Below are 57,671 nucleotides of genomic sequence, written 5' to 3'. Positions count from 1 at the left end.
CACACCAAAGGTTGAATTATTCAAAAAGCTCTACCCGCTAAAACTAAACTCTGTTGTGAGACAGCAAATCAGGGTAGCCCCTTTTAGGAAAAAAAGGATAAGAAAAGTGGATCAGAGAGATCCTCTGGAGACCGATAAAGCATCCTTAGAGAATCGACTCTACCCTCAGTCACAAGATGTCTTGTTCTATACCTGCGTGTCCAAGCTGTCACCCTGAGTCTATGAGTTTCAATGGGCAAGCCATCATGGCAAACAGAACCATAAATACCGGGATTGTGGATGTCAGTTTGTCCTGAATCCTCAGTGGCATCACTGCACCCAGGAGCAACGAGACCTGATTGATCGCTTTCTTCTGGAGTGGATTTCCCTGGCGCGTTCAGACGACTGCATCCAACGCTATGGCAATCGGAAAGCCAATACCGTTGCCACCCAAGTAGAGGTAACCAGCAAGCCCAAAAACGCCTAACGGTTCAAATGGATGAATTATGGTCTTTTGTCGATAATAAAGGTAATGAACAATGGGTGTGGTTAGCCTTAGATGTCAAGACGCGTGAGAACATGGGGGCCTATGTCGGTGACCTTAGTGGAGAGTCAGCTCAGGCCATATGGATGTCCCTACCAGCCATCTATCGACAATGTGCTGTGATTTACACCGATCGGTTGAGTTCCTATCCAGTGGCTTTACCCAGCAAACGTCATCATCCTATAGACAAGGATGGTGGCTATACCAGCTATATTGAGCGATTTAAAGATACGATGTAGCAGCGGGTATCTCGATTTGTGCGCAAAATGTTACCCTTCTCGAAAAAGCTCAAAAATCATATTGCTGTAATTTGGTATTTTATCAACCACTACAACGAGCAATTACGCGCAAATAAGAGTATTAGGCCTCTTCTTCACCATTCTCTCCTTAATAGCGCTACCTAAATCAGCTTTATTAAGTCTCTCGTTGATTTTCTCTAGATCTAGCTTACAGAAAGCTTTTTTGTGATACTTCATGACATGTTACATAAGTGACTGTTTTACCAAAAGAAGTCGATGGTAACACCTAAGCATTAACACTGCGTTTAGAGTGAAAATACTTGTTATCGTCGTAGAGAGATTATGGCAGATCAAATACTCTGAATTGATGATGGGGGTGTAATTTATTTTAACTTCACATAAACAATAAATTTGTGTGAGAATCCTAGCTGGCTGACAAAAGCCTGTTAAGGATGCTGCAAACAGCACGACAATGGGCTGTTAGACGCTGTAATAACGATTTGGACCATGTTGCTGTAGGGCGAAGTGTGCCCGATGATTGTGAGGAGTGAGGACAGGAGACCAGGAGACCATGCCTAAAATAGACATATCAAAACGTCCCTATCCGCTTGCCACGGGGCCAAAACGGAATGGACAACGCATTGTTGGCATTGACCTAGGTTTCACTTTGTGGGTAGATACTTGGTAGTGGTGGCCTAGAATACCGAAATATGGTGGGATACTTTGTTGGCTATATTTTCGATTGAATTGGGGGTGGGAGTACGCCAATGACTGCGGCATCAATGTCTTTATCAATCATGCCAAAGTTGAGCATCAGGTGGGCCATGGCGCGATTACGATGACCAGTGGCCCGCTCTGAAATAAATGTGGGCATGTCAATAAAGGTGTGGTATAGCTCCATAACACCACAGGTTGGGGACTTTGCTAGCAGCTATTATCCCTCAACAGCATCCATAGCATTCTCTTTAGCTATCCCACTATATGGAACCAGTACCCACTATTCATATTCAGGTAAAAAGAAACCCTGACTATGGCTAGGGTCAAAGTAAGTATCTTATTTTAGATGCTTGTTACAAAAAAACTCGCATTCACTCCTTATTCTGACTCGTCAGCAGCAGATGCCATCTCAGCTTCGTTCTCATCATCGACAGCAGTAATTTCTATTGCTTCAGCTTCGTTCTCATCGTCGACAGTTTCACTATCTACAGCAGTAGTCGCTGTTGCTTCAGGTTCATCTTCGGCAGTGATGATTTCTGCTGTTTCATCTACTGCCTCGGTTGTAGTTGTATCGTCAATGGCGGTAACAGCTGTTGTTTCAGATTCTCTATGTTTGTTCTTTCTTAATTTGGTTGAGTGCTTTTGTCTCTTTTTGGTACTACTCCACTTATTCCGCATCTTTTTGATTTTCCCCTGGTAGACCACCATGGAAAAATATATCAATTACGCTGTTGTTGTTCCTAGAGTCTCTACAGATATCTCACACAACCTATAAGGAATTTAACCAAGTGTTGTATAGCTACGGTCTAATAGATCAGTTCACAACATTTCTAAGTATGGTAAGCGACAAATTTTAAATGCAAAATATGCATCGCCCCATGGATAGGTCAAACATGTGGAGGTTGTATTTTTTAGATAGGGCTTCAAATACTCGCAGGCCTCTTACGCTATTGCCATTGTCATCAATGGGGGGAGAAAACGTGGCAATACCTGCTTTTCCAGGGATTACTGCTAAAATACCACCGGAAACACCACTTTTTGCAGGCACACCAACTCGATAGGCCCATTCTCCTGCCCGGTTATACATTCCGCAGGTGTACATAACGCTGAGGATATCTCGAACGTAGTCTTCGTTAACGGCGCGGGTTTGGGTGATGGGGTTTTGGCCGTGATTAGCTAGTGTAGCTGCCATGGTGGCTAAGTCCTGACAGGTGACCATGACGGCACATTGCTGAAAATACAGATCGAGGGCAGCATCGATATCTTTATCGATCATGCCGAAGTTGAGCATCAGGTGGGCCATGGCGCGATTGCGATGACCAGTAGCCCGTTCTGAAATAAATGTGGGCATGTCAATAAAAACGTCGTGCCCAGTGTAGCGCTCAAACATTTTGAGCAACCTGTTGAGCTTATCGGTGGGGCCATCACCCTTCAGCAGGCTGGTGGTGGCAATGGCTCCAGCATTGATCATGGGGTTATAGGGCCTATGGGAGCCTTCATCTAACCGAATCATTGAGTTAAAAGGATCACCCGTAGGTTCTACGCCCACTTTCTTCAACAAAATCTCTCGACCATGATCTTCTAACGCCAGACCGTAGGAGAAGAGTTTAGAAATTGACTGAATTGTAAATTTCTGCTCGGTGTCCCCGACATTAAATGCCTGGCCATCGGTGGTAACAACGCTGATGCCAAACCAGTCTGGGTTAGCCTTGGAGAGTTCTGGAATGTAAGCTGCGACCTCACCCTCCTCCATTGCCGCATAGGTATGGTGTAGCTTTTCAAGAAAGGCCTGCAATTCTGACATAGTCGATGTCCCACCCACTCGATAGCATCATAATTTGAAATTGGCGTTGCTGATCCTCGGAGGGATTTAATCCTTTAAATCTGGGCTATTAGCAAATATCACAGCTCGATTTATCCCCTAAATTAGCACCAGCTGAAATCGCAACAGGTTAAACCGTCAAATGTTTGCCCTCTGCATCTAAGGTCTTTACTAGAAAGGCCCATTTGTCAGCGACTTCCTCAATGATCTTAGCGGTTGGTTTACCAGCTCCATGGCCTGCCTTTGTTTCAATGCGGATTAATACTGGATTGTCTCCCTGGTGAACCGCCTGGAGTGTAGCGGCAAACTTAAAACTGTGGGCTGGCACGACGCGATCATCATGGTCGGCGGTGGTAATCAGGGTGGATGGGTAGCTGGCTGAGTTTAGATTATGCAGTGGCGAATAGGCATAGAGTGCCTTAAATTCCTCAGGATCTTGGGGAGAGCCATAGTCACTTTCCCAGGCCCAACCAATGGTGAATTGGTTAAACCGCAGCATATCCATAACGCCCACGGCGGGTAGAGCTGCTGCAAACAAGTCGGGGCGCTGAATCATGCAGGCTCCAACCAGCAGCCCACCATTGCTACCCCCCATGATGGCCAGATTTTCAGAGGAGGTGTAATTGTGGTCAATTAACCATTCAGCCGCGCTGATAAAGTCATCAAAAACATTTTGCTTGGTTAGCTTTGTACCTGCCTGGTGCCAGGTCTCTCCATATTCGCCACCGCCTCGCAGGTTGGCTACGGCATAGATGCCCCCCATCTCTAGCCACACTAGATTGCCCACTGAGAAATTGGGGCTAATAGAGATATTAAAACCGCCATACCCATAGAGCAGCGTGGGCGTTTGACTATTGGGTGTTATGCCCTTTTTGTGGGTGATAAACATGGGCACACGAGTGCCATCTTTGCTGGTGTAAAACACCTGCTGTGTTTCATATTGATTGGGGTCAAATGCCACCTCAGCTTCACGAAATAGGCTTTGTTCTCCGGTTTCCATGTTGTAGCGATAGATGCGGCTAGGCACCGTAAAGCTAGAAAATTGGTAAAACGTTTCCGTATCTTCTTTTTTTCCATCAAACCCACCTGCGGAGCCAATGCCTGGTAGTTCAACAGTTCTGAGGGGTTGACCTGCTAGATCAAAGATTTGAATTGTGGTGTAAGCATCCTTGAGGTAGTTGGCAACAAACTGATTGTTTAACAAGCTGACCGAGCCTAAAGTCTCTTTTGCTTCGGGAATGACCTCTGTGGGAACATTTCCTTTGGTCAGATCAAGGGCAATGACGCGACCACGGGATGCATTTAAGTCAGTCTGAAACCAGAATGTGGTGCCGTCATTGTCAATCAATCCATAGGATGCTTCAAATTCGCTGATGAGCTCTATGACTTCGCCATTGGGATCTTGAAGATCCTTATAAAAAATTAGGTTCTTGCGCTCAGTGCCTCGCCATACAGAAATAACCAGGTAACGACCATCATGGGTTACCTGCCCCTGGAAACCCCATTCTTTTTCATCAGGACGTTCATAGACCAGGGTGTCTTCTGACTGAGGAGTGCCTAGACGGTGATAGAAGAGTTTTTGAAAGTAGTTAACCGCTTCAAACTGAGCATCTTTCGAGGGTGCGTCATAGCGGCTATAGAAAAAGCCCTGGTTGTCGTGACTCCAGGTCGCTCCTGAGAATTTACTCCACTTCAGATGGTCAGCGGTGTCTTCCCCTGTCTTGATGTCTCGCACCTTCCACTCCAACCAATCTGACCCTGAACTAGAAAGGCTATAAGCCAGATAGCGACCATCTTCACTAACGGCAATGCTGCCTAGGGCAACGGTGCCATCTGTCGATAGGGTATTGGGGTCGAGCAGCACAACCGGCTCAGCTTCCAGGGATGGTTGGGTGTAAAGCACTGCCTGGTTTTGTAGGCCATCATTCTTGTAGTAAAAATAACGTCCACCGCGCTTAAATGGCACACTGTAACGCTCATAGTTCCAAAGCTCCGTCAGCCGCTTTTTGAGAGGCTCCACCGCAGGTAGCTCACGCAGATAGCCAAATGTAACCTCATTCTGTGCCTCAACCCAGGTCTTTGTCTCATCCGAGTTTGGATCTTCAAGCCAACGATAGGGGTCAGCAACAGCCGTGCCGTGGTAAGTGTCGGTTTGTTCGCATCGGCGGGTTTGGGGGTATTGGAAGGGCATGGGGAGGGTAATTGATAGTTGATAATTGTCAATGGGTAATTGTCAATTACCCGAGTAGTGTAGCGTTTCCAGACTCAATTGCGATCGCACCCTAATCCCCTACAGCCTGTATCAAAGCTCTAAGCCGCTGCAAACGGTGACGAAGCAACACCAATAGGGCAGCCAAAACAATTCCTTGGAGACCTATGCCTAAACCAACGGCCCACAAAAATACGGCTTGAAGACCACCATAAAGTGGAGGATGGCCAAAGAATGTTCGATATAACAGCCATAGAGGATTTAGGGAATCACCTTTCTGAAAAATAGACAAAATGCTCAATGGCACAATAATCAGCAACAGGATTGTGCCTGTTGACCAAAGGGCTGGATTACGCACCTGGGTGGTAAAGATAATTTGGGTCAGCGCTGCATAAATTAACCAGCTCAAAATAATACTCAAGGGTACTGCTAGTAAATGCGGAGATAATAATGACTCAGCCTCCAGGAGCCACGATGGCACTATCAATAAACCGGCAATCAGAATATTGACCCCGATGGCCGTGAATGCTGGACTCTTATCAGCCCAAAGACGGGTAGTGAGATTAGTTTTGGGATAAGTTAGCCAGTCGAATAGCTGTTGGCGTTGAGGCATCAGGGCCAATAACAACGTTAATATCAAGCCAAAATTGACCCCATACAACACTACAAAACCGAGAAATGCATCCCAGCCTTGTGCAGCGTCTTGATGTTGAAGAAATCCCCAGACCAGTACGTTGATATAAGCCGTTAGCAAATAACTCAATCGCTTGCTAATTAATGTGGTTTTGGGTTGATGAAATAGACGTTTTAGCATGCACCACACTAAACCAATGGCAATAATCAGATTAACCAGAGTAAATCCATAGGCCAAAAAACTATTGTAAGCCAGGTTGACATATAGCCATTGCGTTGATACCACTGGATTGTTTGCATCGAACAGTCTTGAGTTTTCAGCAATGGTATACCAGCTAATGTTTGCGTTCCAAAACATAAAAAAGGGCGCAAACAAAACTAGGCTAAGGCCAGAAAAGGCTATGGCTATGGATGTTTTTTGGGGTTGCAGCTTGCCAGTAATACCCGCTAAAAGGGCCAGGCTGAGACATAAAAATGTAGAAATAATCAACAGGCTGTAATAGCTCAAAAGGAAAGAGACTGGCAATGGTATTTGAGCCAGAGCGTAAACATGTAAAGGAACAACCGAGAGTACTACCAAGTAGGGGACGATAGGGACCCCCAATAGTTTGCCAAGCAGAATCTCTCGGGCAGGTCGTGGACTCAGACGAATAAAATTCAGAGTTCCCTTCTTCTCTTCTTGGGTCAAGTCACTGGCTACATAGTATCCGCCGATGACAAATAAAAAGTAGGGAATTGCCCAGGTAAAAAAGCGCCCAATATCAAGCCATGGGTTATGAAATGGAGGGGCTGCTGTATTACGTTGAAATAACAGAAAACAAAGCAAAATTTGAAATATGGCCGATATGCTCAGCGTTGCTATTACCGTACGTGGTTTAAGATGGCCGCGACACTCTCGTAAAAATTGAGGGTTCCAAATGCCAATTTGATTGATCCAGTTCATGGGGAATGGGGAATGAGGAATGGTGTGTAGCACGGCCCACCATCTGGGCGATTTTTTCCTTAAGCCGTACGTTGATAGCCGGAGCGAATAAAAATATCTTCCAGGGTCTCTTGGGTCTGATAGAACTCCGTAATGGCAAAGCCTTCGGAAACTAACTGCCGCAACAGATTAGCAGCGGCTTGGACATCTTCGGTAAATTGAATGGCTAGCTGATTATCTTCTAATTGTTTTACGGGGATAGTTTGATTCTCTAAATAGCGAGCAAGCCCATCAATATTTTCAACTACAGAAATCAGCAGCTGTTGTGTGGCAGGTTCATATAAGGTATGCAATTGACCGCTTTGAACCAGTCGGCCCTGCTCCATAATGCCAATGGCAGTACAAAAGTCTTCTAGATCACTGAGGATATGGGATGAAATTAAAATGGTCATCCCCTGTTTTTGAAGAGTTTTAATGGTTTGACGATACTCAATGCGGGCGATGGGGTCCAAGCCAGAAACGGGTTCATCTAAAAGTAAGAGGGTGGGTTTATGTAGCACAGTGCGGGCTAAACTGAGGCGTTGTTTCATGCCTCGCGACAGCTTACTGATTAGCCCATGGCGTTTGTTTTCTAAACTTACTAACGCCAGTACATCGGTGATCCGCTGCTTCAGGTTAGTTCCTTGAAGATAGTATAGTTGGCCAAAGTATTGTAGGTACTCGTCAACGGTGAGGTCGTCATAGAGGGGGAAATCGTCAGGGAGTAACCCTAACTGATGCTTAATCTGGGCATTGGGATGGCCCCGCTTGAGGGGGGTTCCACCAATTAGAATTTCTCCGGTGGTCGGTTCCTCTGCCGTAGCCAGCAAACGAATCAATGTGGTTTTACCGGCACCGTTGGGGCCAATCAGCCCGTAAACTTCGCCAGCTGCGATGGCGAGATCAACGTTATTAACAGCTGCATGCCGATCAAACTGTTTTGTTAATCCTCGGGTTTCTACCACGAGAGACGGTGTAGTTGTAGGGGACGGATCTTGAGATATAGACGAAATTTCAGACATACCGTCACTGGGTAAATAACACTGAGCAGTTAAACGTAAGGGGAATCAACTTAAGTCGCGACATCTTGGCTATGACAATCGAAGGCTTAGTCAAGACATGTGACGTTCTAGAACCTTTGTGTTACAGGTATTATAGAAAATAATTATGTTTGTAGTACCTCAGCAATTGCTATCGGTGGAGAAGCAAGGGGCAAGTAGTTAGGAATCAAGCTGTACTCAAAATTAAACAGTCGTAGCTTAGATTAAGCCTCCGTTAGACAACAGGTATTTATGGTTACATTTAATACCTGGTTAATGATTTGTTTCAATTCGATTGAATGCATCGGCGGGGAGTGTTTCCAAAATTAATTGGGCGAAACGGCTGGCGGCCCCTGATGGACCGCGCAGGTTACGCAGGTTTTGGCCCATGGCTTCCAGCTGTTCCGGGTGTTTGAGGTAGGTGGCAATGCGATCGCACACCTCTTCAGCCGTAATCCGTCCCAGCAGCTCCGGCACCACCTCTTCCTTGGCCCAAATATTCGGCCAGGCAAAGCGCTTTTGATTGCGCTGGATGTATTGAATCGCCACGGTATTAATCAGCTTGGTTAGCAACGAGCCAACCACCGGCAGCTGGCAGAGTAGGCCCCAAAGACCATCCCAGGTGCGCATGACGTCGAGCTGCTGAGTGGGGAGTAAAACCACCATGGGCACAGCCAGGGAACCTAACTGGGCCGTGTTAGCGCCGACGGTGGTGACGCACAAGGCGCAGCGTTTGAGCAGGCCATGGGCAGGAAAATCGGTCCAGAGCCAGACTTTGGGACCGTCTTTGATTTGGAAGTAGGGCAGGCCTGCATTGTCGGGGGTAATGAGCTGGGCGTCGGGGCCATCCATGACTGCGACGGTGGCATTTTGGGTGGGGTCGGCGTAGGTGGCGAGGGTGTCTGGCGTGACGGTGGGGGCGACGGGGATGATGAATTCAAGATCGGGATGGGTTTTGTGGAGTGTGAGTGCGATCGCAAGCGACAGCGGCACCCCAGGCCGTAACTTGTCCGGCTTTGACCCCGGCATCAGCCCAATCACCGTTGTCTCCGGACTAAAGGGCAGCTCTGCACCATCAGCAGATGCCACATCCGCCATCAGGTCACCCACCACCGTTAGCTTGGGCTGATATTTAGCTGCGACTTTCTCAGTGGTATCCCCCTGCATCATGCCAAAGCCGTCTACCCAATTGAGCCAGCGCGGTTCCCATTCTGCATAGATGACGGTGCGATAGTCCAGACGCTTGGCCGCCCAGACGGCATAGAGCTGATCACCACCAAGAAAGACGACCACACCCTGACTATGCCAGTCCCAGTCATCAGTGGTGTTGCCTGTGAGCAAAAACCGAAAAAACGCCTCTGGCCCCTGCACGCGATCTACCTCGGGATAGGACTTGAGGGAAGCCGTCTCGCCACCCGATGCATGGGGGCAGGGGGACAGCATCACCGAAAGGCGCATTTGTTCATGGTCCGGCTCACGCTTTCTCAGCTGCTGGATAACGGGTTTTACCCAGGTTGAGACTTCCCCTGGCCCATTGGTCAAAATTAGAACGTCTACCGCCATCGGTCTATGGGTTCCAAAGGCATTGCCATGGCCACATTATCACGTGCCATAACCCGTGGGATGTTTCATGGAACGCCCCGACACAAACGTCAACCATTTCAAAAAAACGCTAGCCTAAATACCGTCCTTCAAAATTTCCGTTCTCACCGTGACCCAGCCTGCTGTACTACGCGATTTGTTGACCGCTGTTGCCCAAGGACAAGTTAGCCCCGACACTGCCTTTGATAAACTCAAGCACCTGAACTATCAACCCGTTGATGACTTTGCCAAAATCGATAATCATCGGACTTTGCGAACAGGATTTCCAGAGGTGATCTGGGGTCAAGATAAGACGATAGATCAGCTCATAAAAATTTTTCGGGCGATGGAGCCCGAGAATCCGGTGGTGATGGCGACACGAATTACGCCAGAGGTGTATCCACAGTTGCGAGACTCCTTGCCAAATCTGCACTATTACGAACGAGCTCGCATTTGTGCCCTACAGCCAGAGACTATTGCAGCGGTATATCCCGGTAACATTGCGATTCTTACGGCGGGCACAGCGGATTTGCCCACGGCAGCAGAAGCGGCAGTCACGTTGGAACTCTCGGGTTTTCAAGTGACCCGTCTATGGGATGTGGGTGTAGCAGGCATCCATCGGTTGTTGAACAATCGGCAGGTGATTGATCAGGCCGATGTGTTAATTGTTGTTGCCGGGATGGAGGGAGCATTGCCCAGTGTTGTTGCTGGATTGGCGAACTGCCCGGTGATTGCCGTGCCGACCAGCGTTGGCTATGGTGCCAGCTTTGGCGGTGTATCAGCCTTATTGACGATGTTAAACTCTTGCGCCGCAGGGATTGGCGTGATGAATATTGACAATGGGTTTGGGGCTGCTGTGTTAGCCGGGCAAATTATTAGAACAGCCACAAAAATTGGCCAATCAGCGTGAATATTGCTCCAGCAGTTCAGGGGGCATGGGGTTACCTGCGAGTTCCAGGGAGCGGAGTTCGGGGAGTTGTGCGATCGCAACTGGCAAACTAGTCAGCTGATTATCCTTAAGGGACAGCCTTTCCAGGCTGAACATTCGCCCCATGTCGCCAGGCAAACGACTCAGCTGGTTCTGACTTAGATCCAGGTCATATAAATAAACCAGCTGGCCAATTTCAGAGGGTACCTGACTGAGTTGATTGTTCGCCAGGTAAAGATAAGCCAGAGCAGAGAGCTGGCCAATCTCAGTTGGCAAACGGTTAATCTGGTTTCCCGAAAGCCCCAGATATTGCAAATTAGAGAGCTTGCCAATCTCAGCAGGCAGGTGACTCAGTTGATTATCGTAAAGACCCAGACCGATCAGGTTCACGAGTTGGCTAATTTCAGTTGGAAAACTAGCCAACTGATTAGAATTTAGAAAAATCCGTTCTAGCCGCGTCAGTTGACCGATCTCAGCTGGTAACTGGCTGAGCCGATTGCTATTCAGATACAGATCTTTCAGGCTGACAAGCTGGCCCATTTCAGCAGGCAGACTATTTAGCTGATTATCCCCAAGACTTAGATGTTGCAATTGCGAGAGTTGACCAATCTCAGCAGGTAGGCTGTTCAATTGATTTTCGTCAAGATCAAGATATTTCAGATTAGAGAGCTGAGTAATCTCAATTGGGAGGCTAATAAACTGGTTGTGGTTTAGAGAAAGGCGTTCTAAACGATTCAACCAGCGAATTTCTGTCGGTACCCCCCTCAGTCGGTTGTAGCCGAGATCTAGCTGTTTCAGAGTAACAAGTTGACCGATTGTTATCGGTAAGTCACTCAGGCAGTTAAAGGAGAGATCTAGCTCTTGTAAATTAGAGAGCTGACCCACTTCAGACGGTAGACTATGAAGTTGATTGCCCCGCAGATTGAGTTCTTCCAAGTTAGAGAGCTGACCCATTTCAGCGGGCAGACTGCTTAGCCGATTATCCCAAAAGTTTAGGATTTGCAGCTGAGAGAGTTGACCCATCTCCGATGGCAAATCACTCAGTTGGTTATTCCAAAGATCCAACTCTTGTAGGTTAGACAGTTGGCCAATTTCAGCAGGCAACTGATTGACTTGGTTGATCTTCAGGTTCAGATAAGTCAGGCTAGAAAGCTGACCAATCTCAGGTGGTACCGTGGTTAGCTGGTTGTAACTCAGGTCTAGCGTTTGTAGCTGAGACAGCTGACTGATTTCTGGCGGCAACGTTTGCAAATCTAGCCCGGACAAGCTTAATTCGGTGGCCTGAGTCTTAAGGGCCTCCCGAATCAGTCTTTGGGCTTCAGCATAGGCCGAGTCTGTCTGAGCAAGAAGACGATGTCTGCTTAGGTCGCTTTGGCTGGCCACCATCTCTGATGCCGACAGCGCTTGATACCCTAATGGATTGGTTAACAAAGCCGCAGTCATGATGTTTCTGAGCAATGCCCCCAGGGGGGGCAACCCATTGCCTTTTTCGATAGAAGCCTGATGCATGACGATTTTCCTCAAGGAACCTGAACTCTGAGCAAAGAGCTACATGATGAAGTATCAGTAATCCAGATCGTTTACCTCATATGAAATCCTGACCGATAGCGCCCAATATCGCAGGGTATCCACGTCGGATTAGGTTTTCAGGAGTTTTTGGAAAGATACCAATGCTTGTCGCAGGCGGTCGCCGCTGGTCCAGGCAAAGTCATTGTGGCCTGCTGCGGGTACCCATAGAAATGCTTTTGGTTCTGGCGCTGCTTCGTATAGTTTCTGGCCATGGTGAAATGGGATGATTTCATCAGCCTGACCGTGCATAACGAGCACCGGGCAGCGGACCTTTTTAAGCTTAGGCAGATTTGAGAATTTGTCGAAAGGGAATAGGGGCAACGGAATCACTACACGAAAAGCAGATGTGAATGCGCTTTCTAAGATAAGTCCGGCCACGGGCTGTTGGCTGGCTAAAGCTGTTGCTGAGCCACCGCCGACAGAGCGACCATAGGCAATGATTTGATTGGCAGGTACGTTGAGCTGCTGAATCAGGTAGGTATAGGCAGCATTTACGTCTTGATAAGCGTTACGTTCACCAGGTTTACCATCACTGGTGCCATAACCTCGGTAGTCATAAGCAAATACGCTAAAGCCCCAGCGGTGCAGGTCTTCTAATATGGGACGAATATCGCCGAGGTCTTCAGCATTACCATGGATATAGAGTAGAGTGTAAGCGGCGTCAGGATTGGGCAGATAGAGAGCTGAAATTTGTTGGTTATTAGTGACAGGTACTTTTAGGATTTCCTGAGTGTCTTGGTAGCTGGCAGGTGGAGGTAGGAAAATCATGCTGTCTGCCCGGAAGAAGACATATAAGGCAATAACTATGTAGATAAACAGGACTGAGCGCACTAGTCGTTTCCAGGTAAATTCGCCAATCAGCAGTTTTCTAAGGGACGACTTATTCATGGGTGATGTTTATACCGACATTCCGCCCTCTCAACTGTCACACTCAGGCATTAAATCTGAAAACCTTTCCTAGCAGGACTTTGAATGCCCACTTAGTTCAAAAGAACTGTCTTGATGCAATTCTCAATAGTTCTTGTTCATTGGAAATTGCTGTTCCTTAAGAGGCTGTGATCCATTGCCTTCGTCATTCCCTGCAAACCTACGATGCAAACCTTCTGTGAGAGAACGTTTTAGTCATCATTTCCAAATAAGGCTCAGCGATTTGCTTGTGATAAGGCTTCAGTTGAGTCGAGATCTCATTCATTAATAAAAGAGTACCTTCAACCGTCATGTCCCAGGGAATATTTAAAGCCCCATAAACAATCAGACAAATTGCCGACAATTCTTGTTCAATAACTGTTGCATCTTCTTCCAGTAAACATACACATAAATATGCTTGAAACATATCAAAATCTCGAATTGATGACTGCCTAACCTTGGGATCCGTTAAATCACCCCTATGGCTAATGTAATGGGGAAACGCATTGGCCCAACGCTCATAAACCCGAGTGGAAACTCTCGTTAGCCTAGATAACATCAATTCAACAGCCTCAAAAATCGGAGAATACAGGCTATACCTTCTCACCGCTATACAAAGGCGTTGCCAAGGCAGGCAAACCTGCTCCTCCAGAAATTTAAAGTAGCACTTAACAAAAATTTGTTCTAAAGGCGTTAATTCTTTTAATAATAGATCATTGCTAAGGGTTATCTGCGTTGTGATAAACCCCACAGATTGCCAGTTTTGAGAAACTCGGTACCGTTCTTGTAAATCTAATAACAGAGGAGACAGCTCTAATGCCAACCGGTCTATCTTTGGCAACCCCCAAGCAGCTAGTGACGATTGATCAAAGGATTTATTAGGCTTGGAATATGATGAAAGAACGATTGCCGATGGATCTTGATACATCTCTATTATTTTGAGATAAATACGGCTAACAAGTTTAGCGATGCTAGCTATCTTTCTCAAATCTGAGTTCTTATAAAAGGAGTAAAGGTTTTTGGCTCTAACAGCAGCAAGATTACAGCGATCCTCAACCAGACGTTTATTCAGTTTATTAGCTGTATAGGCACGACCTTGCTCTGATACGGTCCCTTGCAATTTATCGCGAACTGAGAGATCATTCTCAATTGATAAGATAGAAAGATCAGGTAAATAACGAGCAGCCCATATCTTTGTAAGACGTCCAACTGTGGACGTCTGAGAGCTTTCAGAATTTAATAACATAAGAGTAAATTTAAATTAAACAATGTATAGTCTGATTAATGAGTTAAATAGATAAACCTAATGCTTGCAATATTGTTGCTACCCTCCAACAGACCAAGGGTAGCAATCATTACTAACGTGAGTAGTAACCGTGAGTAACAACTCAGCGTTAAGGATGTTGATTTAGTATGACAGATTACATGAGAAAGATTATGAAACATTCATGAGGATCTTCTCAGCAAGAGAGTTCCTATGAATGTTTTTTATCATAAGTATAGATCTTTCTATTGATCGAAACGATTAGGGCGATGGTTCAAATGCAGGGTTATGAGCTAAGTTAATTTCAAAAATAGAGCCCTTGGGATGATTGCTTTTGACAAAGATATTGCCTTGGTGGGTCTCGACAATCATCTTACATAGCGCCAACCCCAGGCCAATTTGAGAAACGTTAGGCATTAGAGTGCCGATCTCATATTTTTCAAAGATCTGTTGCCGCAATTTATGGGGCACACCAGGACCCGAATCGATTACTTGAATGATTAATGTGTCTGGTTGAGAACCTGTGACTTTCACAACGATCTTACTGTGAGATGGAGAAAATTTAACCGCATTGGATAAAAGATTGTCTAATACCCGGTACATCAGGGTTTCATCAATGAAAATGGTATCCACTAAGTCATCTGCAAATAAACTGATAAGAGATTGACTTTTTTGGTTTGCGATCGTCCTAAAATTATTGATCACAGCATTTACGAGTTGACGAATGTCAACATTGGCTCGATTCAAACGTATATTGCCAGATTCAAGCAGCGCGATTTTGAGTAAATCATCAATTAAAAGCTGCAATCCTTGGGCTGATTTATAGATTTTTGCCAGTCTTTCCTGGATAACAGGCTCCACATCCATTTCAAGGAATTCTACCCCTAGCAATACATCTGTAAGGCGATTTCTCAAATCATGGATGAGCATATGGACCATATCCTCTCGGAACTTGAGTAAGGTTTGTAAATGGTCATGCTGGTGTTTAATACGGAGCATGGAATGCACCCTGGCTCGCAGCTCAAGACCATTCAGCGGCTTACTAATAAAATCATCGGCCCCTGCATTCAAACAGCGTGCCAAATCTTCTTTTCTAGTCAGTGCCGTCACCATGGTAATTGGAATCGATTGCCATTTAGGCACTGCCCTAATCTGTCGACATAGCTCAACACCATTGATGCCCGGCATCATGACATCCAATAGAATTAAATCAGGCTGAATAATCTCAAGGGAATCTATGACTTCCGCAGCATTGCCAATGTAGTGTAGTTGATACTCTTGATCATTTAGGAGAATTGAAATTACGTCAAAATTATCTGGCTCATCATCAATAATGAGAATTGTGGGGGCATTCATTAATTAGCCTCCTACTCCTAATATAAAAATAAAACCTGAATCAACGTTTATTTACTAAACGATTGACTCAAATCTATTGACATTACATATAATTTTTGCAATGTTTACAAAAATATTTTAATGTAAACATACTTTACAATAGCTTTTGCATCGTATCAATTAACTGTTGAAGGTTACAAGGTTTATGGATGCAATGATTAACTCCAGCATCATAGTAATCATCCTGGCTGTTATCTATCAAAGGATCAATCAAAGCGATGATAGGAACAATCTTTAAATAGGAATTAAGACGGATTTGCTGAATAATCTCTAAACTATTATTTCCTAATACGTGGAGATCCATCAAGATCAAATCTGGGCTAGTCAATTGAGCAATATTACTAATTTTTTTCACATCTGCTGCAATTTGTAGACGGTGACCTTTTGCTCTTAAATAACTGGAAATTGTAATAATGTTTGCTGCATTTTCCTCTGCCAGTAAAATTAAGGAGGCCCTTTTCTTTGGAGCTGGCTTTGTGGTAACGCTGAGTTCAGTTTGTTTTTTTATGGCCGATACTTCATCATAAGATGTAACAACTTCGCACGGAATATCCATGGTAAAGCAGCTGCCCATGTCTGACTGACTGGAAACTCCAACTTCTCCACCATGAAGTTCAGCAATGCGTTTTACTAGCGCTAAGCCTAAACCAGTGCCTGGATATCTGCGATTTAACGATCCATCAATTTGGATAAAGGGCTGAAACAGCTGGCTAATATATTCAGGTGCAATACCGATCCCAGTATCAGTCACAGAAAATCGGAGAACTGTTTTTTCCACTAATGTCCTATTCTCTTTTTTTAAAAGAGTTTTTGTCTCACCCTGAAGGCTCACGGCTAAGGTGATTCGTCCTTCTTCTGAGGTGAATTTAACGGCATTACTCAACAGATTAATCAAAGCCTGACGTATACGTCGCTCATCTAACCACACATCAGGTATATGGGGAGGAAATTTAGTCTCAATTTGAATTGCTTTTTTATAGGCCTGTTGTTTAACAAAGTCTAAGCTGGATTTACAGAGAAGAATAACGATGGTTGGCTGCAAATCTAGCTTCATCTGGCCAGATTCAATTTTAGCAACATCTAAAATGTCATTGATGAGTTCTAGTAAATGGGCCCCACTACGTTCGATCAGTTGTAATGGCTTAAGTTGCTTTTGATTAATTGTGCCAAAAGCTTGCTTCTGTAAGCTTTCGGTCATACCCAAAATAGCGTTCAGGGGTGTGCGTAGTTCGTGACTCATATTAGCCAAAAACTCATCCTTAAGGCGAGTGGCACGCATCAGTTCTTCATTAGTGAGTCGCAGTTGTACTTCAGCTCGCTTTTGCTCAGTGATGTCACGAATAATTTTTGAGGCTCCTACAACTTTTCCTGTTTCATCTTTTAATGGGGAAATAGTAGCTGAGACATTAATGGGAGTTCCATTTTTGTGAAGATTAATTGTCTCAAAGTTTTTAATACGCTCTCCGTTAGTAATCCGCTCAAGAATCTGAGGCGCTATATCTAGACGATCAGGAGGAAAGAGAATGGATATGGGTTGACCGATGGCTTCAGTTTCTGTATACCCAAACAAATTTACAGCCGCTGAGTTCCAACTGGTGATAATGTCATCCAAGTTTGTGGTGATGATGGCATCGTCAGTTGATTCAACCACAGCAGCCAATAGACTTGCATTTTGCTGGCTCTGTTTGCGCTCGGTAATGTCCTGTACAAGCGCCAACACGGTGAAATGGCCTTCAAAATCTGATAAAACAGAGGTAGAAATAGAAATCGTCCGTTTTTGACCGTCTTTGCGATAAATCTCAGCTTCTTCAAGGGCTGGAACACTGTCCATACGTAGGTGCTCCATATATTGTTGAACATAGTTTTTTTGATCAACCGCATTAGAAATTAAGCCGGGTATAACCCCCAGATGGTTGACTTCCTCAATCGAATAGCCAGTAATCGCCTGCATTTTTCGATTCCAGATCGTGTGGCGAATAAAGGGAAACTCATCTATCTGTTGACAAACACAAAGACCCTCAGCCATATTTTCTAAAATTTGCTGACGAAACGTATTTTCCTTTTTAATAGTTGCTTCGGCTAATTTGCGATAACTAATATCTCTCACAAACGAAAAACAATATTCTTGACCGTCAAAATTTAGATATCTGGTATTAATCTCAACGGGATAAATATGACCATTCTTAGAGCGATGTTGAGATTCAAAGGTGAGCGATGATTCTTTTTTAAGAGTCTGCCACATCTTCACCCAATTTTCTGGAAAGACGTTTACATTGATGGCAAACACGTTCATCTGGCGAAACTCTTCCTGGGTATACCCTAGTTTGGCGCAGGCTGTTTTATTGGCATAATGAAAACTGCCATCTGAACGGATTAAAAACACGCAATCGGCAGCTAGATCTACGGCTGATTGTGTCATCATTAACGCCTTAGTTCGTTCCTCGATTTTGTCTTCTAACTCTTGATTAAGGTGCTGGAGTTTGTGCTGTGCTTGCTTGATGCTGGTTATGTCACGGGCAATTGCGTAAACAACCCCTGTTGTTACATCTGGGCTTGATCTCCACGACAGCCATTTATAGGAACCATCTTTACAGCGATAGCGGTTTTCAAAGTTGAGACCAATCTTATTGTCATAATTCAGACGATGAAACTCCTCTAGAGTGGCTATTCGATCCTCAGGATGAACAAAATTAATAAAGGGAAAACCGATTAATTCATCTTGTGCATGGCCAAGGGTGGTTTGCCAAGCAGGATTAACTTTTAGAAAACATCCTTCTGAACTAGCAATGCACAATAAATCCTGAGATAGATTAAAGAACCCCTCACGCTCTTGTTCAGCTTTTTTACGTTCGCTAATGTCTTGAATAATAGCGAAACAATGGGTAACTTGATTTTCCTGGAAATGGAGGGGATAAACCGTTATTTCAGCCCAAAAAAACGAGCCATCTTTGCGACGATACCGTTTTTCTAATTCGAAGCTCTCAATCTTTCTTAAAAATAACTGGCGGATTTTTGAGAAAGATTCTTCCGTATCATCAGGATGACTAATTTCATCAACCCCCATGCCCAATAGTTCTGCTTGACTGTAGCCCATCATCTTGCAGAAGTAAGGATTGACAAAGGTTAACCCCATGGTTTGCAAGTTGGTTTCAACATAGCCCACCGTCGATTGAACGAAAGTAGCGTCGACCCGTGCTTCCCTTAAACGCTGAGATTCTTTGCGATCGCTAGACGTAACTCCGTGATCATTCCTGGAGCCATCCGATTTATCCGATACCAGAAACCGTTGGCTTTCTAATTGCATTTTCCGGGTTTCATTGCGCACGATTTCTGGCAAAAGCCCTAAATCATCCTGAAGCAAATAATCATGGGCACCTGCCTTGATGATCTCTACAGCCCTGCGTTCACCAGCAATGGCTGAAATTACAATACAAGGGGTATCAGGCTGGTTTTGTTCGATAATTGCGAGTGCAGCAAAAACATCAAATTCAGACAGAGCATTATCTAAAAAAATAATCACGCCCCAGGAGCGATTGGCTGTTTTTCTGTGTAGTGGCTCAGCCGTTTTCACCCATTCCCAACTAGGATAAAACCCACTGCTACGTAATACCTGCAATATTGGCAGCAGATGCTCTTCTGAATCTGCAATGAATAGAACGCTTAAACGCTCATCCATAATTAGAGCACTCCAAATAATCGACCAAGGTAACCATTAAAAATATCGTGCTCTGACTGTAGTAGCCATTGTCGTTATCACAGTCTCAAGTTGTTAGAGCTAAAACTATAGATCTATTTATGTTCTCCCTGGTATATATAAAGTTATAGCCTAAACAGGCATGCGATATCCCACCCCTCGAACAGTCTCAATTAAGTGACTTCCTAGCTTTTTACGCAGATAGCCCACATACACATCCACCACATTAGAACCTGGTGCATGGTCGTATCCCCACACCCGATCCAGTAGCTGTTCACGACTAATTACCTGTCCTGGATGACTCAAAAAGGTCTCTGCCATGGAAAACTCACGGGCTGATAGTTCAATGAGCTTCTCACCAATGCGCACTAGCCGTGTACGCATGTTGAGTTCCACCCCATGATGACTCAGTATCCAGTCTTTCTCAGGATTGGCAAATGCCGTCGTCCGCAACCGAGCCCGAATACGCGCCAACAGTTCTTCAAATCGGAACGGCTTAGTAACATAATCATCGGCTCCAAGATCAAACCCGGTGAGCTTATCGGTCATCCCATCACGGGCCGTCAAAATGATGATTGGAATCTGACATCCCTGCCCCCGTAGCTCTTGAAGTACTGAAAACCCCTCTCTTCCAGGCAACCCTAAATCGAGAATGATCAGATCAAATTCGCCATTGAGGGTATGACTCAGCGCTTCAGATCCTGTCGCGACATGTTTAGTCATAAATCCATTACTGCGTAGCCCTTGCTCTAAAAAAAATGCGACCCGAGTCTCATCTTCAGCAATTAAAATCTGTCTCATCTGAAATTCTCCTGCATCCTAGCAAAGCTAGCTGCTCTCAATAACGCTTGATTACTATAAGAGTGTGATTGCTATACAAGCTAATCTGAATAAACTAATTTGATCACGAGTAGACTCAAAACCAGATCTTCAAGTAGACAAACAGGTATACCTTAAACAGTCGTCTAATTAAGCTAAACTTTTATACTTAATTAGCCTAAGGTATTTTACTTGGCCATTATCGTTGCGACAACCCAGGTTGAAATGTCTTCACAGATATATCTTGACAGATATAGTTTATTAATAGGTCGCCAATAGAGAGTATCTAAGAAAACTCTCATGGAAATGGCTTTCATGAGGAGAATCTAACCGTTCATTCACTTGCGTTTTAACAAAATCGACCATAATACCCAACATAGTGTTGTGGACTCAGGTCAGCTGCAGGGAATGGAGCTATATTTGCATCTATTCCACCTTATTCAACGAACGTATGTCTTTATACGAAGCGCTTTTTTTGATTCAGCCGTAATTTCACAGGATGACTATGCGCCCTTTAATTGGACTTTTGCTGGAAACCTATCCTACCGTATCAGAGACTTTTATTGTCAATGAGATCTTAGAGCTAGAAAGACAAGGGCTCGACCTACACATTTTCTCTTTAAGACCTCCATTTGAAGGGGATAGTCATCCTGATGCGGTCAATATTAAAGCGCCAATCACCTACGTGCCATCCCTGCTTCCTGAGTTTGATCGAGCTGCTGAAAAAGAGCTAGTCAGTACTCAGCTTGCTTTATTCGAACAAGATAGTGATGTTTATTTAGAAACCTTAAAGCACCATCTAAAGCGCGATCAACACCAACGGCTTAATGAATTTTTACAAGCAGGTTATTTGGCCCAGTTGCTGAAAGATTTAGGCATTATTCATCTCCATGCTCATTTTGCGGACATACCTGCAGCTACCGCAGAGATTGTGAAGGCGTTTTCTGGCATATCCTATAGCCTTTCAGTCCATACAAAAGATATCTATATTAAGGATACGGCTAGCCTTAATCGCCGTATGGCTAAAGCGAACTTTATTTGTACGTGTAGTGAATACAATCGCTGTTATCTAGATCGTATTTCCACCTCCCACACGCCTATTCACGTGGCTTATCATGGCATTGACGTTGGTCGCTTTAATCCTCCACCTAAACGTCAACAGTCAGATATTCCTCTCATTCTGAGTGGTGGTTATTTGTGTGAAGACAATGGATTTCAATATTTATTAGAAACCTTTCATCTTCTTAAACAGGAAGGCACGTCGTTTCAAGGCATAATTTTTGGTGATGGCCCCTTAGAAAATTCAATACGCCAGAAAATTAACCACTTAGGTCTTAATGGACATGTCACTCTAGTTAGCCATATATCTCAGGAGCAGCTGATTGATTATTATCAAAAAGCGACTCTGTTTGTGTTGCCTTATCTGGTAAGCGACAGTGGCAATCGCGATGGGATTCCTCACGTATTGCTAGAAGCTATGGCAATGGAAATACCCGTTGTATCAACCAGTATTTTAGGAATTTCTGAGCTGATGCACTCTTACTACAATGGAGTATTAGTGCCTGAGAAAGACTCCCTATCCTTAGCCAAAGCTTTAGAGACATTAATGGAGCAGCCTGAGTTAAGTAGCACATTAGGCAAAGCAGGCCGCTTAACCGTGTTGGATAAGTTTAGCCTAGCGAGTAATGTAGGCGCTTTAAAAGACAATTTAATAAAAGCTGTACAGCCCCCCATGAGGCTGACAAATCAGGAAAATACGCTAGCGAACTTGCTCAAGTTAACAGCTTCGTAGATGACATGCATACGCCACGTGCATATTTTATGGGCCGATAACAGTGCATCCCTACATAATTGCAGGCATACTATAAATCTTGTGTTTAGGAATCATGATTAATATCCATGGCGGGAATAATCAATGAAAAATCTACTGTTTTATAGTCAGCCTAGCCATGACATTGGGCACTTAATTCGTAGTATGGCAATTGTCCACAGCCTGACTCAAGAATTTAGAGTGTATGTCGTCAACAGTGGAGGGGTGATTCAGGATTTTCCTACACTTGAAGGTATTGAAATTGTTGACTTACCGACAACTCAAACAGAGTTAGCGGATTCTAAACTGTCTATAGCTTCTTTGCCTACAGACAATATTTCAGACCGTCGCCGTAAGCGATTATTGGAACTTTGCGATCGCATCCGTCCTGCTGCTGTCATTGTAGAGCGATTTCCCTTTGAGCATCATCACCTTGCTGCTGAGATCATCCCTTTACTAGACAGATCTAAAGACTACGGAGCTCAAACTATCTGTAGTCTGGGTGACATTGTTATTTCACCCACCAATAAAGCCGATTATGAAACTGAAACCTGCCAGCTGATCAATCAATACTTTGACCAGATCTTAATCCATGGTGACCCTAGCTTCATTTCACTGAATGAAAGTTTTTCTTGCATCAGAGAACTCACCTGCGACATTCACTACACAGGCTATGTAGTACCGGATGTAGATCGAGAATTCTCCCCTGAAGCTAAGACTAAGCCAATGATACTCGTGACCGTTGGAGATGGTCGTCTAGGGCATGGGCTATTGGATTGCGTCGCTCAGGCCAGTCAGTATTTAGAAGATAAAATCCCCCATCATATTCAAATGTTCACAGGGCCATTTGTGCCCATGGACATTTACAGACGTCTGCAAGCAATGGCAATACATTGCTCTAATCTCACCGTACAGCGGTATACCCCTGACTTACTTAGCTATATAGTTCAAGCTGATTTGGCCATCGGCATAGCCGGATACGACATGACCCTAAATGTTCTACAAACCGGCACTCGGGCAATGCTATTACCGTTTGGAGGGAATGTTGAACCGGAACAAACACGAAGATTAGCTCGCCTACAAGAGCGCGACATAATTAAAATTATCGAACCAGAAGAACTTGATCCAATTCTCTTTTCTTTTGAAACTCTTGCCATGCTGAACCGTTATCCCAAGCCAAATGATATCTGCTTACAGGGCGTTAAGATTACAACGACTCTGGTTAAAGCCTTAGTGACTTTAAAAAAGCCATTTAACTTACTCAATCCAACCCTAGAACCTCTTCCATGTAAAGACAGCTATTGATAGGAGCAGAGGCTAATATAGTTTGGGTATGCTTTCTCTCTCATTGAGTTAACAACTTTTGAATTGATAGCGTTAACTGTTTGAGTTTAACCGGTTTACTGAGATAAAGGTTAGCCCCAGCCTCTAAACAACGCTCTCGATCTCCTGTCATAGCAAGGGCTGTCAGCGCAATGATGGGGATTTTAGTCAGAGCAGGTAATTGGCGAATGTGTCGGATGGCTGTTAAACCATCCATGCCAGGCATATGGATGTCTATGAGAATAATATTGGGTAGTTCAGCCTGAGCTAACTCAATGGTTGCTTGACCATTTTTTGCCACTTGAAGGCGATAGCCTTTAGCACGCAGATAACTGGAGAAGGTGAGAATATTGGCCTCGTTGTCTTCTGCCAATAGGATGAGGGGAGCTACGGTGGGTTGTTCGCTTTCAGGAGTTGTTGGATAAGACTCCGGCACAATTTGAGATATGGGATCACTAAGCTCAGAGATGGTATAGGGCAGCTCAATGGAAAAGCAGCTACCTACGTCGACCTCACTGGTGACGGCGACTTGTCCTCCATGGAGTTGAACAATCCGTTTTACCAGAGCTAGCCCCAGTCCAGTGCCTTCATATTGTCGATTGAGATCACTTTCAATCTGGACAAAGGGTTGAAACAACTTTTTCAGATGGTCTGGAGCAATGCCCATGCCTGTATCGGTCACGGCAAAGCGTAGGTATTTTTGGTGGCAGGTCTCGTCCGGTGGCAATGGCTCCACTTCGAGGGTGATGTGTCCCCCTTCCAGGGTAAATTTTACAGCGTTGTTCAACAGATTAATCAAAACCTGGCGAATCCGCCGTTCATCAACCACTATATCTGGTAAGTTTGAGGGAACTTTCTGGTGAAGCTGGATGTTTTTCTTCAGGGACTGTTCTTTGACAAAGGCCAAACTAGACTTACAGAGATATGTCACCGCAACGGGAGAATACTCTAGCTCGATTAACCCTGACTCCACTTTGGCCAAGTTGAGAATGTCGTTGATCAGTTCCAGCAGATGCGATCCACTGCGTTCAATGGTCTGTAACGCTTTTAGTTGTTGCCCATTAATCTGGCCGACAACCTTCTCTTGTAGTACCTCGGTCATCCCCAGAATCGCATTTAGGGGGGTGCGTAGTTCGTGGCTCATATTAGCCAAGAAAGCACTCTTAGCTTCGTTGGCAGCTTCAGCTTGTTCTTTAGCAACTTTCAGCTCATAAGCCCCGGTTTCGGCCTGTTCTTTGGCAATTTTCAACTCATAGGTCCGTTCTGTTACTTCAGCTGTGAGTTGGCGATTGTAACTTTCGATGGCTTGAACTCGCCAGCGATAAATCCCGATGACTGCGCCTAATCCTGACACCACTGCCAAACTACGAAACCAAAGGGTCTGCCACCAGGGGGGGGTAATCGTGATTTGTAGAGCTCTACTAGTTTCATTCCAATAGCCATCACTGTTACTGGCCTTGACCCGGAAGGTATAGTTACCTGGGTTAAGGTTGGTGTAGGTGGCAAAGCGACGACGACTGTCGACCCATGTCCAATCTTGATCAAAGCCCTCCATCTTATAGGCATATTGATTGTGTTCAGGAAACCAGTAGCTCAACGCCGCAAAGGCAATGCTAAATACTGACTGATCGTGACTCAGGGTAACCTTATTGGTAACACTGATGTCCTGGGTTAACGGAGACCCCTCCTGGCCAAGAGGGATTGACTGATTGAACAGTTGAAAGTCGGTGAACACGACCGGCGGTGCAAAACTATTATTGATTAATTGATTGGGGTAAAACGCATTAAAACCAGCAGTGCCACCAAAAAACATTTCGCCCGTTCGACTTTTGTAACCAGCACTCGCAGCAAATTCTTTACCTTGTAAACCATCGTGTGCACCGTAATTTCTAAACGTGAGTGTCTCGGGATTAAATTTGGAGAGTCCTCGATTCGTGCTGATCCATAGATGGCCTTGATTATCTTCCAAGATGTCACGAATGGATGCACTGGGTAGACCATCTTTCTCTCGATAACTGGTAAATGCGCCCTTGGCCGCATCAAACCGACTTAACCCGGCAGATGTGCCAATCCATAATGTACCTTTGGTATCTTCATGGATCTTATATACGGTATTGCTCGGCAAGCTGTTCTGAAGATCGTTTGGATTGTGTTGATAGCGGGTAAACGTTTTAGCCTGAGGGTCAAATCGAGTTAACCCTTTATGCCAGCTGCCGAGCCATAGAATACCGGACGGGGTAATATGAATGACTCGTACATTATTATCACTCAGACTGTTGGCATCATTGGGGTCGTGGCGGTAAGCACGAAACGTTTCGGTACTCGGATCAAAATGATTAAGACCACCCGCTCGGGTCCCCACCCAAATGCTGCCGTCATCGTCGACCTGAATAGATAAAACACTATCGTCTGGATCACTCAAGCTGTTGACATCATTCGGATCGTGCCGATAGGTCGTAAACCGGCCACTGGCCCGATCCAAGCGATTCAATCCGGTGTGACCAACACCGCCCACCCAGAGATCACCCGCCGCATCTTCATCAATGGCTAAAAAATCTGTACCAGCCCCCAGGCTATGGGGGATTGTCGGTTCATGTAAATAATGGGTAAATTGCCCTGTCTGACGGTCAAATTTTTCCAGCCCGATCTGAGTGCCCAACCATAGTGCACCGTCGCTCGTTTCATAAATGACCTGAACAGACGGATGATTTAGTCCATTAGGATTATCTGGGTTGTGTTTGTAGTGGGTGAATTTGGCAGGAGTGGGATTAAAGATATTCACCCCACAACACAAGCTCCCAACCCAAATGACGCCAGAGCGATCTTGATATGTGGTGATCTTATCGCTAGGACTGATGGTGGATGCATCCGATGGATTGTTTACCAAATGAGTCCATTGCCCCCGCTCAAGCTCACGTCTAGCAAAGCCATGTCGACCATTGACCCACATAGTTCCTGTGCGATCGACTAGAATTCCCCTCAGCTCAGGATTAAGGACACCAGGAACCGCATAGGGTTGACGGGTAAATCGTTCTGTTTCTGGATCTAGGATATAAAGTCCAGTTTTGGCCGTAAACCAAATCAGACCAGAGGCATCTTCATAAAAGTTCTGGTTATTGCCCCAGTCAGCGTTCAGGCTTTTCCCGGTCTTCGGATCGACTGGGAAACGGGTAAACTGCCCCGTGATCGGATCCAAACGGTTGAGCCCCGAATGAAACGTGCTCACCCAAAGCTGCCCGATCCGATCCTCATGAATGCCGACAACTTTGTCACCACTGAGACTGGTGGGGTCATTTGGGTCATACTGGTAGCGAGTGACGTTACCTGTCTTTGGATTAAAGCGGTTAAGACCGCCTCCCCAGGTACCAACCCACATAGTCCCAGCCCGATCGTGATAGACACTGACAACATCATCACTACTTAAACTATTGGCATTGTCAGAAGCATAACGGTAATGAGTGAAGGTTTGGCGGGCGTGATCAAAGCGATTAAGACCGCCTCCGAGGGTACCAACCCATAGAAAGCCATCCTGGTCAAGGGTGAGCGTACTCACCAGATTGTGACTCAAACTGCTGGGGTCATCCACGTCATTGTTATAGACCACCGTGGTGCCGCCGTCGTAGCGAGTCAGCCCATCCCAATGGCCAAACCACATAAAGCCATGGTTATCTTGCACAATTGCCCGTACTCGGTTGCCCGCCAGACCGTCCTCTTGGGATAAGTGATTAAACTTGATGTCATCAGGCCTGCGAGCATAGGAAGGTGATACCGCATTCAAAACAAACCCAAGGGTGGTGATTAAAACGGCAATCCTTCTCAACATAACGGGTGGAGCAATAGCATCGACATAACGCTTACCGACACTAACGTTTTCTAGATATTTCTCTAAATAAATCCTCCTAATCATAACTTTACTGCTTTAACTTCAAAACCTCGACTACCTGAAAAATTTAATTTCTAAAGGAAAAATACAAGATTCATGCATAGCTGGAGTTTGGGTTCTAGCTCAAAGAACACCTCATTTATCCGATCGAAGTCATGCACACAAAGCTTTATCAAGAATATTTTCCACGTTACAGCCGTTATCTAGACGTCTTTATCTATCTATTTTTAGCCTCTGTGCGATCGCACCCACCACCTAAGCACAGATCATTGCCGACAGAACTCTCTCCATATTAATTCGATGGGTCCAGACTAATTCAAACTTGACCGGAACCGATTGAATGGTTTTGGATATCTGCTGCCATTCCACTCTTAGCACGTTTAGGTTCCATGGCCATCGACACTACACCCTTGCTTCAAGTAAAATCAAAGTTCTCTTACCCAAATTAGAATAAGCGGTGCATTCGTTGGCTAACGACTCTCACATGAATCCTGCACACTTCTAAACACCATTCTTGGTATACGTGAGGCTGCTAATTAATCTACTCAGCGATGCCGTTAAAATCTTACCAGCAGGGGGTTTTGCCACCTTAAGATTGATCATAAACAACAGTCTGACAAGACATCTAACGAGACCAGCGATGCGGAGACATCTAACTCCCGCAACATCTTATTAAATTTTCTTGTCATTAACCCAGGCATTGGTATTAAATCTGATTATATGCAAAAGCTATTCAAACTCTTTATTCAAACTGATGATGCGCTTAGCCGATAATAAGTTAGAACAGGCCTAAAAATCGCTTTAATAAAACGCATTGCTGAGCTTCAGGGCGGTAAAGGTAAAATTATTAATAATATTTGAACAGGGGGCAGGTTTACCTGAATACTTGAGCAAACCAGTTAATTTAGGGCAACTTGCCATTACTATTGAGAAGCTTTTAAGCGAACAAACAAACGCTCTATGAAACAGCCCGTTATTTTAGTGATTGATGATGAAGTTAGTCATTTTGACATTATCGAGGCCCTCTTCAATCGTCAGGATTATCAGCTTTATTATGCTGCCAGTGGAGAGGATGCCATTGTATCTCTAGATGCATTTAAGCCCGATCTAATTTTGCTCGATGTTCTCATGCCGGGTATTAGTGGTATCGAAGTGTGCCGTCGCATCAAGGCATCACCCCAATGGCAGAATGTTCCTATTATTGTAGTAACAATATTAGATACTAGAACAACAGTAACATCTTGTATCAACGCAGGTGCTGATGACTTTCTTACTAAACCGGTTGACTCGCTCAAGCTGCGCACTTGTGTGAACTCCATGCTTAAAATTAAACAAGGATATGACACAAACGAAACACTATCTCGTATCCAATCAAATACAATTAATCTTTTAGAAAGTACCCTCGATGATTTACGAGCCAGCTTAGCTTCTCAATTATCCCACCATGATCTGTGCGATCGGATTGAGCAATCGGCCCAACGTTTAGAAAATCTAACAGTCAAGTTTCAGGTTTATATGGAGTTAGAGCTTGCTGCTAGTCAACCAAGCTCTTTAGAATTTGAAGAGAAGCACAGCTTGAGTAGGGCTGTTGAACTAACAGCACCCCTTGCACACAGATATAACCGTAGTAATGACCTAGTCTTGATAATTGAGGATGCCGAAATTGCACTATCGGCTCGATATCTATCAATTATTCTCAATGAGTTACTCGATAATGCCCTAAAATTTTCTCCACCAGAAACACCTATTGAAGTTAGAAGTGAAGTGACAGAAGATTTTGTGACTCTATTCATCCGTGACTCAGGGCAAGGGATGACAGAAGAACAAATTGCCACCATTGATGACTCAATCCAGTTTGATCGGAAAGCTTATGGGCAAGAGCATACAGGGCTAGGATTGAAAATTGTCAAAAGAATTGTTGCCCTTGTTGGAGGACAGTTTGTAGTGAGAAGTAGTTATCAGCAGGGAACAATAGTAAGGCTGACCCTACCAATTACAGGGAGTTAGCTCCCTTTGAATGAGTAGTTTATCCTAATGAGCTATCAGATCTTGAGGTCCAATGCTGCTATGTATCTTACGGGCTCATCTTTACAAAAAATGTCCTAAAGTATAACTGCATACATCATTCAATATTTAAACCGTGTACTGTCTGAAAAGTCAGGCTTTTAGATTACCTCAAGAGAAATTGATTTATCTCGGCTTAAGTGTTTTAGGCCTTGTGGCGCAAGTGACATTAGACAAATTGCTTGAAAAGCTCAGGTTTATCATCAGTGCCAGTAACAGGTAGTACTCTTGGTGAAAGTCCTGAAAAGCTGCATTTACAAAGAGCCCACCATCACTTGAGAGTACTCTTGTGGCAAGTATTCTGATTATTGAAGATGAACCGCATGCTGTTTCTTTTCTATCGAAAGGATTGCAGCAACTGGGGCATCGAACGTTAGCCGTGAATAATGAAGAGAGAGCCATACCGTTAGCTCTCTCTGACATGTTTGATCTGGTTTTGTTGGATTTGGTTCTGCCAGAGTTAGATAGTGTATCAATTCTTGGTGCAATACGTGCCCAGAACTTACAGGTCCCTGTGATAGTTGTGACAGCCTTATCTAGTGAAGAGGAACGGCTACGGGCTTTATTTTTAGGGGCTAATGAGTACCTTGCTAAACCCTTTAGCTTTGAGCGTCTAATGGCATATATTCACACATACGTGTAAGTAGCTACGCAGTATGAAGAGATATCTGGGATTTACGCTCAACATCAGTACGAGCTGTGAAGATCTCACTAGCATTCATTGATAACTTGCCACGCTTTCAACAATTTCACTACTTGATCATCCAAAACATCCTTTAGCTCACTGCCACGGATACCATACTTTTCGTGCCTTGCCCAGTAACCATCAGTAGATTGGGCAGCTAATTCAATAGCAAAGGAGTTTAATTCTCCATCAATATTTGCTTCTCCTGCTTGAAATGCATCGTAATTATAGAGATTTACCAATAAACAGCCAGCTTTCTTTTGCCAAAGACGGTCACAGTAATTAAGCACGGCTGAACTGGGTGGAAGCTCCTTCCAGCCCTTCTGTTCCAGCCACTCAGCTAGGTCCGAAAGGGTTGATGTTTTTGCTATCCGCGCTTGCATTTGGCTCCTTTATGATTTCTTAAATGTCTTCGGAGTAGCGACACTTGATTTGTTCATCATAAAGTCAGAAAAAGAAAAAGATTTCTGACATAGGTGAAAAACAGCCAAGTGACAGATGTCACTTAGTAAAGTGATGTCCCAAGTATAGAACACGATTATATACTAGGCTGCGCTGTCTGGGGAGAAGTTGCCTGAGAACCACAAGACGGTTAACAATTACGGTGATTATCTTAAGTATGCATGCAGGTTTAAACTCAATAAACTAGTCTCATATCACATACTTAGTCAGGTTAGTGGATTATTTTAATAAGTTTGATAGATTATTGTTCTCTTTAATATTTCATATTAGCTATCCATGATTAGAGATCAGGCATCGTTTGCTGTAAGCCCTATCCTGTAACTGAAGTCAAATGTCTACTTAGAGATAAAACAACAAAAATTGTTATAAAAACTAAAGAAGAATTTCTAAGCTGCCTGATTCGACCAGGTAAGGGCATAGATTAATTCATATAGAGGTGTTTGTCTGAGGACGTTCCCGCCCCTCTTGGGTGTAGTCAGTAATTTACGCTCTAACTTGTAAAGGTATAAATTGTCTTCAAAAGTGGGAATGGTAGTCCAAGCTATTCGCCAACCTCTTATGGCTTGAGAATACTGACAATTGCCTGCCTATGCAATGCTGCCGCAAACGCCTCATCCAAAGGTAAATGCTTTACTAACAGACGATAGTAGATCGGCCCATACAGAATATCCATCGCTAAATTTGGGTCTATGTCTGGGGCAAATTCACCGGACTCGATACCCTGGAGAATTATGTGTCGGGCAGCATTGCGTCGAGGCTTGAGAAAGCGATCGCAAAAACTTTCCAATGCCTCCGGATCACACTGTCCCTCAGCAATAATTTGTGCCACAATCCGACCCACATCACCACTCAGGATCTTGACCACCTGGCGCATCTGCAATGCTAAAGATGCCGACGCAGTATCCGTTTTAGGAAACGGCAGACTTGGCTCCACCTGAGCTAAAAACGCATCCACAATCACCGCCGCCTTACTGGGCCACCAGCGATAAATTGTTGTTTTACCCACCCCAGCTTCACGGGCGACAGCCTCAATAGAAACCTTGCGGACGCTATATGTCTGCAGCAATTTCCACGCTGCTGTCAGGATTGCCTGCTTCGACTCCCAGGAACGGGGTCGTCCAACCGAGGCCGACTGGTTGGATTTGGCGCTGCTTTTCTGACGTGGCATACTATTTACCTCAAGCTTTTCAGGTTTTTTTGATTATACATACGATACGAATCGTACAGAAATTATCTCAGAAGTGTTGACATTTCCGATACGAATCGTTTAGAAGATATATATACGAAACGCAACGTTTTGATTTTAGGTATGGTTTCAAAGATGATCTATTTAACTGTCTTGACGTTTGTTGAATAAGCCAATGGTGAAACGAGAAGAGCACGACACCCATTCCACAACAGAAAATTCACCCCATGACCACACAACAACAAAAACAAGCACTAGTAACCGGTGGCAATCGCGGCATTGGATTTGCGATCGCACAGGGCCTCCTCGCCAAAGACTACAAAGTAATCCTCACCTCGCGCGCGCTCAACAGTGCCAAACAAGCTGCCAAAACCCTCAACGGTCCCGTCATTCCCCTCAAATTAGACGTTAGCGATGACAGCTCCATCAAGCAAGCGGTTCAGACACTTAAATCCCAAGGCATCAACCACCTAGATGTATTAATCAATAATGCTGGCGTTTACCCAGATAACAGCGTCGACATACTAACCATCTCCCGCGAGTTGTTAGATTCAGCCATGCACACCAACACATTTGGCGTGGTATGCATGGTGCAAACCTTCTTACCTCTGTTAGAAGCCGCTGAGAATGCTAGGATAATCAATGTTTCCAGTGGTATGGGAGCGCTGGATGGCCTCACCACAACAGCACCTAGCTACTGCCTTTCCAAGCTAGCGCTCAACGGTGCCACTATCATGCTGGCCCAATTACTAAGGTCTAAAAACATTGTTGTGAATGCCATGTGTCCAGGCTGGGTCAGAACCGATATGGGAGGATCCTCAGCACCACGATCACCAGAACAAGGAGCAGATACGGCCATCTGGTTAGCCACCGAGGCTTCTGAGAAAGACAGTGGTAAGTTTTGGCGCGATCGCAACATAATTGAGTTTTAGAGACTTTGTATGCAACGTCTCTAAAACCAAAAATTGCCCCCTAAAGGAGAACGTACAATGAAAGCTGTTTGGTATGAAAAACCAGGTGATGCAACGGAGGTTCTAGAATATGGCGATATGGAACAGCCAGCACCAGGTGCTGGAGATGTGCGGGTAAAAGTGCATGTTTCCGGCATTAATCCCTCTGATACCAAGTTTCGCAGTGGTTGGATGGGGCTAAAACAACCCTACCCCAAAACTATTCCCCACAACGATGGTGCAGGGGTGATTGATGCCGTAGGAGAGAATGTGTCACCTGAGCGCATCGGAGAACGGGTGTGGATCTACGAAGCCCAACGACACTCAGCATTTGGCACAGCTGCAGACTATGTAGTGTTGCCTGCCCATAAAGCAATGACTATGCCAGAGTCTCTGGACTTTGCAGCAGGCGCTAGCTTAGGTGTTCCAGCGATGACGGCACACTTTTCCGTGTTTAGTGATGGTCCCATTACTGACAAAACGGTGCTGGTGCATGGAGGAGCTGGTGTCGTTGGCATGTATGCCATCCAACTAGCTAAATGGGGTGGCGCGAAGACAATCTTGGCGACAGTGAGCAGTGATGAGAAAGCAGCCGTTGCCAAGCAGATGGGGGCTGGTTATGTGATTAATTATCGGCAGGAAAATGTGGTGACGCGAGTGCGCGAAATTATTGGCAAGCGGGGGTGCGATCGCATCGTCGATGTTGCCCTGGCTGCCAACATTGACATCAACGCCAAACTTGTTGCCCGCAATGGCGTGATTGCCACCTATGAGTCAGGCAATGCAGCTAAAGTAGAAATTCCTTTTTATGAACTGCTCTACAAAAATGCCGCCCTCCGTACAGTGCTGGTTTACGCCATGAGTGACGCAGCCCATGAGGCCGCTGCCCGCGACATTAATCAGGCTAGTCGCGATGGTGCCCTGCAACATTTGATTGCAGCCCACTATCCCTTAAACGAAACCGCCGCTGCCCATGATGCAGTGGACAGCGGCAAACTCATCGGCAAAGTTGTTATTGATATCACTTAACAGGATACACGGCCCAACTCATCAAGCCACCCGCAAAAAGCGGGTGGAGTCCGACTAATCTGGGAAATCATCCTGGCTGGTCGAGGATATACTTAAGTTCTGATTTTTAGAACTTTTCGGATAATCTCAACAGGATCCGTCGGATCAGGAGTCGGTGACGTAGTGTTTAAAGCGATTGGAGGTTGCAGTTGCTGACTGGGAAAGTGGAGGTTTAGGGCTCTTCGAATGATCTGCTCAGGCTCATAAATATTGGCCGAAGGGCATGCTGTTTTTGGACAATATTTACTTACCCCAGATTGTGGAGCACGAGGAGACTGAGAAAGCTTTTGTATTGTCTCTGATATATCCACTTTGTCCAGTAATGCTGTAAACGCATCGCTGTTGAGCAAATCTTCGTCCAACTTTTTATAGGATGAGACAGACGTTGATTTATCGCTACTCGACGCACCGTTTATAATTTGGATCGAATGGGTATATCCTACAAGCTTCCGACCTGTTTGAGTTTGATAGCCTCGATAGTAGGGAACGATATCAGTTCCAAATGCTTCAAAGTATTCGTCACTATCAATATAAGAATCAATTTCTGCATCACATCCCTCATTTACCAAGCGAGCAATGTGCTCCGAAATTTCTGCATAGCTTTCAGGTGCACGACCCAGTAGATGCTTGAAGTTGAGTTCAATAGCACGTAGATTTGAATGCTTCTCAAACACTAAAGCGCGGTAACGTTCTGACTTAGCCAATAGACGCACAAACTCCATGACGGTGATTTGGCCATTCCGGAGTTGCGATTCTGCTTCTACAAACCGTTCACTTTCCATGAGGTGGGCATTGCCAAACACTTGTTTATAGGCAGTTGTAATGACCAAGTCTGCCTGCTCAACAGCATCAGAAACAAACTCGACTGGAGTTGCATTGGCATATACCTTAGCGATCTGAGCAGACGTTGCCTTAACGTACACCCTGGTGTCGTCAGCTGGAGTTGCTTGACTTTTTTTCGATAATGTAGTGTTGCTTAGGTCTGGCTTGTTGTTAAGGATACCAGAATCATTATTCACTACATTATTACTATTGAGATTTTTGAGCATCTGTTTAAGCTCTAAATATTGAATGCTGAACCATAGACCAGCATATTCTTAAATGGGAAAAACTTTCATTAAAAATTTCATTACTTTATCATGATGAAGTTAATAATAGAATGAATGCCGATTCGTTTACTTTTACGCAAAAAAACGTTTACTGACATCTTAGCCAGATTTTCAGCTATGTAACGTTTTGAAAAAATGCCCTTAGGCACAACCTATAAGTTGTCTTGATTCTTTAGTTTAGTCGTTAGATGCCCTTATTATCGAAAAACAGAAAGAGTAGGGCCTACTCTCCCAGCCCATAGGTTGTGAGAGTAATTCAGGCGCTGTAGATTGACCCATCTAGAAACAACATTAATCTCATCGGTCCAATGTTCACTATGAGTGCCCTTAAACCTTTCTATGTCAATAATTTAAGGGGGATTCGAATGTAAGCTAGATGTAGCGACGACAATAAGAGTAAAAAGATGACTGCTACTCGATTTTCGGGTGAAACTATTCTTGTGACTAGGCCCGTAGACCAAGCTGATACCTTTGTTCAACAACTTAGGGGTCAGGGAGCCAATGCGATCTCACTCTCGGCATTGTCGATTCAGCCACCGTCTAGTTGGCACGAGCTCGACCAACAACTTTCCCGGCTATCGGAGTTTGATTGGTTGATTCTAACTTCGGCTAATGGGGTCAAGTTCTTTATTGAGCGTTTGAGATCCCAGGGCTATTCACTCCAAGACATTGCCACAGTCAAAATTGCGGTTGTCGGTCGAAAAACTGCAATTTTCTTGCAACAAAAGGGGCTGACACCCGATTTTATTCCACCTCAATTCATTTCTGATTCGCTGGTGGAACATTTTCCTGATCGCGATCACTTGAACGGGGCCCAAATTTTATATCCCTGCTTGGAAGATGAACGACGGGACCTACTCATTACTGAACTTTCTCGCCTAGGGGCTGTGGTGTGGGATGTTCCAGCCTACCGCTCTGCCTGTCCAGAGGATATTGAACCGGACACGCTACAGGCCCTCAAGCAAGGAATTATTGATGTAGTTACATTTGCCAGTCCTAAGACAGTTCGATGCTTCCAACAACTCCTACAGGCCCATCAAAATAAGCTGGGCGCATTGCCAGAACAGCTATTGGAAAAGGTGGCGATCGCTTCTATTGGACCACTAACATCTGAAGCCTGTCAAGAGATCTTTAGTCGGGTAGATATTCAGCCTAATGAGTACTCTCTAAATGGTTTAACCGCAGCGCTGATTCAATGGGCCGCAGCAAGAGGATCTGCATTTGAGGCAAAGCAAACGCGTTTGCCCATCAACTAGCAGGAAGAGAGCTACGTTACAAAAGATTGAGTAATGGCCCGTCATTCCTGGGGGATTTCGCTATGATCATGGGAGTTATTTATTGAGAAACATTCTTAATAAATAACTGATCCTGTGTCTGGAAGTAAACTTAATTAGCATGTAAGAGGTCAATCATGGATTCCCTCATTCTCAAAATTATCTTCTTAGTTTTCTTCGTATTAACAGGGATTATCCGCAAACCCTATCAACGGGAGATTAAGGAGAATACCATCATCGATAACCGTAAAACCCCTCTAGAGAATGGCCTGTTAGCATTTGTTCTGCTGGGGATGTTTGTTTTGCCGCTGATTTATATTGTTACGCCACTGTTTAATTTTGCTAACTATTTTCTACCGATTTGGGCGAATGTATTGGGCATTTTGATGTTTGCGATCGCGCTCTACTTATTTTGGCGTTCTCACCATGATCTCGGCAAAAACTGGTCACCCACATTGCAGGTTCGAAAAGACCATACATTAATTACCAACGGCATTTATCGATCTATCCGCCACCCCATGTATACCTCGCTCTGGTTATGGGCCATGGCCCAAGCACTATTATTAACAAATTGGATTGCCGGTCTTTCAGGCATAATTACGTTTGGTTTTCTATATTTTCTCCGGGTGGGTAATGAGGAGAAAATGATGCTGGAACAATTTGGTGAACAATATCAGGCATATCGGCAACGGACGAAGCGGTTGGTCCCGTTTATTTTTTGATTGTTTGACCATAAGCGCCATATATCGCCCCCTCCCTGACAGCGATTAAGGTAATTTCTAACGGTATGGCAGAACGAGTGCACAGCTTTTGAGCAAATTATCGTTACGCGATCGCGTTGCTGCAGCCCTACTAGCACAACGATAATTTGCGGCATTACAGCTGCACTTGGGACAATAATGATAGAGACAATAATAATAGAGCCCCACTTCTGGGCGATAGGTAGAACATAACCATCCATGGAGCACACCGAAGCTCAGACCGACCTGCAAGACACCGCCACTGGCATCTTTGCCTGGCTACCTCAACTCAGACGCGAAATATGGATTCTAGCGACCGGGCAGTTGCTTTTATACATCGGCCAGGGATTTACCCTGGTCTATGCCTCGATTTACTTTGTCAACGAACTTGGCTTTTCTCCGACTCAAGTCGGGTTAGCCTTAAGCAGTAGCGGTCTGGCTGGAATAGTCGGACGTTTTTGGTCCGGTTATGCCATTGATTCTGATTTTTGGGGTCGTCGTCGAACGCTGATGCTATCAGCCATGATTACGGCGTTAGCTTGTTTTTGTCTTGCCTTTGCCAATACCTTTGTGCTGTTAGTTTTAGGCAATCTGCTGTTGGGGTTAGGAATCAGCTTATACTGGCCTGCAAATTTATCCATCACAACAGACCTGACCACAACAGAAAACCGTACAGAAGCCTTTGCCCTAACGCGGCTAGTGGATCATTTGGGCCTTGCTTTGGGTGCTTTACTCGCTGGACAATATGTGGCTATGTCTGGTAACTACAGCATCCTGTTTATCCTAAAAGGCTTAACCTACGCCCTATTTGCTGGGGTGATCTATGTGGCAATTGCAGAAACACGACAGCCCCTCGGTGACATGCGTAACGTATGGCAAGATTGGTGGCAAGCATTTCGCGATCGCAACCTCCTCACCTTCCTCAGCGCCAATATCATCTTTACTATCTATGCCGCCCAGTACACCAGCACCCTACCTCTGTACCTCGCCAACTTTATCCCTGGTGGCAATACAGAAATTGGCTTCTCAGAACAGTGGATCAGCTACTTCTTCGTCTGGCACGTTGTCCTAAAAGTTGTTTTTCAGCTCCCCATCACCCGTTTAGTCAAAACCATCAACCATGTCTCCATTATGTTAGTCGCCCTCATCATTTGGAGTGCTGCTTTCTTTTTGCTGTGGCTTGTCGGCAATATTGCAATCGACCCACTATTGATAGCCATCAGTGCCTTTAGCCTCATCGCTCTGGCCGAAATCCTCTATTCACCAGCAGGGGTTTCTCTTCTCGGTGAAATGGCACCTTCAAATTTGCGAGGGATTTACTTTTCCCTAGAATCTCAATGCTGGTCCATTGGATTCACGGTTGGCCCTGCCCTAGGAGGCTGGGCACTGGATCATCCTGAGACGATGGGGACTAATCTATGGCTATATTTGATTACTGGAGGTTTTGTCGCCAGTTTTATTTTGGTGGTATTGAAGCAGAAATTAACAACTGTTGAGGAGTCTGATCTTATTGTTGATGGGTTTTGAATAGTAGAGAGAAAGTATGTTGACTGGCTGTAACCAGTACAATATCTGTTGCATGCATGCCCAACAAATCCACGCAATTTAATCACTTTTCCTAACCAGCAATATTAATCTTGTTGCTTCTAGAGTAGAGCTGAGAGTAACAAGATTACGATTATTGCTTGGCTTTAAAAAGGATTAACCAATGTTGTATTTAAACAAGAAATGGGAATCTTAAAGTCATCCATTATTTACCTCTTCATTCCCTTTTCCCAAGACTGGTAAAGACCAGACTTAAAGCCTCCAAGGATTTGAGTGTAGAGGTAGATGTTAAGTAGTTAAACAGCTTATTCGTATTCCATAAACAAAAGCTGTGAACTTGAGTGAAAGATCAGTTAGTTAGGTTCTGTACATGGTCGATAGTTTTAACGGTATTAAGCAGTGTCTTGACATTGCCCAATCCAAAAAAAATGGTTGCTTACAGGTTAAGAGCAATGGCATCACCTGGAATGTTTTTGTCAAGGAAGGCCGCCTTCAATATGCCGTCCATTCCATACAGACGTTCGAGACAATAAAATACTGCCTAAATAAGTTAGGGTATCGGGTGCCTGAAAAGACGCTAGACAATTTACAGCCCGATTTTCGAAGCGTTCAACTATCCACTAACCAAGTATGGTTACTCTATGAAGCCAGCAATCAGCTATATCAAGAGGGAGTATTAGACAGTAATGCCACCCAAATGCTTAAGCTGGAACTGTCTAAAGACGCCCTAGAATCTTTGTTTTGGTTAAGACAAGCAACATATGTATGGCTAGACCAGACGTCATATCACCCTGATGTTGCTTCTTTCTCAACCATCATTAACCAGTTGAAAGAACAACTCAAAATCTGGCAAAGGTTGAGTCAAATAGTGTCCTCACCCTACCAGCGGCCCTATTGCCCTGACCGAAGTAAGCTTAGTCAGCCTGTGCCCAATGGTATATTGACTCAGACACTCCTTCAAGCACTGGCTCAGCTGATGAATGGCAATAATATTCAACAACTCGCGTCATTTGTGAGGCAAGATACTCTGAAATTTGCCCAATTGCTAAATCCGTACATACAACAACAGTACTTTATTTTAAAATCTCCGGTTTCTCCTTACGACAAACTTCCCAATATTCCAGCCCCGAACAGTGTTCAGGCCGTAGGGAAACCAACCATTTCACCCCCAACCTCCTTGCCAACCCATAGAAAGGTTCACAAGATTGTTTGCATTGATGACAGCCCAGCCATGCTAGAAACGATTCAAGGTTACTTAGGTTCAGAAGGCTTTGATGTAGCCACCGTTGAAAATCCGATGGAATCAATGTCAACTCTGTTTTCCATGAAACCAGACTTAATTTTGATGGATGTTTCCATGCCAGGTATTAACGGTAATCGTCTGTGCACGATCCTGCGTCGTAGCTCTGTCTTCAAAAAGGTGCCAATCATTATGGTCAGCAGTAATACTAGTGTCTTAGATAAAGCCAAATCCGAATCCTCTGGTGCCACTGATTACCTAACCAAGCCTTTTTCAAAAGCAGATTTGCTCGCCATTGTTGAAGAGTATCTTTCAATTGTTGTTGCTGCATAGAAAGCTCTGGGCAGGCTAAGTGTGTGTTCTAAGTCTTTCGTTTCCTATATTTTTTGATGTTCTAAGGAGTAATCCATGGGTAAAAATATACTTGTTGTTGACGATATGCAGGCTCAGCGTGATTTAATGTCTAACTACTTATCACGAGCCGGTTATAACGTTACCACCGCTGAAAGTGGTGCAGAGGCCCTTGTCATGGTCAAAGCCAACAAACCCGATATTGTTGTAACAGATTTAGTGATGCCTGAAATCACAGGTTTGGAATTGTGCCGTGAACTTAAACGTCAACCAGACACTGCAGCAATCCCCGTCGTGGCTTGTACAACTAAAGATCGCAAAATGGACCAGAACTGGGCCAGAAAGCAGGGGGTAGCCGCCTATGTTGTTAAGCCCTGTACTGAGCAAGAATTAGTCGATGCAGTTCGCTCGGTCGTCTAGTATATAAGGCTTTATTAGGACGTCCCTGCAAGCCAGATCGCTTAGATACCTATCTCCATATTGCACTTATTCCCAATATGCTTGTCATGACATTGGGAGTCCTGGGTAATGTGGAGAATGGGTTTAAGAACAGATTGATTCCTTCATGTATTTGAGCTTTGCCCCCATAAAAACTGTTGCATCTTTTTAATTTAAGCAGTAATATCCCCTAGCTAGGGCATGCGCTCTGGCTAGGGGATTTATGCATTAAGGTGTGTTACAAGTTTGGTGTAAAAAGCTGATGACCAACGTAAGGCGCTGGCGCTTAAATAATCACCCCATTATCCCATTACTCATCCACCCATCGACAGCCCCAACCCGGGTCTTTATTTTTGTGCAGTCCCCTAATCAATAGCCCATCAATGTTGTATTAAAACTAGTAGTAACTCCCGCAGCACGAATCAGACTTCGTTTTTCCTACGGGAGTTACTTATCAAGTGTGAAATACGTTTGAAGAACCTTACTTGGCAGCTACAGCTCCACCAGCGGAATTTACCGCATTATTGTAGATTGCAGCATGATAGCTTGCTAGATCAGGTGCTTGTTCAATAGCGCCTTGAGTGACCATAAACTCAGCTGATTCCAGTAGGACTTTACCCAAAGCACCAGGTGCATCCGATGTGCCTAAATATTTAATGCTCGCTTGTTCTTCAGCGCTGAGCCAAACTAACTCGTTCATTACATCGAGACTTTGTTCAGGTGTTAATCCAAGTTCGCCTGAGATAGCCTGTGCAGCTGATTCTGGGTCTGCACGGTAGAAGTCAACTGCTTCATCTAATGCCATGACATATTTCTCAACGGCCTCTGGATATTGGCTGACAAAATCTTGGTGAACAACAGCCAAATCAGCAGTGATAATACCCTCATCAGCTAATTGCTTGGCCGATGTAATAACAATACCATTATCCTCTTGAAGCTTACCCAGAACTGGATGCCATATAAAACTGCCATCAATGGTTCCTTTCTGCCATGCCGCCAATGTTTCATCCGGCGTCATATCAACAATCTTGACTTCCGCAGCATCTACCCCATTTTCTCGTAAGGCCGATAAAAGGCTAAAGTGGGTCGTCGAGCCAAATGGCACAGCAATAGTTTTCCCTTTCATATCAGCAAGGCGGATAATCCCAGAGTCAGGCCTGATGGCAAGAGCCTCGTTCTCACCAATAATGTCATGAATGAAATAAACCTGGTAAGGTAGATTATTGGCAATGCCTGTAGAAACAGGGACAGAGCCAGCCAAACCTAAATCAATTTCTCCGGCCATCATCGCCTGGTTGACATCACCACCAGAACTATACTGAACCCATTCTATCTCAACCCCTGGGAGGTTTTCTTCAACCATACCCTGGGATTTTGCCAATAGCTCAGCATTGGGAATCACCTGATAACCTACTCTGATTTCTTCTGGCATACTACCTGCACTGTTGCCGTTGTTTGCCCCAGCATTATTCTCAACAGTTGCCTTGGGTGTGCAAGCAGAGATCGTTAATACCAGACTTAATCCTGTCAAGCCTAGTAATGTGTTGAATTTTCTGCGTGGTAGACCAGTTTGTCGAAGCTGTTCAAAAAACATTTAGGTTACATGTCCTTACGGTAAACGGACTGAGGTGCAATATTCGATTGCAGGTCAGATAGAAACCCTTAGGAATTTCCCGGGTGTGTAGTGTTGGCAATATGATTCCCTCGTAAAGTTGTGATTGATGATTCTTGTCTCAAGCATAAGGTTTCTGGATGAGACTTTTGCGAATTGATAATTTTACATAATGGCAGTGATTCAGGAATTGCATAATACAATGTCCTAGAACACTACACTCTCGAAGATTTGACCTCACATATGCAGGTCAAAATAGCCTGCCAAACGAAACAAGTATTTGACACTAAATAGGTGGTTTGATACTTATATGGGGCTGTTGGGCAATCTACAAGTACTTCCACAACTGCTTACGCAATCATAAGAATGCATTAGAAACTTTATGGTGATTGAAACAAGTTAAGTATGTATGGGTTTATCACACATCTAGTCAAAGCCATCTTATGCTACTGATGGATGTTATTCAAAAATTGTAATAACAGAGTCGAAATATCTTATATTCCTGTGTTACTTGCACAGCCAAAGATCGCGAAATGGATCACTCTTGGGCTAAGAAGGAAGGAGTTGCAGCTTATGCCGTCAAGTCTTGCGCAGTAGAACAACTTATTGACGCAGTTTGATGCAGTGCGACATGTTGCTCATTGGTGCGTAGTATGGCTTATATTCTATTTCCTTGGTTCTGGTGTTGTCAGATCCTGTCTTATGCTTTTTGATACTTCTTATTGACCCATGCAAACGACGCAAAAACCGATCGAACGACTCCAAGCTTTACTGCCTGATGTGTTTGAACCCCAAACTCAAACAGGAGAGTTATATCTAAAATTTCACCTTGGTTCATCTTTAACTGTAGTTATTCCTTTGGTACAGGTGGTAGAAACTCTCAGGATTTCAGCTCATCAGGTTTCACCTATTCCAAATATGCCTGCTTCTGTGCTAGGTCTGATGAGCCATCAAGGTAAAATATTATGGGCACTTGACCTCCCTAAATTGTTAGAAGTACCTCAAAAGGATGTTCGTTCTCGGCAATACGATATCATTGTGGTTGAGGTTATGTTAGATGATGGTCAAGAATCTGATTGCCAATTTCTAGGCCTGTATGTTCCTCAGATTCAAGGTACATTACGGATGAATCCGGAAGAACTGATACCCTCATTTGAGGAGATAATGCCAGGGCTTGCACCATATTTGCAAGGACAGTTTCAGGGGGAAGATGAAAAGCTATTCCTTCTGGATATTGATGCTATTTGTAGTGCGGAATCTTTATACGTTTACACAAGTAGTTTGTAAGAGCTATTGGCAAGCTTCTGCTTTCTTTATTCTTCATTGCTTATCATTTTGAATGATTATGGTCTCTTCTTCTGTAAATCAAAATCCATCTTTAACTGAAACATCCTCCCTGGTTAAAAATGGTTTATCTGGTGCATCCCGCGTTCAAAACCAATCGAAAGTTACCCAAGGACAAACACTTACCCAACGTCTTCTTACCTATGTGTTACCAACGGCCTTGATCCCGCTGATCGTAGCAGGAGCCGTCGAATTTTTTACGGTGAAGCAAAAGGCTAAAACGCAGGCACTGGAAAATCTTAAACTAGAATCATTGCTGGCTGCTGAAGCTGCCAATGTCTTTGTGGTAGATACGCTAAAAATTCCAGAAGTGATTGGTTTAAATCCATCGGTTCGCCAGGCCTTAGTGACTGATGCCAATAAAGCTGTGAGTAAAAATTGGCATACTACCCCCATTGACGCTCTAGAAACATCATTTTCCAGTACCAAGCTTCTGACCCCAAATGGCGCTTTAAATCAATATCTTAGGGATGTTGCTGTAGTTGAGGGATTTGGCGAGATTTTCTTTACTGAGCGCCATGGCTTTAATGTGGCCTACAGTAAAGTCACCTCAGACTTTGTCCAACGAGATGAAGAATGGTGGCAGGTTGCAAGTCAGAAAGGATATTTTGTCAGTGCAGCCGTTAGTGATGAGTCTACTGGTATTGACGGTATCGAAATGTCTCGGGCCATTTTAGAGCCGAGCAATAATAATTTTTTAGGCGTGATTAAAACCTTGGTCCCGGTTGAGGCGCTCCACATAGAGCTGACAACCCTATTGTCGGCTATCTTGCAGGATAACCAGGTTATTGAAATCTTAGATGCAAGGTCAGGCACTCCTGTTGCGGTTGTTTCTTCAGAAGGTACTCAGGTTGAGGCCAAGTCTTTATTGGGAACTGAGTCCATTAAGGTGATTGCTAAGGAACTGGATAATGCCCTAAATACTCCTGACTATACTGTTGATGAAATTATTGCAGATATCCGTGCAGCCGTAGAGTTACCTGATCTACAAATTGAGCTAGAAAAAGTTGATCAAGAGAATGTTGGCTTATATCTATCTTCACTCTTTAAACTAGAAGGTATTTATTACAGTATTACCACTGTGCCAGGTACAAACTGGGTGGCACTTGCGGTTATTAACGAGGCAGAGGTCAATGCAGCAGGCAATGATTTAATTCGAACATTTGGTGTGACGACGCTAACTCTTGCTCTTGTAGCGACTGTAGTGTTGAGTGTTTTAGCGAGACAGTTAGCCTCTCCCCTGAAATCTTTGACCTCGACGGCAGCCGCTGCCGCAGGTGGCCAACTAGAGATTCGAGCACCTCTAGCGGGCACAGTGGAAACCAAAACTTTAGGGGCAGGTTTTAATTCATTGCTCAATCAGTTGCAGACCTTGCTTCAAGAACAAACTGCTGTAGCCCAGGAACAAGAGCGTCAACGGGCGGAGCTAGAGAATGAAATCGCCCAATTGATGGAAGACGTTGGCGATGCCGCAGACGGAGACCTGCGAGTCCGTGCCCAGCTATCTGAGGGTGATGTCGGTATTGTAGCTGACTTGTTTAACTCAATCATTGAGAACTTACGACTCACGACAAAACAGGTAAAAAAATCTACCGGGCAGGTCACCAGCTCTCTATCTGAAAATGAGGCCGCTATTCAAGAGCTGTCAGTTCAGGCAGTAGCTGAGGTAGAATCTTTGAAAGATACGATGGAAGCGGTAGAAGACATTGGCCAATCAATTCAGGAAGTAGCCAACAACGCAGGTGAAGCTTCTGTTCTTACTCAAGATACCTACGCAACGGTGAAAGCCGGTACATCCTCTATGGATCAAACAGTAGCAAGTATTGTGGGTCTGAGATCAACGGTTGGTGAAACAGCGAAGAAAATCAAACGATTGGGTGAATCAGCCCAGAAGATTTCCCAAACAGTGAGCTTGATTGACGAAATTGCCTTGAAAACCAACTTATTGGCGGTTAATGCCAGTGTTGAGGCGGCCCGAGCCGGTGAAATGGGTGAAGGTTTCACAGCGGTTGCAGAACAGGTAGGATCGCTGGCAGAACAATCATCATCTGCAACCAAAGAAATTGCTCAGATTGTTGCGGAAATTCAAACAGAAACCCAGGAAGTTGTCGAGTCAATTGAAACGGGTACTGCCCAGGTGGTTGATAGTACCAACCTTGTGGAAACAACCAAACGGCGTCTGACTGAAGCACTCAACAAATCAGAACAAATTAATGAACTGATGCAACAAATCTCAGCATCTACCAAATATCAGACAGAGTCATCATCAGCTGTTAACGCACTGGTGAGAGAAGTCGCTGAGGAATCTGAAAAACGTTCAGAATCGGCACAGCAGATGGCCCAAGCCATGAAAGATGCCACTGAAGTTGCACAAGAACTGGAAGCCTCGGTAGAACAGTTTAAGATTGACGATGAAAACTAACAAATACGGCTAAAACCGATTGGCCATTCAACCAAACGAATAAACGAGAGAGCTGCTATGGGTCCAACTTAAAGCTCCGATTAAATTCGCAGTCCAGTTTCGACTTCAACACCATACCTGAATCACACCATGGCTACCGATCAGCAGGTTCGAGAAAGATTTCTGGAGGAATCCGGAGAATATTTTGAGCAGATGGAACAGGTTTTGCTTGGCCTGCCCGATGCAGAAAACCCTGCTCAGCAAATTGATGTGGCCATGCGCGCTGCTCACTCCCTGAAGGGAGGAGCTGGCATGATGGGGTTTGCACCCATGGCCCAGGTGGCCCACCGACTAGAAGATTTCCTCAAAATCATTAGAGCCCGCAATGTGGATGTGGATACTGATTTGGAAACCCTCTTACTGCAAGGAGTAGATAGCCTGAAGGCCGTGAACTCACAACTGTCCTCAGGCTTGAGTGTTGATAACGCATGGATTGCAATCCATGTAGATCCTATTATTGAGCAGTTAAGAGATCGTTTGGGTGAACTAAGCGAGGCCGATGAAAGTCTCCTCCTCTCAGACGAGGACGATATAGACGTAGCCATTCTTGTGTTCAATGGGGGTGTGGAAGAAGCCCTGGATACGTTTGAGGCAAATTTGCCTGGCTATGCAGGAGAACCACTGCGGGAAGCTTTGTGTAAACAGGCTAATCGATTAATTGAACTGGGGCTGATGGGGGGAATCGATACCTTTGTAGAGCTTTGCCAGTCAGTTTATGATCAAGCCCAAAGCGCTAGCCTTGGGCAGATGCCAGCATTATGCAAGCAGGCATTGACGGCCTGGAGACGTTCTCAGTCCCTGGTGCAACTGGGGCGTATGGATAAGCTGCCATCCCAACTCAAATTTATTCCTGATACGACGCCTGATGCAACCTTGGAGAGTGCCACTGTAGTAGAGCCCGCCGCCGTATGGGAATCGATATTACCCACAGACTCGCCGTCCGAAATAGAAGATGCCGTTACTGACATATCTCTCCCGATGGCAGAAGAGACGATCAGTTTGGGTGATACTGATCTAGCAAGCTTGCAGATGGAAATGGCTGCTGCTGCTGAAGCGTTAGAAATATTGCCAAGTATCGATAATGATAATATTGACAGCTCCATTGTTGTGGTTCCTGAGCCTGCTGTCGAAATACTTGCAGAAGCCGAACTACTTGCAGAAATGGATCCACCAAGGCCTAAAAACCTGGGTGTTGAGACTACTGTGGACCCACCAGCAATGGATTTACCTGAGCTGGATGCAAAGGATCTCAGCCAGTTACAGGCAGCATTTGCTCAACTTGACATAACCACCTTAGTTGACCCTTTTGATAAGGATAGGGTTACCGCAACAACTGATTTAGTCGCCCCAGAAATTACCCCAGACGCTATCTCTGAAGCAACCTCAGAGGCTATCCCGGCACAAGTATCCAATTCCACCCAAAGGTTGGCTCGCCCTAGGGTAAAACGAAAAATTGTTCGCCCTCAGATGACGGCACCTAAGCGAACCGGCACGTTTCGGATCGCTGCGGAAGATTTACAACAGATCAATGATCTCTTTGGTACCTTGATTCTGGAGCGAAATGCGATCAACCTGCGACAAAAGCAGTTAAATGATTTTGCCACCCTACTACAAGAACGGATGCAAGCACTGGAATCGTTTAACGTCCGGTTGCGTCAATGGTATGACCGTTCTTCTATGGAAAGTCTTCTGCCAACAGGGGCGATGAATGCCAGTCTACCGGTTGCCCTTGCGGAGTCAAGAGCGTCTGATAGTGGCATAGGTGTGGCACTCTCTCAAGATTTTGATGCCCTGGAGATGGACCAATATTCTGAATTACATTTGCTTGCCCAGGAGCAAATGGAAACAGTTGTTAAGCTTCAGGAGGTAACTGCTGACATCCGTCTGGGTCTGCGGGAAATGGACCAGACCACCCAGTCTCTTAATGGTACGACCCAAAAACTGCAAAATCGAATTACTCGGACTCAAATGCGTCCGATCTCGGATATACTAGGCCGCTTTCCTCGACTGATTCGTGATTTATCTGTTCAATACGATAAAAAAGTCAAGCTCAAAATCGAAGGGGAAACCACTCTCTTTGAACGGATTACTTTAGAGCTGTTGGCAGACCCTCTTACCCATATCCTGAGAAACTCCTTTGACCATGGGATTGAGCCAAACCATGAACGGATTAAGGCGGGTAAAGCTGAAATGGGATTGATAACCATTCGGGCTTCTCAAATTGGCAACCGTGCCCGAATGGTTATTCGTGATGATGGACGCGGCATTAACCTGGATAAAATTCGCGATCGCATGCGACAACACAATATTGATGAGGCTGTTATCAATAAAATGAGTAAGCAGGAGCTACTCTCCGTTATTTTTGATGCAGGGTTTAGTACCGCAGCTGAGGTTACTGAACTGTCGGGCCGTGGTGTGGGTATGGACGTGGTTCGCAGCAATTTGCAACAGTTGAATGGTGATATTCAGGTAGATACACAGCTTGGCCAGGGAACAACCTTTACCATTGAAATTCCCTTAAGCCTCTCTGTAATTCGGATCATGCTTTTGGAACAGGAATCCATGGTATTTGCTGTGCCTGTGGATGCTATAGAAGAACTGATGGCTCTGGATAGGGACCAACTGATTGACTCTGACCAAGGACCCAAATTTATCTGGCAGGGGCAACAGATCCCCTTAGTCCAGCTCGAAGATCACCTCACGTTCAATGGCAGGGCCTCCTTGACTCCCTTTGAGGGTAAACCTACCATTGACCACCCGATGGCTCTCATCGTTAGCCATGACAACGGTTATTGTGCCATTGTCATCCAGCGCTACTGGGGGGAGCAGGAAGTTGCGACCCGAGCCATTACAAGCCCCATTCCCTTGCCACCTGGCTTTGTCGGGGCAACTGTTTTGGGGGATGGTCGAGTTGTCTCTCTGGTTGATCTACCGCTACTCATTTCTAGTACTGCTTTTGACAAGATCCACACACCATTAGAAACCGAATCGGACGTTTCTAACCTCGTCCCATTACCCCAGCAAAACCATGGCTCGCAACCAACAGTCTTGGTCGTGGATGATTCTGTACACTTGCGTCGTTATCTTACACTTACCCTAGAGAAAGCAGGTTACTATGTCGAACAAGCACGGGATGGGCAAGAAGCCGTCGATAAACTTCTTAAAGGCTTAAACGTACAGGCTGTTCTTTGTGATGTAGAGATGCCTCGTCTTGATGGCTATGGTGTGCTGGATGAAATTAAAAATCGACCTGAGTTTAAGTCGTTACCCATTTCGATGCTAACCTCCCGCAGTAGTGAAAAGCACCGCAAATTAGCAATGAACCTGGGAGCTGCTGCCTACTTTGCCAAGCCATACAATGAGCAAGTGTTATTGCAGACCTTAGAGAAGCTCATTGCGAAAACAGTTTAACGGTATGGCGATTCCCGGTCATGATCCCCCAGCATCGCCCAGTTGTCCACGATCAAACAGATCGATGATCCAAAATTGTGCAAAGTGCCCACAAAGCACCCTACAAAATTCTTGCCAAACTCGCCCTCATTCCCCCATTACTCTGGCCTGATACCGAAAACGCCAGGGCCTCTCGATAAACCCGTTGCGCCGGATGCCCTGCGAAATTCGCCGCCCCCCGTGACACAATCACTGCCCCATGGCTACACCGCACCGCTAGCTCAATCGCCCAAGCCCGCAACCGCAACCTCTCCTCCGATGGATTCTTTAAAGTCCCATAGGTAGCTTCTCGGCAGCGACACACCTCATGGGTTAATCTCCCATAGGCCTCACCAATCTCAGGAAATACAGACGACTGAGCCCTTTTTAAAATATCCAACCCTCCCTGAGCACAGCCAAGGGCAAAAAAATTGTGCGTCAGCGGATACCCCATATCTGCCTGCTGAATCCACCCCGCTGGCTTAACATCCAAAACCAATTTCTCAGGCGCAAACCAATCCTGCAAAGTCGCTGTTACCGTTTGTGTTGATCCTAAGGCTGCCAGTTCCATGGGTTCACTAAATGCAAGCGAGCCTTTGACAGGATGAAATGGAGCTAGAACAAAAACTGCTCGTCCATCCGGTAGTTGTGCTGCCAACATCCAATGCTCAAAAATCCCAAACCCCGTAATCCAAGGCACTGTGCCATTAAACATATACCCCCCAGCGGTCTCTTTTGCCAGGATAGGCTGTTGTGCCCGACGCAAATGAGAGAAGCCTACACCCAGACCAATGTCACCTGCGATCGCACCCTGCAAATAGGTCTGTTTTAGTTCTAGGTTGTCAGAATTCCAAAGCTCCTGGGCACACCGCTGATGCTGACTTTGTAAAAACACCAGTGCTCCAGAGTAGCGCGCCAGCTGCTCCGTAAATCGATAAACCGCCTCAGAATTCCAACCTTGTCCCCCACCCTGTTTGGCAACCTTAAGTCCCAATAACCCATGGCGACCTAATTCCTGAAATGCCTTATGTAAGGACGTTGGGTCTCGATCTAGCTGTGCCGCCTGTGGAGCAATGAGCGTTTGAAATAAGTGATCAAGCGTATGGGTGGAGTGACCGGTAATAACAGATGTGCTCATGGGGGCAAATAACTGGCTCGTATAATCCCAATGTAGCGGGTGGAGAGCGTTAAAGCTTAGGGCTTTAATTTTGGCTCTGGGACAGGCTATTGCTGAAGTCTTCCACATCGATAGCGCCCAGATCCTTGAGACTGACACGCTGTACTGGATCAATGCCAGTGATGCCTTTTATCTGCATCTTTTCATAAGGACGGGGTGGCTTAATTTGTCGGCGAGTTTTATCGATAATATCGATGATGTGGATAGAACCACTGCGATCGCAACTCACTAAATGTCGACTATCCGACATAAACACCAAAGATTGAATCCCCAATGGCTGGCCAATGGGCATTGGCATGTCTATTGGCTGGGCTTTCCAGTTTTGTGGATTAGGTGAGCGAGTGTCCCATACATAAATCCTGTGATCATCACTACCACTTGCCATCCAACAACTATCTGGGCTAAAGGCAACAGATTTCACCCCTGCTGTCCGATGTTCATCTTCAAAACAATGGAGATATTCTCCCATCTCCACATCCCAGATGATCACTTTTCCATCATCACTACCGCTCGCCAACAATAATCGAGGATTGGACTGAGATTTGGGAAACGGCTTAAATGAAACTGAACGAATGCGATGCTGGTGGCGCTCCTTAAACTTACGAATCACCTTATATTTGCGCACATCCCAGAGATAAATTGCCTTATCATCCCCACCACTGGCTAAATATTTCCCATCGGGGCTAAAGGCAACCGTTCGAATCCAATGTTGATGCCCCTCCAATAGTTGTAATTTCATCCCCGTAGGTAGCTGCCAGAGATAAATTTGGCGATCATCTCCGCCGCTCGCCAGCATTGTGCCACTGGGGTTAAACGCCACCGTGCGCACCCAGTGTTGATGGCCTATAAGTACTTTGACACAGGAACCGCTTTCCAAATCCCAAATCCGCACCGTCCCATCATCACTGGCGCTGGCAACCCATTCTGCATGGGCCGTTACCCCCCAAATACGTCCGGTATGACCCGCTAAATCTCGAATCGGCGTATTGGGATCTTCTTGAAAAGATTGCCATAGCTTAATATGCCAGTCATTCCCACCACTAACAATTAAATCTAGATCAGACGTTTGACGAGCACAAGACAGCACAGCCACCGACCGACTTCCCCTGGCAAACCCTCGCAAAATTTTGAGCGGCTCCATGGGATGCGTCCAGCTATTGGGTGTCGCAGACACTTTCGATAAAACAACTGAACGATCATCTCCGCCACTGGCTAAAAGTGTGTCGCTATGGTGCTGGTAGAAGGCAACAGACCAGACACGACTGTCGTGTATTTGAGATTTACTAATTTGAGTTCCCAGGTAAAAATCCCACAGAATAACGTTGCCGTCGTCGCTACCACTACCTACATAGCATCCATCTGGGCTAACAGCAACCGAACGAACTCGATCGGTATGTCCCCTTAAAACCCTGATACAGGTTTGGGACTCCAGATCCCAAATGCGTACGGTTTGATCATCACCACTGCTAACCAAATACTGGCTACAGGGAGAAAACACCACAGACCGAGCCCAACCTTCATGCCCAGTTTCTGTCGACGACATGAAAACTCGTTGCCTTTTCTCCCAATCCCAAACTCGAATATAGGTATCATCACCACAGCTGGCAATTTGATTGCCAGCCTGATTAAAGGTAATATATCGAAGAGTTTCACTACTCGTTGGCGTAGAAGACTCTTCTCCACGCTCCTGAAGACGTTTCAACTCCTTTCCAGTCCTCACACTGTATAGATAAATCGTAGATCGGCTAGAGCAGGCGACGAGCTCCCTTTCAGGATGAAACGTGACTGAGCGTACCCAGTCTGGAAAGTCAACTTTCTCCCACACTAGCGAAATATTATTGAGGCTGGGTTGATTTTCAGGGCTAGGATGAAAACGCCAAAGTCTTAATTTACTGTCATCTCCCCCGGTAGCGATTAAGGTGTTGTCTCGATTAAACGCGAGTGACCGTACCCAACCTAAATGACCTTGCCAATAGGTACGTTTTTGATAGGTCAGCGCATTCCAAATGTGAATATGCCCATTCGTATCTCCAGCAGCGAGATACGGTGCATCCAGAGAATTAAAGCTAGTAGATTGATGGGTAAAGCCAACTGATACCACATCGCTTAGCATCTCAGTGAAAACAGATTTATCTAAGTTGCAGTGGTTAAACTTAGTGCCAGTTAGTTTAACCCCTTCCAAATCTGCCTGCCAGATCGCCAAATGTGAAAAATCTTGATTGCTCAGATCTTTAGCGGCTTTCAACTCTTTCGACAGCTGTGTCATCAAGTTGACCAAATTTCCACCTAAATAACCAATTTTATAAGCATCATTATGACGGTGGCGCTCCAAGAAGATCTCTAGTTTTTCTTGAGTTTCCCTTGCACTGCCATAGAGTTGTTTTAGGGCATCCAAAACCGGCTTTAATAGCTTTTCTGTTTGCTGTCGTCGCACATAGTGAACAGCATCAGCCTTTAGGAGGGAATGATTGTTAAGTAATAAATTGTCAGGCAACTTCTGTATAGTTGACGAGTTGAGTTCCTCAACGATGCGCTTGACCAAATGCTGAGTCACATATTCCATCACCGTTGGCTGCAAAGTAAAGGTTGCCCCTGCTGATCTCACTTCGATTAATGAGCGATGTTCCAGGGAGCGCAACGTATAAACAAGATCTTGCTTATTCAGCAAAGAGACAATATCAGTTTGCAGACTGATAAATGTCATGGGTAGGCGATTAATGGCCAACCAGTACATGGTCTCTTTTTCGAGAGGTGATAGCCGATTAAACTGATCCTTTAACACATCCCGCAGATCGTCAAAGACCAGCTGTTGCTGGTCTAAAAAGCGTCGGATACGCCCTGCAAACAAGTCTTTAATGGTACCCGTCGCTAACTTGAGAGCCAAAGGATTTCCAGAATAGCTATGGATGAGCTTCGCTTTTTCGACATCGGTGCCCTGCAATGGTTCAATATCTTCTAACAGTTGCTCAGCTGCCTGATAATCTAGCCCTGCTAAAGCCAAGATACGCACATTTGAGTGTTCTCCTTCCAGAGTCACTAGCTCTCTAGGCTTCTCACGACTAGTGATTACAACACAGCTACGTAGTTGTCTTTCTAATTTTGAAATGCCAACCTCTTGTAACAGCTGACGATAATACTTATAGTCTTTGTACTTATGATCGTGAGGATCTAAAGCCCCTGCTTGAAAATGTCGAGACGCTTTCTTTGCATTCTTCGTAGGATTAGTCTCAGAAACAAAAACCTGGTCAAACTGATCTAATACAAGTAAGCATCGCTTTTGTTTAAATATTTTGAACAAATCCTTAATGGAGGCATTGGCAGGTATTTCAGGTAATGACTCAAGCAGAGCTTGAAATGAATCAAATTGTCGTAGTGAGCGCCAGACAACCCAATCAAACTCGGTCTTTATTTGGTCGATTAACTCTAAGACAAGGGCTGTTTTGCCAATGCCACCTATACCGGTAACCGCTATTAGATCACAGCGATCGCTACGAATCCATTGGCTTAGATGCTGTAATTCCCTTTTTCGGCCAGTAAATGAGATTACTTTGGGAGCATTCCCTAAATCAATGCAGTTCTGGTTCTGGTTCTGATTCTGGGCACGTTCAGATTGAGTGTTGAGCAGTTTGACTTTGAGAATAGCAAGTTTGCCTGGCCCTTTCCGCGCAATCTCAAATTTACGATATACCTCACCAAGACGCTTACGCACTGCAGCATCACTAATTTTTAACTGTTTGGCGATGTCAGCTGTCGATAAACCATCCACCGCTAGAATCAAAGCCTGCCTTTCAGCCTCAGTGACTCCGTGAGCCTTAGCTTCTGAGGTCAGAAAGTCTTCAGAAATATCGGGCTCCACCATAAACGCCACATCCTCAGATTAAAACCATGCAATAACGATGATCGAGGGGAACCCACCAAGATCCTTAGCCATAGTTAAACACTAACTGTATTTGATAGGTTACCTCACTTATGTGAGGAGCTAAACCCTGGCTTATTATTTTTAAACAGAAAAAATCTCACTTCATGGTACTTATTACTCTACTCTAGCCTTTGAAGTGAGATAGGTTAAGGATAGTCATGATGGGCAGACATTATTATGACCTGAATCTTAGATGGCAACACTTGAGGCTGGTTATTGACAGCATCTAACTTTATCGCTACTTTTATCTATGTGAGGTTAAACGCTACGCGGAAGTGATATTTTCTCCATAAATTTCTCACATAAGGGGGCATCTATGTTTAATCACTCACACTTTAGGCGAATGGACCTCTATCAGGTGTTAACGTCCGTTGATCAGAGCATCCGACAAACGGTCTTAGATACTGGCTTTGGTAACGTGGAGTTAGAGTTTAGCCCTGCAGATCGTCAGACCGTTAGAATCATTGTTAAGAATACAGTTTACGATCTCTACGCAGTTAGTCTAGATGAGGTACAACAGTTATTAAGGAGCGGACCACACTTCCCAGAGCACTATATTAGTCAAAGGCTTTGGGACATGCTGGGAATAATCCTGCACACCATTTTGGGTGAACAAGGTACACAGTATGGCCACATTAGTCTGGAGATGGAGCGGAAAAACCATCAGCAACGTTTTCTCATTCATGGTGCGCCATCGTATCAACTGTATTTAGCGCAAGAAGCGATGAATCTTTAATTCCATGGGTATGCCGGGGAGCGGCAGCCCATAGGTTCAAAAACAATTAAAAACGGCTCGGTTTATGGAGAGATTACCAAGGCCGAGGAGGGTGCTGAAGAGCGCTTTCCTTGGCCTTGGTTTTTGGTAATAACCTCGGGGGACATCTCATGTTTGCTAAGTTTCAAACGCATACAGTGCTGGCTCGACTACTACAGAAACGTCCTGGTAATAGGCTTCCCAGGCGATTTAGGCAACGTCGACGCTACAGCTTGATCGTGCGCATAGCATTTCAGTTATTTCGCTGGTTGTTTTTATTTGGTATGGGGGTTTCTCTCTTAACACTGTTTGTAGGTTGGGTCGTTTCTCAAAATTTGGCAGAAACTATCTACTTTCAGGTACAACCTCTCTTCAAACTGTTTGCAGCTACGACGTTTTTAGTCTTTGCCTGTGCCTGCCTTAAGGAGTCTATTTAAGGATTTACCACCTGTCAAAGTTGTTCACATTGTTGCTCACATTGTAAAGCCATGGCCATCTTCCCGATTGTGACATTTTTCTTGTTGTTTATCGCGCTCACCAAGCAGTTATTGGGTAAGGCTAGTGATATGCCAGATCGCGCATTGAATGAAGTGAATTTATCCATAGGAGATAAAACACCTATTGTTTTGGAAATTGATTCATTACATTCTTTGGTGAGGTTGATCGCTCAGCTTGATTCTGAGAAGCAATAGACTGCACGTTATGGTTACAAATGATCAGCGATCGCAACAGCTGTTGCGATCGCTGATCATACATGACTCCCCAAAAGAGTGCCTTGAGCTACTTTAAAAAAGCTCGTTCACAAGGTTCAGTATATTAGGTATGGCGGGATGAGATATATCTGAACGCCAGACAACGGCTGATTCAAGTATAGGAGACCGTTCTATCAAAGGTCTAGCCACCACACCCTGTTGTTGAATCTGTTGAATAGACGCATGAATGAGCGACACTCCCAAGCCTGCTGCCACTAGCCCAAGAATTGTTTGTTGTGGAAACGCTTCCTGGATCACCCTTGGGCTAAAATTGGCCTGCTGGCAAAAGCTAATAATGGAATCGTACAAAACAGGGCCTACCTGACGAGGGAACAAAATAAATGACTCGTCCGCTAAACATGTTATTGATATTGGCACAGGAGATTTTTTCGCTAAGGGATGAATATCTGGTAATAGTGCCATCATAGGCTCTCTATAAATCACCTCCTGACTTAGCAAAGGCTCATTAATCGGAGGATGTAGAAAGCCTACGTGAATCTCTTCAGCTAATAGTGCCTTCACCTGTTCATTGGTTTGCAACCGTTTTAGGTCCAGGTGAATTGCTGGAAATCTCTGCTTGAACTCACGCACAACTTTTGGCAAAACACTATTGAGAATGGGGCCAGTAAAACCAATATTGAATTGTCCGGCCACACCTTGACCAACCCGCTGAGCCATCATCACTGCATGGTCTGCCTGAGCCAGTGTTTTTCGTGTTTCTTGCAAAAACACCTTGCCCGCCTCCGTTAACCACATCGTACGCTTGGTGCGATGAAAAAGCTTCACCCCTAATTCTTCTTCCAGGTTACGAATCTGTCGGCTCAGGGGCTGCTGAGCCATATGGAGACGATGGGCTGCACGGCCAAAATGCAGCTCCTCGGCAACCATCAAAAAGTAGCGCAGGTGGCGTAACTCCATTTGAACCTTTTAGGTGCTAATTATGAACAAAAGAGGTGTTGGACGTTCATATGGGCTTTTTCTATGGTGGCAGATAGAGCGTTACGGGGTATTCGACGAATATGGCACTTCATCAACACCTAAGCCAAGGGGCATGGATTCTAGGATGGCTAACCATAGCAGTCACTGACGTTAAAGCCGAGGGCGCGATCGCACCCACCGTTTCCCCTGCTGTTACAGAAATAGTCTCTGCCATTGCAGTATCGCGCACTGACTTTCGCGTTGAGAGCGATCCGGGCATTAAAATTTCTGTGCGAGAGGTCAAAACCCAGTCAGAATCCACTGGAGTGCCCATTCTCTTGATTCATGGTGGTGGTCCGGGAGGTCTGGCATCCTTTGATTTAGACGTACCAGACTACTCGCTGGCTGCGGACTTTGCCCAGGCCGGGCACCCTGTTTATGTCATGAATGTACGCGGCTGGGAAGATTCGACTCGGCCCGATGGTCTAGATGAACCGGCAGATCGCAATCCCCCGCTAGTTAACTCTGAGGAAGCAGTCCGTGATATTGGTGCCGTAGTGGACTGGATCCGCGATCGCACCACGCAACCCCAAGTTGCCCTGGTTGGTTGGGCCACTGGTGGCCATTGGGCCGGTATGTACACCAGTCGGCATAATGATGTCGTCAGCCATCTCATTATGCTAAACAGCCTCTACAGCGTGAATGCCCCCTGGGTACTGACTGAGCGCTTTGAAGATCCTAATAATCCCGGCAGGTTTAACCCTGATGGGGGTGCCTATCGCTTGGTTGATTACGACGGCTTTCTACGGGGATGGGACAACTCAATTCCGATCGATAACAAAACTCAATGGCGAGACCCAGCCGTCGCTGATGCCTA

40 protein-coding genes and 2 pseudogenes (1 of these 42 cut by a window edge) are annotated in these 57,671 nt (G+C 45.0%); 21 read left to right on the top strand and 21 right to left on the bottom strand.

Going from position 1 to position 57,671, the window contains the following annotated elements:
* Window positions 1–176: 176 nt before the first annotated feature.
* A pseudogene (locus QGP82_RS09545) lies at window positions 177–927 on the top strand (IS1 family transposase).
* 604 nt (window positions 928–1,531) lie between these two features.
* Here the strand turns inward: QGP82_RS09545 and QGP82_RS09540 are convergent.
* The 7 genes and pseudogenes from QGP82_RS09540 to QGP82_RS09510 form a co-directional block, all read right to left on the bottom strand.
* Window positions 1,532–1,654: pseudogene (locus QGP82_RS09540) on the bottom strand (glutaminase A); the annotation flags it as partial.
* A 203-nt stretch (window positions 1,655–1,857) separates the two neighbouring features.
* On the bottom strand, window positions 1,858–2,187 hold the full coding sequence (locus QGP82_RS09535) for a hypothetical protein (protein WP_163659592.1): 330 nt from the start codon (window positions 2,185–2,187) through the stop codon (window positions 1,858–1,860).
* A gap of 145 nt (window positions 2,188–2,332) precedes the next feature.
* Window positions 2,333–3,283: a glutaminase A gene (gene glsA / locus QGP82_RS09530; RefSeq protein ID WP_499058623.1), complete on the bottom strand. Its 951-nt coding sequence runs from the start codon at window positions 3,281–3,283 to the stop codon at window positions 2,333–2,335.
* 148 nt (window positions 3,284–3,431) lie between these two features.
* Window positions 3,432–5,492 (bottom strand): prolyl oligopeptidase family serine peptidase, encoded by a 2,061-nt coding sequence (locus QGP82_RS09525; RefSeq protein WP_499058621.1) that lies wholly within the window; start codon window positions 5,490–5,492, stop codon window positions 3,432–3,434.
* Between the two features lie 91 nt (window positions 5,493–5,583).
* Entirely contained in the window at window positions 5,584–7,086 is a 1,503-nt protein-coding gene (locus tag QGP82_RS09520) for an ABC transporter permease (protein ID WP_499058618.1), read from the bottom strand.
* 59 nt (window positions 7,087–7,145) lie between these two features.
* On the bottom strand, window positions 7,146–8,126 hold the full coding sequence (locus QGP82_RS09515) for an ABC transporter ATP-binding protein (RefSeq protein WP_163659599.1): 981 nt from the start codon (window positions 8,124–8,126) through the stop codon (window positions 7,146–7,148).
* A gap of 291 nt (window positions 8,127–8,417) precedes the next feature.
* Complete coding sequence (locus QGP82_RS09510) at window positions 8,418–9,707, bottom strand: glycosyltransferase family protein (protein ID WP_499058616.1); 1,290 nt, start codon at window positions 9,705–9,707, stop codon at window positions 8,418–8,420.
* Between the two features lie 148 nt (window positions 9,708–9,855).
* Between QGP82_RS09510 and larB the strand changes: the two genes are divergently transcribed.
* Window positions 9,856–10,635, top strand: a complete 780-nt coding sequence (gene larB, locus QGP82_RS09505) for a nickel pincer cofactor biosynthesis protein LarB (protein ID WP_499058614.1) — start codon at window positions 9,856–9,858, stop codon at window positions 10,633–10,635.
* Here larB and QGP82_RS09500 read toward each other — a convergent pair.
* The 6 genes from QGP82_RS09500 to QGP82_RS09475 all read right to left on the bottom strand — a co-directional run bounded on the left by QGP82_RS09500 (window position 10,627) and on the right by QGP82_RS09475 (window position 20,282).
* On the bottom strand, window positions 10,627–12,162 hold the full coding sequence (locus QGP82_RS09500; protein WP_499058612.1) for a leucine-rich repeat domain-containing protein: 1,536 nt from the start codon (window positions 12,160–12,162) through the stop codon (window positions 10,627–10,629). The genes larB and QGP82_RS09500 overlap by 9 nt on opposite strands.
* Window positions 12,163–12,291: 129 nt before the next feature.
* Complete coding sequence (locus QGP82_RS09495; RefSeq protein WP_163699424.1) at window positions 12,292–13,110, bottom strand: alpha/beta hydrolase; 819 nt, start codon at window positions 13,108–13,110, stop codon at window positions 12,292–12,294.
* A gap of 199 nt (window positions 13,111–13,309) precedes the next feature.
* Complete coding sequence (locus QGP82_RS09490) at window positions 13,310–14,374, bottom strand: globin family protein (protein WP_499058610.1); 1,065 nt, start codon at window positions 14,372–14,374, stop codon at window positions 13,310–13,312.
* Window positions 14,375–14,653: 279 nt separating this feature from the next.
* A complete protein-coding gene (locus tag QGP82_RS09485) occupies window positions 14,654–15,748 on the bottom strand; it encodes a hybrid sensor histidine kinase/response regulator (RefSeq protein ID WP_163663984.1) in 1,095 nt (364 codons plus the stop codon).
* Between the two features lie 133 nt (window positions 15,749–15,881).
* Window positions 15,882–19,463, bottom strand: coding sequence for a PAS domain S-box protein (locus tag QGP82_RS09480; RefSeq protein WP_499058606.1), 3,582 nt, complete (start codon window positions 19,461–19,463; stop codon window positions 15,882–15,884).
* Window positions 19,464–19,613: 150 nt separating this feature from the next.
* Window positions 19,614–20,282 carry a response regulator transcription factor gene (locus tag QGP82_RS09475; protein ID WP_006513955.1) on the bottom strand — a complete coding sequence of 223 codons (669 nt, stop codon included), beginning with the start codon at window positions 20,280–20,282 and terminating at the stop codon, window positions 19,614–19,616.
* Between the two features lie 523 nt (window positions 20,283–20,805).
* On the opposite strand from QGP82_RS09475, the gene QGP82_RS09470 reads away from it, so the two are divergent.
* Window positions 20,806–22,092 carry a glycosyltransferase gene (locus QGP82_RS09470; RefSeq protein WP_163699416.1) on the top strand — a complete coding sequence of 429 codons (1,287 nt, stop codon included), beginning with the start codon at window positions 20,806–20,808 and terminating at the stop codon, window positions 22,090–22,092.
* Window positions 22,093–22,215: 123 nt separating this feature from the next.
* A complete protein-coding gene (locus tag QGP82_RS09465) occupies window positions 22,216–23,415 on the top strand; it encodes a glycosyltransferase family protein (protein ID WP_499058604.1) in 1,200 nt (399 codons plus the stop codon).
* A 40-nt stretch (window positions 23,416–23,455) separates the two neighbouring features.
* Here the strand turns inward: QGP82_RS09465 and QGP82_RS09460 are convergent, their stop codons facing one another.
* On the bottom strand, window positions 23,456–27,340 hold the full coding sequence (locus QGP82_RS09460; protein ID WP_499058601.1) for a hybrid sensor histidine kinase/response regulator: 3,885 nt from the start codon (window positions 27,338–27,340) through the stop codon (window positions 23,456–23,458).
* Between the two features lie 131 nt (window positions 27,341–27,471).
* On the opposite strand from QGP82_RS09460, the gene QGP82_RS09455 reads away from it, so the two are divergent.
* The 3 genes from QGP82_RS09455 (at window position 27,472) to QGP82_RS09445 (ending at window position 30,023) form a co-directional block, all read left to right on the top strand.
* Window positions 27,472–27,612 carry a hypothetical protein gene (locus tag QGP82_RS09455; RefSeq protein ID WP_499058600.1) on the top strand — a complete coding sequence of 47 codons (141 nt, stop codon included), beginning with the start codon at window positions 27,472–27,474 and terminating at the stop codon, window positions 27,610–27,612.
* Window positions 27,613–28,276: 664 nt separating this feature from the next.
* Window positions 28,277–29,323 (top strand): hybrid sensor histidine kinase/response regulator, encoded by a 1,047-nt coding sequence (locus QGP82_RS09450; RefSeq protein ID WP_499058598.1) that lies wholly within the window; start codon window positions 28,277–28,279, stop codon window positions 29,321–29,323.
* Between the two features lie 346 nt (window positions 29,324–29,669).
* Window positions 29,670–30,023 (top strand): response regulator, encoded by a 354-nt coding sequence (locus tag QGP82_RS09445; RefSeq protein ID WP_163699411.1) that lies wholly within the window; start codon window positions 29,670–29,672, stop codon window positions 30,021–30,023.
* Window positions 30,024–30,091: 68 nt separating this feature from the next.
* On the opposite strand, the gene QGP82_RS09440 is transcribed toward QGP82_RS09445, so the two are convergent.
* Together QGP82_RS09440 and QGP82_RS09435 are read right to left on the bottom strand one after the other, a co-directional pair.
* Window positions 30,092–30,448: a hypothetical protein gene (locus tag QGP82_RS09440; RefSeq protein ID WP_163664000.1), complete on the bottom strand. Its 357-nt coding sequence runs from the start codon at window positions 30,446–30,448 to the stop codon at window positions 30,092–30,094.
* A gap of 635 nt (window positions 30,449–31,083) precedes the next feature.
* Window positions 31,084–31,695: a TetR/AcrR family transcriptional regulator gene (locus QGP82_RS09435; RefSeq protein ID WP_499058595.1), complete on the bottom strand. Its 612-nt coding sequence runs from the start codon at window positions 31,693–31,695 to the stop codon at window positions 31,084–31,086.
* A gap of 245 nt (window positions 31,696–31,940) precedes the next feature.
* On the opposite strand from QGP82_RS09435, the gene QGP82_RS09430 reads away from it, so the two are divergent.
* Complete coding sequence (locus QGP82_RS09430) at window positions 31,941–32,645, top strand: SDR family NAD(P)-dependent oxidoreductase (protein WP_499058594.1); 705 nt, start codon at window positions 31,941–31,943, stop codon at window positions 32,643–32,645.
* A 57-nt stretch (window positions 32,646–32,702) separates the two neighbouring features.
* Window positions 32,703–33,692 (top strand): NADPH:quinone reductase, encoded by a 990-nt coding sequence (locus tag QGP82_RS09425; protein ID WP_499058593.1) that lies wholly within the window; start codon window positions 32,703–32,705, stop codon window positions 33,690–33,692.
* Window positions 33,693–33,784: 92 nt separating this feature from the next.
* Here QGP82_RS09425 and QGP82_RS09420 read toward each other — a convergent pair whose 3' ends face one another.
* On the bottom strand, window positions 33,785–34,780 hold the full coding sequence (locus QGP82_RS09420) for a phycobilisome rod-core linker polypeptide (protein ID WP_499058591.1): 996 nt from the start codon (window positions 34,778–34,780) through the stop codon (window positions 33,785–33,787).
* Between the two features lie 464 nt (window positions 34,781–35,244).
* Between QGP82_RS09420 and QGP82_RS09415 the strand changes: the two genes are divergently transcribed.
* The 5 genes from QGP82_RS09415 to QGP82_RS09395 all read left to right on the top strand — a co-directional run bounded on the left by QGP82_RS09415 (window position 35,245) and on the right by QGP82_RS09395 (window position 40,410).
* Window positions 35,245–36,096: a uroporphyrinogen-III synthase gene (locus QGP82_RS09415; protein WP_163664010.1), complete on the top strand. Its 852-nt coding sequence runs from the start codon at window positions 35,245–35,247 to the stop codon at window positions 36,094–36,096.
* A gap of 155 nt (window positions 36,097–36,251) precedes the next feature.
* Window positions 36,252–36,836: a protein-S-isoprenylcysteine O-methyltransferase gene (locus QGP82_RS09410; protein WP_499058590.1), complete on the top strand. Its 585-nt coding sequence runs from the start codon at window positions 36,252–36,254 to the stop codon at window positions 36,834–36,836.
* A 237-nt stretch (window positions 36,837–37,073) separates the two neighbouring features.
* On the top strand, window positions 37,074–38,381 hold the full coding sequence (locus tag QGP82_RS09405; protein WP_499058589.1) for an MFS transporter: 1,308 nt from the start codon (window positions 37,074–37,076) through the stop codon (window positions 38,379–38,381).
* 388 nt (window positions 38,382–38,769) lie between these two features.
* Window positions 38,770–39,972, top strand: a complete 1,203-nt coding sequence (locus QGP82_RS09400; RefSeq protein ID WP_499058588.1) for a response regulator — start codon at window positions 38,770–38,772, stop codon at window positions 39,970–39,972.
* 75 nt (window positions 39,973–40,047) lie between these two features.
* Window positions 40,048–40,410, top strand: a complete 363-nt coding sequence (locus QGP82_RS09395; protein WP_006513972.1) for a response regulator — start codon at window positions 40,048–40,050, stop codon at window positions 40,408–40,410.
* 499 nt (window positions 40,411–40,909) lie between these two features.
* Here the strand turns inward: QGP82_RS09395 and QGP82_RS09390 are convergent, their stop codons facing one another.
* On the bottom strand, window positions 40,910–42,022 hold the full coding sequence (locus tag QGP82_RS09390) for a taurine ABC transporter substrate-binding protein (protein ID WP_163699397.1): 1,113 nt from the start codon (window positions 42,020–42,022) through the stop codon (window positions 40,910–40,912).
* Window positions 42,023–42,769: 747 nt separating this feature from the next.
* On the opposite strand from QGP82_RS09390, the gene QGP82_RS09385 reads away from it, so the two are divergent.
* From QGP82_RS09385 to QGP82_RS09375, 3 genes are all read left to right on the top strand, one after another.
* Window positions 42,770–43,327: a chemotaxis protein CheW gene (locus QGP82_RS09385; protein ID WP_499058586.1), complete on the top strand. Its 558-nt coding sequence runs from the start codon at window positions 42,770–42,772 to the stop codon at window positions 43,325–43,327.
* A 58-nt stretch (window positions 43,328–43,385) separates the two neighbouring features.
* Window positions 43,386–45,806, top strand: coding sequence for a methyl-accepting chemotaxis protein (locus QGP82_RS09380; protein ID WP_499058585.1), 2,421 nt, complete (start codon window positions 43,386–43,388; stop codon window positions 45,804–45,806).
* Window positions 45,807–45,935: 129 nt separating this feature from the next.
* Window positions 45,936–49,256: a response regulator gene (locus tag QGP82_RS09375; protein ID WP_499058583.1), complete on the top strand. Its 3,321-nt coding sequence runs from the start codon at window positions 45,936–45,938 to the stop codon at window positions 49,254–49,256.
* A 100-nt stretch (window positions 49,257–49,356) separates the two neighbouring features.
* Here the strand turns inward: QGP82_RS09375 and QGP82_RS09370 are convergent, their stop codons facing one another.
* Together QGP82_RS09370 and QGP82_RS09365 are read right to left on the bottom strand one after the other, a co-directional pair.
* Complete coding sequence (locus QGP82_RS09370; protein ID WP_499058581.1) at window positions 49,357–50,412, bottom strand: acyl-CoA dehydrogenase family protein; 1,056 nt, start codon at window positions 50,410–50,412, stop codon at window positions 49,357–49,359.
* A gap of 64 nt (window positions 50,413–50,476) precedes the next feature.
* Window positions 50,477–54,310 carry a WD40 domain-containing protein gene (locus QGP82_RS09365; protein ID WP_499058579.1) on the bottom strand — a complete coding sequence of 1,278 codons (3,834 nt, stop codon included), beginning with the start codon at window positions 54,308–54,310 and terminating at the stop codon, window positions 50,477–50,479.
* 376 nt (window positions 54,311–54,686) lie between these two features.
* Here QGP82_RS09365 and QGP82_RS09360 point away from each other — a divergent pair, with 376 nt between their 5' ends.
* From QGP82_RS09360 to QGP82_RS09350, 3 genes are all read left to right on the top strand, one after another.
* Window positions 54,687–55,106 carry a hypothetical protein gene (locus tag QGP82_RS09360; protein ID WP_499058577.1) on the top strand — a complete coding sequence of 140 codons (420 nt, stop codon included), beginning with the start codon at window positions 54,687–54,689 and terminating at the stop codon, window positions 55,104–55,106.
* A gap of 110 nt (window positions 55,107–55,216) precedes the next feature.
* Window positions 55,217–55,561, top strand: a complete 345-nt coding sequence (locus QGP82_RS09355) for a hypothetical protein (protein WP_499058575.1) — start codon at window positions 55,217–55,219, stop codon at window positions 55,559–55,561.
* A 51-nt stretch (window positions 55,562–55,612) separates the two neighbouring features.
* Entirely contained in the window at window positions 55,613–55,816 is a 204-nt protein-coding gene (locus QGP82_RS09350) for a hypothetical protein (RefSeq protein WP_163699383.1), read from the top strand.
* A 93-nt stretch (window positions 55,817–55,909) separates the two neighbouring features.
* Here the strand turns inward: QGP82_RS09350 and QGP82_RS09345 are convergent, their stop codons facing one another.
* Window positions 55,910–56,794 (bottom strand): LysR substrate-binding domain-containing protein, encoded by an 885-nt coding sequence (locus QGP82_RS09345; protein WP_499058574.1) that lies wholly within the window; start codon window positions 56,792–56,794, stop codon window positions 55,910–55,912.
* A 101-nt stretch (window positions 56,795–56,895) separates the two neighbouring features.
* Between QGP82_RS09345 and QGP82_RS09340 the strand changes: the two genes are divergently transcribed.
* Window positions 56,896–57,671, top strand: partial view of an alpha/beta fold hydrolase gene (locus tag QGP82_RS09340; RefSeq protein WP_163664034.1) — the 5' portion only. The gene runs 337 nt beyond the window's last position; the window shows 776 of its 1,113 coding nt (coding positions 1–776); its start codon is at window positions 56,896–56,898; its stop codon lies off the right edge, out of view.

The organism is Leptothoe sp. LEGE 181152 (assembly GCF_032906605.1).
Classification (GTDB): Bacteria; Cyanobacteriota; Cyanobacteriia; order Phormidesmidales; family Phormidesmidaceae; genus Leptothoe; species Leptothoe turfae.
Note: the sequence above shows the minus strand (reverse complement) of the source record. Positions and strands in the feature narration are given on the sequence as shown.

What these genes read in the sequence shown, in the direction of transcription:
- QGP82_RS09535 (WP_163659592.1), bottom strand. Translation starts at nt 2,187, where the DNA reads ATGGTGGTCTACCAGGGGAAAATCAAAAAGATGCGGAATAAGTGGAGT.
- glsA (WP_499058623.1), bottom strand. Translation starts at nt 3,283, where the DNA reads ATGTCAGAATTGCAGGCCTTTCTTGAAAAGCTACACCATACCTATGCG.
- QGP82_RS09525 (WP_499058621.1), bottom strand. Translation starts at nt 5,492, where the DNA reads ATGCCCTTCCAATACCCCCAAACCCGCCGATGCGAACAAACCGACACT.
- QGP82_RS09520 (WP_499058618.1), bottom strand. Translation starts at nt 7,086, where the DNA reads ATGAACTGGATCAATCAAATTGGCATTTGGAACCCTCAATTTTTACGA.
- QGP82_RS09515 (WP_163659599.1), bottom strand. Translation starts at nt 8,126, where the DNA reads ATGTCTGAAATTTCGTCTATATCTCAAGATCCGTCCCCTACAACTACA.
- QGP82_RS09510 (WP_499058616.1), bottom strand. Translation starts at nt 9,707, where the DNA reads ATGGCGGTAGACGTTCTAATTTTGACCAATGGGCCAGGGGAAGTCTCA.
- QGP82_RS09500 (WP_499058612.1), bottom strand. Translation starts at nt 12,162, where the DNA reads ATGCATCAGGCTTCTATCGAAAAAGGCAATGGGTTGCCCCCCCTGGGG.
- QGP82_RS09495 (WP_163699424.1), bottom strand. Translation starts at nt 13,110, where the DNA reads ATGAATAAGTCGTCCCTTAGAAAACTGCTGATTGGCGAATTTACCTGG.
- QGP82_RS09490 (WP_499058610.1), bottom strand. Translation starts at nt 14,374, where the DNA reads ATGTTATTAAATTCTGAAAGCTCTCAGACGTCCACAGTTGGACGTCTT.
- QGP82_RS09485 (WP_163663984.1), bottom strand. Translation starts at nt 15,748, where the DNA reads ATGAATGCCCCCACAATTCTCATTATTGATGATGAGCCAGATAATTTT.
- QGP82_RS09480 (WP_499058606.1), bottom strand. Translation starts at nt 19,463, where the DNA reads ATGGATGAGCGTTTAAGCGTTCTATTCATTGCAGATTCAGAAGAGCAT.
- QGP82_RS09475 (WP_006513955.1), bottom strand. Translation starts at nt 20,282, where the DNA reads ATGAGACAGATTTTAATTGCTGAAGATGAGACTCGGGTCGCATTTTTT.
- QGP82_RS09470 (WP_163699416.1), top strand. Translation starts at nt 20,806, where the DNA reads ATGCGCCCTTTAATTGGACTTTTGCTGGAAACCTATCCTACCGTATCA.
- QGP82_RS09465 (WP_499058604.1), top strand. Translation starts at nt 22,216, where the DNA reads ATGAAAAATCTACTGTTTTATAGTCAGCCTAGCCATGACATTGGGCAC.
- QGP82_RS09460 (WP_499058601.1), bottom strand. Translation starts at nt 27,340, where the DNA reads ATGATTAGGAGGATTTATTTAGAGAAATATCTAGAAAACGTTAGTGTC.
- QGP82_RS09455 (WP_499058600.1), top strand. Translation starts at nt 27,472, where the DNA reads ATGCACACAAAGCTTTATCAAGAATATTTTCCACGTTACAGCCGTTAT.
- QGP82_RS09450 (WP_499058598.1), top strand. Translation starts at nt 28,277, where the DNA reads ATGAAACAGCCCGTTATTTTAGTGATTGATGATGAAGTTAGTCATTTT.
- QGP82_RS09440 (WP_163664000.1), bottom strand. Translation starts at nt 30,448, where the DNA reads ATGCAAGCGCGGATAGCAAAAACATCAACCCTTTCGGACCTAGCTGAG.
- QGP82_RS09435 (WP_499058595.1), bottom strand. Translation starts at nt 31,695, where the DNA reads ATGCCACGTCAGAAAAGCAGCGCCAAATCCAACCAGTCGGCCTCGGTT.
- QGP82_RS09430 (WP_499058594.1), top strand. Translation starts at nt 31,941, where the DNA reads ATGACCACACAACAACAAAAACAAGCACTAGTAACCGGTGGCAATCGC.
- QGP82_RS09425 (WP_499058593.1), top strand. Translation starts at nt 32,703, where the DNA reads ATGAAAGCTGTTTGGTATGAAAAACCAGGTGATGCAACGGAGGTTCTA.
- QGP82_RS09420 (WP_499058591.1), bottom strand. Translation starts at nt 34,780, where the DNA reads ATGCTCAAAAATCTCAATAGTAATAATGTAGTGAATAATGATTCTGGT.
- QGP82_RS09415 (WP_163664010.1), top strand. Translation starts at nt 35,245, where the DNA reads ATGACTGCTACTCGATTTTCGGGTGAAACTATTCTTGTGACTAGGCCC.
- QGP82_RS09410 (WP_499058590.1), top strand. Translation starts at nt 36,252, where the DNA reads ATGGATTCCCTCATTCTCAAAATTATCTTCTTAGTTTTCTTCGTATTA.
- QGP82_RS09405 (WP_499058589.1), top strand. Translation starts at nt 37,074, where the DNA reads ATGGAGCACACCGAAGCTCAGACCGACCTGCAAGACACCGCCACTGGC.
- QGP82_RS09400 (WP_499058588.1), top strand. Translation starts at nt 38,770, where the DNA reads ATGGTCGATAGTTTTAACGGTATTAAGCAGTGTCTTGACATTGCCCAA.
- QGP82_RS09395 (WP_006513972.1), top strand. Translation starts at nt 40,048, where the DNA reads ATGGGTAAAAATATACTTGTTGTTGACGATATGCAGGCTCAGCGTGAT.
- QGP82_RS09390 (WP_163699397.1), bottom strand. Translation starts at nt 42,022, where the DNA reads ATGTTTTTTGAACAGCTTCGACAAACTGGTCTACCACGCAGAAAATTC.
- QGP82_RS09385 (WP_499058586.1), top strand. Translation starts at nt 42,770, where the DNA reads ATGCAAACGACGCAAAAACCGATCGAACGACTCCAAGCTTTACTGCCT.
- QGP82_RS09380 (WP_499058585.1), top strand. Translation starts at nt 43,386, where the DNA reads ATGGTCTCTTCTTCTGTAAATCAAAATCCATCTTTAACTGAAACATCC.
- QGP82_RS09375 (WP_499058583.1), top strand. Translation starts at nt 45,936, where the DNA reads ATGGCTACCGATCAGCAGGTTCGAGAAAGATTTCTGGAGGAATCCGGA.
- QGP82_RS09370 (WP_499058581.1), bottom strand. Translation starts at nt 50,412, where the DNA reads ATGAGCACATCTGTTATTACCGGTCACTCCACCCATACGCTTGATCAC.
- QGP82_RS09365 (WP_499058579.1), bottom strand. Translation starts at nt 54,310, where the DNA reads ATGGTGGAGCCCGATATTTCTGAAGACTTTCTGACCTCAGAAGCTAAG.
- QGP82_RS09360 (WP_499058577.1), top strand. Translation starts at nt 54,687, where the DNA reads ATGTTTAATCACTCACACTTTAGGCGAATGGACCTCTATCAGGTGTTA.
- QGP82_RS09350 (WP_163699383.1), top strand. Translation starts at nt 55,613, where the DNA reads ATGGCCATCTTCCCGATTGTGACATTTTTCTTGTTGTTTATCGCGCTC.
- QGP82_RS09345 (WP_499058574.1), bottom strand. Translation starts at nt 56,794, where the DNA reads ATGGAGTTACGCCACCTGCGCTACTTTTTGATGGTTGCCGAGGAGCTG.